We start from the raw sequence: 56,307 nt of genomic DNA on the forward strand, positions 1-56,307 counted from the left end.
TTCCTCGAGGCCGAAGCGGCCCCCGGTGTGCTCGCCGGTCAGCTTGAAGAGGTGCAGCACTCCGGCCGCTGGTATCGGCTCGCCTTCCGCGGCCCGTACCACCACGGCAGGCACCGAGGGTTGATCCGTCATCCGGCGAGTCTGCCAAACACCCGCGCCGACCCCGGGGCAGGGGCGTCGTGTTCCTGATATTTTCGGGCGCGCATCTTGCGCCATGCTGACCAGCAGATACAGGGAACTCGGGGCGATCGTGGTGGAATTCGGACTGGACACCTTCGGCGACGTCACCGTCGACGAGCACGGCAAGAAGCTCCCGTACGCCCAGGTGATCCGCAACGTCGTCGAGCAGGCCGTGCTGGCCGAGCGGGTGGGGGTCGACGGCTTCGGGCTCGGCGAGCACCACCGCGACGACTTCGCGGTCTCCGCTCCCGAGATCGTGCTCGCGGCCATCGCCGCCCGCACCGAGCGCATCAGGCTGGGCACGGCGGTCACCGTGCTGAGCTCCGACGATCCCGTGCGCGTCTTCGAGCGGTTCGCGACGCTGGACGCCGTCTCGCACGGCCGCGCCGAGATCATCCTGGGGCGCGGGTCGTTCACCGAGTCGTTCCCGCTGTTCGGCTTCGACCTGAGCGACTACGAGCGGCTGTTCGAGGAGAAGGCCGACCTGATGGTCGAGCTGCTCGGCGAGGGCCCGGTGACGTGGGAGGGCACGGTCCGCCCGCCGCTGAAGGACCAGCACGTCTATCCCAAGACCGAGTCCGGGCGCATCCGCACGTGGATCGGCGTCGGCGGCAGCCCCGAGTCGGTCGTGCGCGCGGCCCGGCACGGCCTGCCGCTGGTGCTGGCGATCATCGGCGGGGAGCCGGTGCGCTTCGCGCCGTACGTGGAGCTCTACCACCGCGCGCTCGAGCAGTTCGGCAAGCCGGAGCAGCCGGTCGCCGTGCACTGCCCCGGTTTCGTCGCCGAGACCGACGAGGAGGCCGTCGAGACGCTCTGGCCGCACGCGCGCGCCATGCTCAACCGGATCGGCCGCGAGCGGGGCTGGCCGCCGCTGAGCCGCGACCGCTTCGAGCAGGACGTCCGCGACGGCGCCTGGCACGCCGGCTCACCCGAGACCGTCGCCCGCAAGGTGGCGCACACCATCCGCCACCTCGGCATCCAGCGGTTCGACCTGAAGTACTCGGCCGGCACGCTCCCCCACGACAAGATGATGACCGCGATCGAGCTCTACGGCTCGCAGGTCATCCCCCGGGTGCGGGAGCTGCTGGACTCCTGATAGCTACTGGTTGTCGCTGAGGCCGTCGACACCCTCGGCCTCCTTGGCGAACGTGCCGACGCCGTGCTGCTTGCACAGGGCGAGGTACTTGCCCTTGCACAGGTCTGCCTGGGCGATGAACTTGTCGACGGTCACCACGTCGTTGATGTTGTCCAGCGTGATCGGCTGGGGCGGCAGACCGGTGAACGGGATGTACGCGCCGGACTCCGGGTCCTTCAGCGTGCCGGAGACGGCAGGCTTCTGGTTCTTGAACAGCTGGGTGGCGATCCGGGCGGCGTTGACCGCCTCGTCCTTGGTGTCCTTGTAGACCGTCATGCACTGCTCGCCGGTCAGGATGTTCTGCAGCCCCTCGACGGTGGCGTCCTGGCCGGTGACCGGCACCTTGCCGCTGAGGCCCCGCTTGCGGAGCACTTCGATGATCGCGCCGGCCATGCCGTCGTTGGCCGCGAGCACGCCGCGGATCTTGGGCGCCTGGTCGAGCATCTGCTCGAAGATCTTGCCGGCCTCGTCGTTGTCCCAGTCCGGCACCCACTGGTCCGGGCCCTTGGTGTACCGCGCGGCGTCGTACTGCGGGTCGAGGATGCTGTCGTAGCCCTCCTTGAACAGGTGGGCGTTGTTGTCCGACGGCGAGCCGTTCACCTCGGCGACGATCGGGTTGACCGCGCCCTTCCTGCTGAGGCACTTCTGCAGGCCGTACGCCTGGAGCTTGCCCACCTGCACGTTGTCGAAGCTGACGTAGTAGTTCGCGCCGCCGTTGAGGGTGAGCCGGTCGTAGTCGATGACCGGGATCTTCTTGTCCTTGGCCTTGTCGATGACCGCCTTGCCGCTGGCCGCGTCGAGGTTCGCGATGATCAGCACCTTGACGCCGCTGTTGAGCATCGAGTCGCCGATCTGCTGGAACCGCGCGCGGTCGCCCTCCGCGTTCTGGATCTCGACCGGCACGTTCGCCTCAGCGAACGCCGCCTTGAGGTACTTCGGGTCGTCGTTGCCCCAGCGGGCGGAGCTCTCGGTGTCGGGCAGGATCACACCGACGCGCGCCTTGCCGCCGCCGCCACCGCCGCCGCTGTTGCCGGAACCGCCGCCACTGCTTGCGTCACTGGAATCACCGGAGTCGTCACACGCAGTCATGGTTGCCGTCGCCATCAGGCCGACGGCGGCGAGAGCCAGGAGCTTCTTGCGCATCTGGTGAGTCGTCCTCTCCGGTGGAACGCGACCTGTACGGGGCCGGTGCGCGGACGGACCAAGTATGCGGTGGTCCGCGGCGCACCTGACAGGGGGTACGGCACCGGGGAGAAAAATAGTTCATTTATCGTCCGTGAGCACGTTCGAGTCACGGACTGTATCGGTAATTGTGATCTTTCTCAGCCCTCGGGACGTCAGCCCTTGTCGGCGCCCGCGGTGAGGCCCTCGGTCAGCAGCCGCTCGGCGGCGAAGAAGATGATCACAATGGGGACGGTCAGCACCACGGAACCGGCCATCAGGACGGTCTTGCTGACCTCGATGCCGCCCGAGAGCTGCGCCAGACCGAGCGAGACGGTCCAGTCGGCCCTGTCCTCCACCAGGAACAACAGCGCGAACAGGAACTCGTTCCAGGCGATCATGAACACGTAGAGGGCATTCGCCATCACCGCCGGCGCGGCCAGCGGGAGCACCACCTTGCGCAGCGTCTGCAGCCGCGAGTAGCCGTCGACCGCCGCGGCCTCCTCGAGGCTCTCCGGGATCGTCGACAGATAGTTGCGCAGCATGTAGATCGAGACCGGAACGGTCTGCGCGACGTAGACGATCGTCAGCCCCACGAGGGACCCCCGCAGCCCCAAACGGGTGAAGAGCACGAACAGCGGGATCGCGAGCAGGATCGACGGGAACAGGTAGACCGCCAGGAACAGGAAGTGCACCTGGCGGCGCCCGGCGAACCGTAGCCGGCTCACCGCGTACGACCCCGGGATCGAGGCCAGCAACGTGACCACGGTGGCCGCCACCGACACCATCGCCGAGTTGGCGAGGAACCGCAGGAAGCCCTGCCCGCCGTCGCCGGTCGGCGACAGCACCTCGGAGTAGGTGCGCGCGGTCCACTCGGCCGGACCCACCCAGAGCCGTCCCGGGTTCTGCAGCACCTCCTCGATCGGCCGCACCGACAGCAGCACCATGTAATAGAAGGGGAACAGCGTCACCAGCACGAGCCCGGCGATCACCACCCAGCGCAGCACACGCAGCACCCGCGTCTCGACGGCCGCCCGGTCGGTCATCGGTCGTCCCCCTCCGGCTCGAAGCGCGGCGCCAGGAACTTGAGGTAGATCGTCAGGAGCACGACCAGACCGAGCGCCAGGATCAGCGCCTGCGCGGAGGCCGCGCCGATGTCGAAGCGGGCGGTCAGGAAGTTGTAGACCCGCACGCTGACCACCTCGGTGCCGGCGCCGCCGCCGGTCAGCAGGTAGACGTCGTCGAACTTGTTGAAGGTCATGATGAACCGCAGCACGGTGAGCAGCGCGATCACGGCGCCGAGCTGCGGCAGCAGGATGTGGCGGAAGATCTGGGTGGGGGCGGCGCCGTCGACGCGGGCGGCCTCCTCGAGCTCGGCGGGCACGGCCTGCAGCCGGGCCAGCAGGAACAGGAACGCGAACGGGAAGTACCGCCACGTCTCGAAGACGATCACGGTGAGCAGCGCGAGCGGGACGTCGAAGTGCCAGCCGAACAGCGACACCTCGTACTCGCGCTGGCTCAGAAACGCGATCGGCCGGTCCCAGCCCAGCAGCCGCTGGCCCCAGTTGTTGGCGAGGCCGAACTGCGGGCTCAGCAGGCTCTCCCACACGAAGGTCACGGCGACGACCGGGGCCACGTACGGCAGCAGCACCGAGGCGCGGACGAAGGTGCGCCCGCGGAACCGGCCGCGCAACGCCAGCGCCGCGACCAGCCCCACCGCGATCGAGCCCAACGTCGCGCCGATCGTGTAGACCAGCGTGGTGACCAGCGACGACCAGAAGCCCGGCGAGGTGAGCACGAGCTCGAGGTTCGCCAGCGTGTATTCGCCGAAGACGCCGGCCCGGCGCAGGTTGATCAGCCGGATGCGCTGGAAGGCGAGCATCACCGTCCAGAGCACCGGCAGCACCACCACGACGAGCACGACGATCAGCGTGGGCGACAGGTAGGCCAGGCCTGCCCGGTTCTCCCGCTGCCGGCGCGTGAGCACCCGGCCGCGGGAGACGGGCTCCGCGGGGGCCTCCCGCGGCTCGGTGGCGACCATCACTCGAGCGACTTCTGGATGGTGCGGACGTCCTCGGCCGCCTGTTTGGCCGCGGCGGCCGCGTCGCCGTCCCCGCCGGCCAGCGCGTTGATCGCCTTGGGCACGGGCAGCTCCCCCAGGGTGGCGCCGACCAGCGCGCCCTGCTTCTGCGGGAAGCCCCAGCGCTGGAACGAGTCGGGGCTGTTCTGCAGCGCCTCGATCACCTCGGGCGGGAAGACCTTGCCCAGCGGCTGCTTGGTGTCCACGCCGGCCGGCAGCTCGTTCCACGCCTTGGTGAACTTGTCGGGCGCCGACGCGTCGCCCTTGCGGACGGGGAACTTGCCCTCGGGCGCGATGCCCAGCCAGTCGGTGTAGCCCTCGTTCATCATGTACGTCACGAAGCGCTTGGCGGCGTCGGTGCGCTCGCCGCCGTTGGTGATCGCCCAGCTGGTGATCTCGCCGAACTGGGCGGGCTTGCCGCCGGGCCCGGAGATCGCGGTGACCACGCCGGTGTTCTTGGCCAGGAACGTCCTGTCCGACTTGCACTGCGGGCATGTGGGCAGGGCGTCGTTGCGCAGCCCGGCGAGCTCGTCGAGCAGGAACGACGACCAGACCACCATGGCGGCCTTGCCCGCGAAGTAGGTGGCGCGGGTGCTGTCCACGTCCTGCGCGCCGGGCACCGAGTACTTGGTCGCCAGGTCGCCGTACAGCTGGAAGCTCTGCACGCACTGGGGCGAGTCGAGCGTGATCGTCTTGTCCGCGGCGACCAGCTCGCAGCCGTTGCCGAGCGCGAAGTTCTCGAAGGACTGCGCGGTGAACGCGTCGTTGGGCACGGTCGCCAGCGTGACGCCGGCCGTGCCGCCGGTGTTGAGCTTCGCCGCGGCCGCGCGGATCTTGTCGTACGTGTCGGGGGCGGTCAGCCCGGCCTTCTCGAACAGGTCGGTGCGGTAGAACAGCAGCTGGGCCCAGCCGTCGGAGGGCACGGCGAGCTGCTTGCCGTCCTGGGCGGTGAGCTCGAGCGCGCGCGGGGAGAAGGTGCCCGCGCCGAGGCCGTCGACGACCTCCTTGGCGGCGCCGGTGTCGAGCAGGTCGTTGGTGGCCATCTGGGCGACCGCGGCCAGCGGCAGTGCGCCGACCACGTCGGGCAGCGTGCCGGCCGCGGCGGCACTGGTGATGAGGCTGGAGAACTGGTTCTCGTCGGTGGCGACGATCTTGACTTTGATGCCGCTGGCAGCGGTGAACCGGTCGGCCACGGCCTGCGTGGCCTGGACCCGGTCGGTCTGGTTCTCGAGGCTCCAGACGGTGATCGTGTCGCCGCTGCCGCCGCCACCCCCGTCGTCGTCGCCGCAGGCGGTGAGCGTGGCGGCGGCCAGTCCGGCCGCCGCCACGGCCGCGAGGCTTCGTGAGATCTTCATCGCGTCCTCCCCGTTACATATCGATGACGGAGAAGATCTCAACCTAAGCCACGCGGCGCCTGATCCACCAGAGGCAAAATGCGCACAGTAGTCCGCTGGTGACCACGAGCAAGCCCAGCTCACGCCACTGCAAGGCCCAGAACCGCTCGACCGGGACATAGTCGATGCGCGAGACGAGGCCCTGCTGGGCGAGCCAGGCGTTGCACTCGTCGGGACCGCCGGACCGGCCGCAGCGGGTGGCGTCGACCGGGCCGGTGTACTCCTTGCCGTCGGGTCCCACGGTCACGTTCGACAGCACCCACGAGCCGTGCGCGGGCGACTCCAGCTCGATGTGCACCCTGTTCTCGGGATTGATCCACAGTGAGGCGATGCGGTCGGCGTCGAAGCCGGAGCTGCTGGACACCGGCGTGACGAGGTGCTCGCGGAAGCCGTACGGGGCGGCGAGCTGGGTGAGCACGACGAAGACCAGCGTGGCGGCCATCGCCACCACCAGCCGCCGGGTCAGCATGCCGATCGTCACGCCGCCCACGAACGCCAGCAACGCGTACCCCATCGGGACGACGCCGCGTGCCGAGAACAGCAGCGGCGTGACGCGGCCGTAGTCGCCGGCCTTGTCGATGGGCCCCGCGAACCAGGTCACCGCCAGGCTCAGCACGCCCGACGCCAGGACCGCCACCGCGCCGATCCCGGCCAGCTTGACGGTCAGCCAGCGACCGCGCGACACGGTCTGGTTCCACACCAGCCGGTGCGTGCCCGACTCCAGTTCCCGGGTCACCAGCGGGGCGCCCCAGAAGACCCCGATCAGCGCCGGCAGCAGGAGCAGCACGGCCGAGCCCACCAGATAGACCGTGAAGTAGGCGCTGCTGCCCACCTGCTTGGCGAAGGCGTCGGCAGCCGACTGACAGGCCCCCGTGCAGGCGGCCAGGCCGGTGTCGCGGTAGATGCCGAACATGCCCGGCGCGGCGACGAGCAGGGCCGCCACGACGGCGGCGACGAGGGCGACGATCACCACGGCCTGGAGCCGGAACTGTCGCCAGGTCAACCAGATCATCGCTTCTCCAGCACGCGGTCGCGGCCGGCGGCGCCGGCCTCGGACATGTAGGCGAGGACGAGGTCCTCGAGGTCGAGCCCGTCGACCGACCAGGACGGGTCCTCGATCGGCGCGCTGCTGCGCACGACCAGGGTGGACTGCACGTCGGTGTGGCTGGCCGCGACCACGTGCCGGCCGTGGCCGAGCGTCGCCGGGTCGCGGCGCGCGCCGCTGAGCCGGTGGTGGGTGCCGAGCAGCTCCTCGACCTCCCCGGCGACCCGCACCCGCGAGCCGACCAGCACGATCAGGTAGTCGCAGACGCGCTCGAGGTCGGCGACCAGGTGCGAGGACATGATCACGCTGGTGCCGTGCTCGGCGGCGTACGCCATCAGCCCTTGCAGGAACTCGCGACGCGCCAGTGGGTCGAGCGCGGCCACCGGCTCGTCGAGAAGCAGCAGCTCGGGCCGCTTCGCGATGGCGATCGTCAGGGCGAGCTGGGCCCGCTGGCCGCCGGAGAGCTTGCCCGCCCGCTGCCGCGGGTCGAGCCCCAGGTCGGCGATGCGGCCCTCCGCAAGCGCACCGTCCCACCCCGGGTTCAGATGCGCGCCGAGGCGCAGGTGCTCGGCGACGGTCAGGTGGGCGTACACCGGGGTGTCCTGCGCGACGAAGCCGATCCGCGGCGACCCGCTGCGGGGCCGCTCGCCGAGCACCTCGATGCCGCCCGCGGTCGGCGTCAGCAGCCCGCAGGTGAGCTGCAGCAACGTGGACTTGCCCGCGCCGTTCGGCCCGACCAGCCCGACCACGTGGCCGGCCGGGACGTCCAGTGTGCAGTCGGTCAGCGCGGTGCGCCGCCCGTACCTCTTGGTGAGGCCCTCGGTGGTGACGACGTCAGTCATCGGTGTCGCCCCGCTCTCTCTCTTGTCGAAAAATCACGAAAGGTGCTGATCAGCAGCGCTTCGACGTCCTCGTCGTCCAGCCCCGCCTCGCGGGCGCGGCCGAGCCATTCGGTGAGCGCCCGGCGCAGCGGCTCGTGCGCGGCGCGGCTGTCGTCGTCGCCGCCCAGCGTGCGGGTCACGAACGTGCCGAGCCCCGGGCGGGGCTGCACGAGCCCCTCGTACTCCAGCTCGCGGTACGCCTTGAGCACCGTGTTCGGGTTGATCGCCACGCGGGCGACCACCTCCTTGACCGTGGGAAGCCGGTCGCCCTCCTTGAGCAGGCCGAGCCGCATGGCGTGCCGCACCTGCTGGATGAGCTGGAGGTAGGGCGACACCCCGGACCGCGCGTCCAGATGAAACTCGATCATGTATCCACCATTCAACTAGTTATCTAGCACAATAGCGGTGGACCACGGTGGACAGTCAACCCCCCGGCCGTACGCGGACCGGCGAACGGCGCTCAGCAGGGCGAGGCGGGCAGGTGGTCGCCGGCGACCCGGGTGCGTTCCTCCGGGGTGAGGTCACGCCCGGCGATCCGGCAGGCGTGGGCGATCCACGCCCGCGGCCGGGCGTCCCAGGTGTGCACGGCGCCGTCCGAGGACACGATCACCACGGTGTGGCCGTCGGGCAGGAAGGCCGGATGGGTCCGGACGCCGGGCCGGGCCGCGGCGATCCCGCCCAGCGGCTCGCCGGTGCGGCCGTCCCACACGGTCACCCGGCCGTCGGCGCCGCCCACGACGACGGTCCGGCCGTCGGCCGAGAACGCCACCGGGCCCGCCGGGCCGTCGTGGGCCGCGACCGGCGGGCGCACCGGCGCACCGCCGGCCTCGAGCAGCACCACCTCGCCGTTGCCGCCGGCGGCGGCGAACCGGCGGCCGTCCGGGGAGAAGGCGCCCGCGACGCCGCCCACCCCGACCGTCCAGGTGCGGGCCGTCGCGCCGGACAGGTCGGCGTACGTGACCGAGCGGGACGCGTCGGCCGGCGCCGCTTCGCCGGCCACGCCCTCGAAGGCCACCACCGCCCGGCCGTCCGGAGCGATCGCCGGCCGCCCGGCCGGCCCGCCGGGAAGCCGCAGCAGGTCGGCCACCGGCTGCAGGGAGGCCGCGTCGAGCTGCAGCACCCGGTCGTCGGTGACGATCAGCCGGCGGCCGTCGGGCGACCAGGCCACGCCGGGCACGGCGACGTGCGACACCTGCCGTCCCGCCACCCGCCGGCCCGTCCGCGGGTCCCAGACCTCGACGTGCCCCCGGTCGTCGGTGGTGGCCAGCCGGGCGCCGTCGGGCCGCCAGGCGACGCCCAGCACCCGGGCACCCCGGTGGAGGATCTCTGCGACGGTCCGGCCGTTGCGCAGGTCGACCACCCGCAGCGGCTCGCGCGCCGCCCGGGCGCGGAAGACGGCGGCGCCCACGCCGGGCGAGACCACGACGCCGCCGTCCGCGCGGCCCGGGTCGCGCTCCAGGGCCCGCCGCGCGAGCACCCGACGGTCCCCGCGCAGGTCCCAGACCAGCGTCGAGCCGTCCCCGTCGCTGGTGTAGAGCGTGCCGCCGTCCCGGCCGAACGCCAGGCCGGTCACGCCGGTGGCGTGCCCGTGCAGCACCTCGACGGGCTCGCCGGTCGCGGTCGCCCACACCGTCGTGGTGTTGTCGCCGGCGGCCCCGGCCAGCAGCCGGCCGTCCGGCGAGAACCGGAGCTGCCGGATCCGGCTGCCGCCGGAGAGCCGGGCCCGTTCGCGTCCCGACCCCGCGTCGACGAGCACCACGCCGCCGTCGCCCGGCGACGCCACGGCGAGCACCCGGCCGTCCGGGCTGAGCTCGAGCGGCGGCCCGGGCAGCGGTGACGACCGCAGGCGGCGGCCGGTGAGGGCGTCGAGCACCACCTGGCCGCCGGGCCCGGCGGTGTAGAGCACGCGGCCGTCCGGACTGAACCCGGCGACGTCGGTGAGCCACGGCACGGCCACGGCCGAAGGCGGCCAGTCGGGGTCGTCGAGGGTCCAGATCCGCACCTCGGCGGCCTCGTGCTGCTCCTGCTGATAGACGACGGCGAGCCGCCGGCCGTCGGGGCTGTACGCGGCGGCCGCGGCGATCGAGTCGAACGCCAGACGGCCGGGCCGCACGGACCGGGCGGACGGGCGCCGGGTGTCGACCAGGCGGACGGCAGGCGCGTCGAGCAGCCCGTACGGGAGGGCGACCTGCTCGCCGTCCGCCCGGATCGCCGCGGCGCCCGGCACCGCCCCGGCCAGCGGCACGTGCGGCTGCCACGACCCGGTGTGCGTGCCGGTGTCGAACACGCCGACGCGCGCGCCGTTGAGCACCACCAGCGACGAGCCGTCGGCGGTGACCCTCGGACGGGTCGCCGCGCGTTCCGGCCCGTGCAGCACGCCGATGAGCTGCGGGTTGCGGGCCAGCGCGGCGAGCAGGCCGGCCCGGGTCACGGCCGTGTCGTCCATGCGCACCGCGCCGGCGGCGAGCAGCAGCGACTGGTCGGCGTTCGCGGTGGTTCCCGCGAGCGCGCTGATCCGGCGGGCCTCGGCGCTCAGCGCGGCGGCGCCCGCCCGGTCGGCCTGCCGCCCGGCGTAGACCCCGGCGCCGCCGGCCACGACCAGCAGCGCGACGGCGACGGCGAGCAGAGCCCGCAACCGGCGGTTGGCCCGCGCCTGCTCACGGGCCCGCCGCGCGGCCGCCGCCTGCTCGGCGTCCGCCAGCTCGCGGGAGGCCGTCAGGAAGGCCTCCTCCGTGGCGCTCAGGCTCGGGCGGCTGCGGTCGCGCCACTCCGCCGCACGGGCGAGCCGGGCGCCCCGGTACACCTCGCTGTCCGGCCGTCCCATGCCCGCCCAGGCCTCGGCGGCGAAGCTCAGGTGCCGGCGCAGGCGCTGGCCCTCGGCGTCCTCGTCCAGCCAGGACAGCATCCGCGGCCACACCCGGGTGAGCGCCTCGTGGGCCAGCGCCACCGTGTGCTCGTCGGCGGTGACCAGGCGGGCCGCGACCAGGTCCTCCATGATCCGGTCCTGTGCGGGACCGGCCGCGACGAGCCGGCGGGGCACGCGGCGCCGGTTGGGCTCGCCGTCCGGCGTGACCGCGACCAGCCGCAGCAGCAGGTCGCGCAGCACCGGCCGGGACGGCACGGGCGTGCGGTCGTACAGCTCCTCGGCGGTGTTGGCGACCGCCCCGCGGATGCCGCCGGTGGCCCGGTAGCCGGCCACCGTCAGCGTGCGGCCCGCCCGCCGCCGCCAGGTCTGGCGCAGCGCGTGCGACAGCAACGGCAGGGCGCCCGGCTCGCCCTCCACGTCGCGGACGAGCAGGTCCACCAGGCCGGGCTCGAGCAGCAGCCCCGACCGGCGCGCCGGGGCCTCGACGGCGGTCCGCAGCTGCGGCTCGCGCATCGCGCCGAGGACGTACAGCCCCCGCTCCACCAGGCGCGCGAACCCGGGATGCTCGCAGACCTCGCCCAGCCGGTCGGCTCGCAGCGCGACGACCAGCGGGGCCCGCACGGCGTGGCCGGCCAGCCCGGTCAGGAACGCGGCCCGCGCGCCCGGGTCGCGGCAGAGCGTCACCACCTCCTCGCACTGGTCGACCACCAGCACGTCCGTCCCGGCGCCGGGCAGGTCGGCCGGCGCCGCCGGACGGTGCCCGGGATGCAGCACGGTCACCGCGTGGCCCTGCCGCCGCAGCGCCGCGGCCACCCCGGCGCGCACCAGCGACGACTTGCCGCTGCCCGAGGCGCCGACCACGACCAGCACCCCGGCGTCGGCCAGCCGGCGCAGGCACGCGGCGGTGTCGTCCTCGCGGCCGAAGAACGCCTCCGCGTCGCCGACGTCGTACGCGACCAGACCCAGGTAGGGGCACGCCGCCGACTCCACCGGCGGCCGCGGGGCCGGGCCCAGGGCCGGGTCCTGCCGCAGGATCGCGCGTTCGACGCCGGCGAGCTCCGGTCCCGGATCGACGCCCAGCTCGGCGCCGAGCACCTGCCGGGCGCGGCGCAGGCTGGCCAGCGCCTCGCCCTGCCGCCCCGACCGGTACTGCGCCCGGGCCAGCAGCGCCCACCGCCGCTCGCGCAGCGGCGCCGCCGCCACCTGCGCACGGGCGTCGGCCAGCACCTCGCCCTGGCGGTCGGCGGCCAGCGCCGCCTCGACCCGCACCTCCTCGGCGTCCAGCCGCAGCTCCGCGAGCCGGCCCGCCTCGGTGCGGCCGGGCTGCCAGGCCTCCAGCTCCGGCAGGGCCGGCCCGCGCCACAGCGCCAGCGCCTCACCGGCCACGAACAGCGCATGGTCGGCCGCGCCCAGGGCCAGCAGCTCGCGGGCGCGCTCCAGCAGGTGCTCGAAGCAGCGGGCGTCGATCTCGTCGGGTACGAGCGCCACGCGGTACCCGTCCGGCACGGTCACGATGGCCGCCGCGCCGAGCACCCGGCGCAGCCGCGCGACACAGCCCTGCAGCACCTTGCGCCACGACGCCGGCGGCCGCTCGCCCCACACCGCCTCGGCGAGCCGCTCGAGCCGCACCGCATCGCCGCCGGCGGCCACGAGAGCCGCCAGCACGACCCGGTCGCGCGCCGCGATCCGGGTCGGCGGCCCGCCGCCGTCGATGGTCAGTGGGCCGAGCACGGCGATACCCACTCCCGGACTGTCCGCCCGGCTCGGCCCGGGTGTCAACGCCCGCGATACCCGTCCGATACCGCCGTGGAACCGCCCCGGTACCGCAGCGCCGGACAACCGGAGGGTCAGCAACGACAGATTCGCCAAGGAGCGTGATGACGATGCGCAGGTTCATGACAAGCGTGCTTCTCACCGGTGTGGTGGCGGGCGTGGCCACGGCGGCGCCCCGGCCCGCCGATCCCCTCGGCGCGGCCGGACCCGCGGCGGCGTGCACCCGGTTCGTGACACCGGGCACGGCCGCCGCCGGCGAGTGGCTCCCGGTGCTCGCCTATCGGCACCGCGACCGCAAGGGCCCCCTGGAGCTCCGGTTCGACGGGAAGCCGGTGCGCCACCGGCTGCTCAGGTACGCCGCGTCCACCGACCCGGGCGTGACCGAGCTGTTCCTGACCGTCGCCGTGCCGGGCACGGCCGCCCGCGGCCGCCACGAGATCCAGCTCTACGAGCCCGCCCGGGTGGCCGGCGCACCGCCGGAACGGCTCGCGGCGAGCACCGTCGTGCTCGGACCGTGAGCCGCTGCCGCGACCCCGGTGTCAACCCCGCCAGCGCAGGTCGGCGACCACGGCCCGATGGTCGGACGGGTGCACGCCGCCGACCGGCTCGCCGGCCAGCCGCACGCCCTCGACGAGCACGTGCTGGTCCTCGCGGCCGGGCCGGAAGAAGATGTGGTCGATCCGCTGGTCGATCATCTGCGGCCCGGCCTCCAGCGGCGCCGAGGGGTGGGTGGAGGGCAGGGTCACCGCGTCGGCCGCTCCCCCGCCGGCGCTCCAGGCGTCGGTCAGGACGTCGCCCGCCCGGCGCAGGACCGGCGAGCCGGCCGCCGCGTTGAGGTCGCCCATGAGGAGCACCGGGCAGGGCCCGTCGAAGCGCGGGTCGGTGGCGAGGCCGGCCACGAAGTCGCCCTGCGCGATCCGGTCGTCGGTGTAGGGGACGCCGTAGTCCAGGCACGCCGCGACGATCGCCAGCGGACCGGCGGGGTGGCCGACCCGGACGCTCAGCGCCACCGGGTCCCAGTCGCGGTGCCGGGCCGGCATCACCGCCACCTCGTCGTCGAGGATCGGCCACCGGCTCAGCACCGCGATCCCGAGGTCGATCCCGGCCCAGTCGTCGCGGCCGGCCTCGGCCGGCGCGGGCGGGTAGGACGGCGAGGCGAACACCGCGTGCATCCCGAGGGCGTCCGCCAACTCGTGCGCCTGCGTGGTCCCGTCGCCGGCCCAGACCTCCTGCAGCGCGACGACGTCGGGCCGCAGCCGCTCGAGCGTCCCCCGGATGCCGGGCTGCCGGTCCTGCCAGCGCGGCCCGAACCGCCACCAGAGGTTCCAGGTCATCGCCCGAGCCGTGCTGTCGGTCATCAGCGGTCCCCCGTCGCGTCGCCGTCGCCGCGTGCCGTTCGCCGCGATCAACCTAGCGCGCAGCCGCTCCCCCGGGAACCGGGCGCCGCCGACGCCGGTGCGCCGTTAAGATCCGCAGCCGTGATCGATACGGCGCCGTCCCAGCCCCCCGCCCCTTCCCGGCGAACCTGGTGGACGGTGGGCACCGCCGGGACGGCGCTGGTCGTGCTCGCCGGCGTCGCCGTCGCGGTGTGGCCCTCGGGATCCCGGCAGTCCGTCGCGGCGGCAGCCTCGGCCGCACCGGTGGTGCCGCCGGCGCCGGCGGCGCTGCCGCGGCCGTCCGCGTCGGCGCCGAACTCGCAGTGGCAGGCGTGGGTGACGCAGGAGGCCACCGCGGCGCTGAAGCGGCAGACGGCCGCCCTGCTCGCGGGCGACCTGGCGGCGTACACGGCCGACGCCGTCCCGGGTGCGCGGGCCGAGCTGGGCCGGCGGTTCCGCACCCTGCGCTCGCTGCGGGTGACCCGGTTCGAGCAGCTGATCGAGGGCAACCCGTGGGCGCCGGCGAGCAGGAACGGCGACTGGCGCGTCGAGACCGTCGCCGACCACTGTTTCGTGGACACCGACTGCACCCCGGACGTGGCGGAGTTCGACACGCTGTGGCGGGTGACCGCGCGGGGGCTGCGGCTGACCGGCTTCCGCGTCCAGCCGCCCACGCAGGCCTGCTACCAGTGCGTGGACCACACCAGGACGCTGACCCGCCCCTGGCAGACGACCGAGCTGGTCGCCCGGGCCGGCCGCCGGACGCTGGTCGCGGTGCCGCTCGCCCAGCGCGGCCGGCTCACCGAGCTCAGCCGCCGGGCCGAGGCCGCCGCCGCGATCGCCGACCGCTACACCGTCGGCGCCGGCCGGGTGGACCGGTACCGCGTCTTCGTCGCCGACAAGGCGTCGTGGCGGCGCTGGTACTCGGGCTTTCCCGGCACCTGGGTGGCCGGGCAGGCCGTGGCCACCGGACGGGACCGGATCGAGACCGAGGTGCTGATCGGCGAGCTGACCGACGACTTCGCCGACGACCTGCTGCGCCACGAGCTGGCCCACGTTTCGACGCTGCGCAACAACACGTTCTACGGCCTCGAGGACGTCTGGTGGCTGGTCGAGGGCATGGCCGACCACGTGGAGCAGGCCGGCGACCCGGCCGGCGCCGCCGCGGAGCGCAGGAACCTGCGCCGGTTCCTGCGCTCGCACGAGCTGACCTCGGTCGCCGTGACCCCGCCCGGCTCCCGGGCGTCCGACGTGGACGCCGCGGGCCGGTACGCGGTGGGCTACTTCGCGCTGCGGCACCTGATCGGCAAGTACGGCCGCGGCAAGGCGCTGGCCTTCTTCCAGCAGGCGGTGCAGCAGGGCATCGGCCTGGAGACCGCCTCCCGGTCGGTGCTGGGCAAGCCGTGGGCGCGGGTCGACGCGGAGTGCCTGGCGGCGATCCGCCGGGTCTGACCCGCGCCGCGGCTCACCAGTTGACGGCGATGTACTTCGACTCGAGGTACTCCAGCAGGCCCTCGTGCCCGCCCTCGCGGCCGATGCCGCTCTGCTTCACGCCGCCGAACGGCGCGGCCGGGTCGCTGACCAGGCCGCGGTTGAGCCCGACCATGCCGGCCTCGATCGCCTCGCTGACCCGCAGGCCGCGGGCCAGGTCGCCGGTGTAGACGTACGCCACCAGGCCGTACTCGGTGTCGTTGGCCAGCCGCACGGCCTCGTCCTCACCGGTGAACGTGACGATCGGCGCCACCGGGCCGAAGATCTCCTCGCGCAGGATCGCGGCGTCGGGCGCCACGCCGGTCAGCACGGTCGGCGGGTAGTAGAAGCCGGCGCCCGAGGGGCGGCTGCCGCCGGTCTCGGCCTTCGCGCCCGCCTCCACAGCGTCGCGGACCAGCGAGTCGACCTTCGCCACGGTGTCCTCGTTGACCAGCGGGCCGACCTGCGTCGACTCGTCGGTGCCGGGGCCCACCCGCATCGCGGACATGCGCGCGGCCAGCCGCCGCGAGAACTCGTCCGCGATCGACGCCTCGACGTAGAAGCGGTTCGCGGCCGTGCACGCCTCGCCGCCGTTGCGCATCTTGGCGATCATCGCGCCCTCGATCGCGGCGTCGAGGTCGGCGTCGGCGAAGACCAGGAACGGCGCGTTGCCGCCCAGCTCCATCGACGTGTTGACGACGTTCTCCGCGGCCTGGGCCAGCAGGATCCGGCCCACCTCGGTGGAGCCGGTGAAGGACAGCTTGCGGACCCGGGCGTCCTTGAGCATCCGCCCGACGACCTTGCCCGAGCTGCGCGACGGCAGCACGTTGACCACACCGAAGGGCACGCCCGCCTCGGCCAGGATCGCCGCCATCGCCAGCGCGGTGAGCGGGGTGTCGCTGGCCGGCTTGAGCACGACCGTGCAGCCCGCCGCGAGCGCCGGCCCGATCTTGCGGGTGGCCATCGCGGCCGGGAAGTTCCACGGCGTGACCAGCACGCACACGCCGACCGGCTGGCGCGTGACGAGGATGCGGTTCGCGCCGGAGGGAGCGGTCGCGAACTGCCCCTCACCCCGTACGGCCTCCTCGGCGAACCAGCGGAAGAACTCCGCCGCGTACGTCACCTCGCCCTTGGCGTCCACCAGGGCCTTGCCGTTCTCCAGGCTGATCAGCTTGGCGAGCTCGTCGGCCCGCTCGGTCATCAGCTCCCACGCCTTGCGCAGGGCCTCGCCGCGCACGCGGGGCGGGGTCGCCGCCCAGGCCGGGCCCGCCTCCGCCGCCGCGTCCACCGCGGCGATCGCGTCGCTCTCGCCCCCGTCCGCCACCGAGGCGATCACGTCGCCGGTCGCCGGGTCCAGCACATCGAAACGGTTCCCGGACGACGCCGGGACCCACTTGCCGCCGATGAAAAGTTCAGTTTCCACAGATGCAGCATGGTCCTCCCGGCCGCTCGCCGCCATGCTTGGCGGCGCGGCGGGTACGACCAAGGTCATGGCCCAGGGAACCATTTCGCGCGAACGAAGCTTTTTCGGGCAGCCGGCGCCGCTCGCGAACCTCTTCGGGGTGGAGCTGTGGGAACGCTTCTCGTTCTACGGCATGCAGGGCATCCTGCTGATCTACCTGTACTACGAGGCGGCCCGCGGCGGGCTCGGCATCGACGAGGGCACGGCGACGAGCATCGTCGGGGCGTACGGCGGCTCGGTGTATCTCGCCACGGTGATCGGCGCGTGGCTCGCCGACCGGATGTTCGGGCCGGAGCGGGTGCTGTTCGGCAGCGCGATCCTGGTGATGGCCGGGCACGTCGCCCTCGCGGTGATCCCGGGCGTCGCCGGGGTGGCCGCCGGGCTGGTCCTGGTCGCGCTGGGCAGCGGCGGCGTCAAGGCGACCGCGACCGCGATCGTCGGGCTGCTCTACGCCGAGGGCGACGACCGCCGCGACGCGGGCTTCTCGATCTTCTACCTGGGCATCAACCTCGGGGCGCTCGTCGGCCCGCTGCTCACCGGCCTGCTGCAGCAGGAGGCCGGCTTCCACTGGGGGTTCGCGGCGGCCGCGGTCGGCATGGCGATCGGCCTGACCCAGTACGCGTTCGGCCGGCGGCGGCTGCCCGCGTCGGCGCACGAGGTCGCCAACCCGCTGCCCGCCGGGCGCCGGCCGCTGGTGTTCGGCATCGCGGCGCTGGTCGTGGTGCTGGTCGCGGTGCTCGCCCTGACCGGCCTGATCCCCGCCGACCGGCTCTCGGCGATCGTGGTCGTGCTGTCGATCCTGGCCGCCGTCGCCTACTTCGCCGTGATCCTCACCAGCCACCGCATCGACGACGTGGAACGGCGGCGGGTGCTCGCCTTCATCCCGATGTTCGTCGCTAGCGCCGCCTTCTGGTCGCTCTACCAGCAGCAGTTCACCGTGGTCACGATCTACTCCGACAAGCGCCTCGACCGCGACCTGGGCGGCTGGGAGATGCCGGTCTCGTGGGTCCAGTCGATCAACCCGGTCTTCATCATCGTGCTGTCCGGCGTGTTCGCGGCCGTCTGGACCCGCCTCGGCGACCGCCAGCCGTCCACCCCGGTCAAGTTCGCCGCCGGCACGGCCATCATGGGCGTCGCGTTCCTGCTGTTCCTGCCGTTCGCCGGCGCCGCGAGCGTGCCGCTGCTCGGCCTGACCGGCATCCTGTTCGTCTTCACGATCGCCGAGCTGCTGCTGTCGCCCGTGGGCCTGTCGCTGACCACCAAGCTGGCCCCGCAGGCGTTCCGCACCCAGATGGTGGCGCTGTTCTTCCTGTCGGTCGCCCTGGGCACGGCCCTGTCCGGCACGCTCGCCGGCTACTACAGCGAGGACCGCGAGGTCGCGTACTTCGGCATCCTCGGCCTGATCGCGATCGTCCTGGGCGGCATCCTGCTCGCGCTGAGCCCGCTGCTGCGCCGCCTCATGGGCGGCGTCCGCTGAGCACGTCCTTGCGCATCCGCACGAGCGGCACGGGGACGCCGCCGCGGGCGTCGGCGAGCCGCTCGACCACCTCGAAGCCGTAGCTGCGGTAGAGCGGCTCGCCGGCCAGGGTGGCCATCAGCTCCAGCCGGGTGAACCCCTCGGCCGCGGCCGCCCGCTCGCACAGGTCGAGGACCATGCGCCCCACCCCGCGGCGGGCGAAACCGGGATGCGTGTACATGGCCCGCACCTTCGCCGGCTCGGTGGCCGGGTCGAGCAGTACGGCATCGCGCCCCGGGGAGTGGTCGCCGCCGTAGAGGGTGGCGCGCCGGCTCCAGCCGCCACAACCCGCGAGCGTCCCGTCCGACTCGACGACGAAGTACGTGCCGTCGTCGATCAGCTGCGTGTCGAGGCCCATGATGGCGGCACTGCTGCGGATCTGGTCGTCGGTGAGGAAGCCCTTGAGCAGCTCCGCGACGGACAGGTCGATCAGCGCCCGGAGCGCGTCGGCGTCGTCCGGGGTGGCCGGGCGGCTTGTCATCGGCATCCCGCCATTGTGAGGGTGGAACCCGCGCCCGTCTGCGGCCATAACAGGGATGTGAGCGACACGGCGGACATGACTCGGGCCGGCGACGGCGAGCTGTGGCGGCGGGCGCGCGAGGGCGAGCCCGAAGCCTTCGGCGTGCTCTTCGACCGGCACGGCGAGGCGGTACGGGCGTTCTGCGCGCGCCGGTCCGGCTCCCTCGACGCCGCGGACGACCTGGTGTCGATCGTGTTCCTGGAGGCGTGGCGGCGGCGCGGCGACGTCGAGCTGGTCGACGGCAACGCGCTGCCCTGGCTGTACGGAATCGCCCGCCGCACCGTGCAGCACCGATGGCGCACCGCGCTGCGGCACCGGCGGGCGCTGGACCGGCTCGGCGCCGCCCCGGCCGCCCCCGACCACGCCGACGAGGTGGCCGCGCGCCTCGACGACGAGCGCGAGCTCGCCCGGCTGCGGGAGGCCTTCGAACGGCTGCGCCCGCCCGACCGCGACGTGCTGGTGCTCTGCGTGTGGCAGGGACTGACGTACGCCGAGGCCGCGGTGGCGCTCGGTGTGCCGGTCGGCACGGTCCGATCGCGGCTGTCCCGGGCCCGCGCCCGGCTGGAGGCGACCGCGGAGGCGGCCCTGCCCGTACCCCGACAGGAGATGTCATGACTGAGCTGCAGAGCCGGCTGGACCCGCGGCGCCGGGCCGGCATCCGGCAGATGCTGGTGGCGCAGGCGGCACCCGCGCCCGCGCCCGCTCCGGCCCGCCGCCGGGTCGCCCTCGCCGGCGCGCTCGCCGCGGTGGTCGCGGGCACCGGCGCGACCGTGATCGCCGCGTGGCCCGACCCGGCGCCGCCCGACTACGGGACGTGGACCGCCGTCCCGCAGGCCGCTCCCCCGCTGAGCGCCCCGCACGGCGACATCGAACGCTGGGCGTCGAAGTGCACCGACCTGGGCGTCGGCGGCGTGGGCATCGAGGGCGTCCCCGCACGCCCGGAGGCGGCGGCGCGGCGCGACGTCCTGGTCGACCGGCGCGGCGGCTTCACGTACTGCGTGGACGTCTCGCTCGGCAGCGGCACGCCGCAGGACCCGCTCATCGCCCTCTCGGGTCTCCGAGCGGGCGGTCGCGACGGCCTGAGCAGCGCGGCCGCCACCGTCTTCGACAAGCCGTTCACCCGGCCCCGCGCCGATGCCGTGCTGGTGCTGGGCGGCAGCCTGACCGCTCCGCCCAAAGAGGAGGGCGTGGACGACATCGACGCCTTCCAGCTGTTCGGCCTCGGCGGCGCGGCCGTGACCGGCGTCGACGTCGTGCTCACCAACGGCCTGCGGGTGACCGCCTCGCTGCGCGGCGGCGTGTGGGGCGCGTGGTGGCCCGCCGAGCGCGGCGACCCGGCCGGCTGCCGCCTCGAGGTGCGCACCGCCGCCGGGACGACGACAGTCGACCCGGACGCCGTGGGCCTGCCGTTCCGCTGACCGTCAGGCGGCGAAGCGGCTCACCCGCTCGGGGTGCAGCACCAGGCGCACCATGCTGCCGGCGCGCCAATCGTGGAGCCGCAGGGCGGGCACAGGCGCCACGGGTCGCGGATTGGCCGCCGCCGCGGACGGCCGGCGACCCTACGGTGGGCGGCATGACTGTGGGTTTTCTGGGGCTGGGCGTCATGGGGATGCCGATGGCCACCAACCTGGCGCGGGCGGGCACCGACCTGGTGGTGTGGAGCCGCACGGACCGCGGCACGCCGCCGGGCGCGGCCCGGGCCGCCGATCCCGAGGCGGTGTTCCGCGCCGCCGACGTCGTGATCCTCATGCTCGCGGGCGAGGAGGCGACCGACGCGGTCCTCGGCGGCGTGTCCACCTTCGCCGGGCGGCTGGTCGTGGCGATGGGCACGACCAGCCCGGGCTACTCGGCCGGGCTCGGGCGGCGGGTGCGGGCGGCGGGCGGCAGCTATGTGGAGGCGCCGGTCTCCGGGTCGCGGGTGCCGGCCGAGGCGGGCAAGCTCGTCGCGATGGTGGCCGGCGACCCGGCCGACGTCGAGCGGCTGCGGCCGCTGCTCGCGCCGATGTGCGCCGAGGTGTTCGACTGCGGGGCCGTGCCCGGCGCGCTGCTGATGAAGCTGGCGGTCAACACCTTCCTGATCAGCCTGGTGACCGGGCTCGCCGAGTCGTTCCACTTCGCCGCGGCGCACGGGCTCGACCCGGAGCTGCTGCGGCGGGTCCTCGACGCGGGTCAGATGGCGAGCCCGATCTCGCGGGTCAAGACGGCCAAGCTGGCCGGTGGCGACTTCACGGTGCAGGCCTCGATCCGCGACGTGCTGATGAACAACCGGCTGATCGTCGAGGCGGCGCGCGCAGGCGGCCTGGCCTCGCCGCTGCTCGACGTCTGCGAGCAGCTGTACGCCGAGACCGCCGCGCTCGGGCACGGCGAGGCCGACATGGCGGCCGTCGTCCACGCGATCGGGCACCGGACGGCGGAGGGCGTTCACTAAGCTTCGGGGGTGGCGAAGTACTTCGACGTGCACCCGGACAACCCGCAGCCGCGGTCGATCCGGCAGGTGGCCGAGATCGTGCGGGACGACGGGCTGATCGTGTATCCGACCGACTCGCTGTTCGCGCTGGGCTGCCGGATGGGCAACAAGGACGGCCTCGAGCGCATCCGCGAGATCCGGCACCTGGGCGACCGGCACCACTTCACGCTGATGTGCCGCGACTTCGCCCAGCTGGGCCAGTTCGTGCAGATCAACAACGCGTCGTTCCGCACGGTCAAGTCGGCGACACCCGGCCCCTACACGTTCATCCTGCCCGCCACCAAGGAGGTGCCCCGCCGGCTGCTGCACCCGAAGAAGAAGACCGTGGGCGTCCGCATCCCCGAGCACGTCGTCGCGCAGGCGATCCTTGCCGAGCTGGGCGAGCCGCTGGTGTCGAGCACGCTGCTGCTGCCCGGCCAGGACGAGCCGCTGACGATGGGCTGGGAGATCAAGGAGACCCTCGACCACGTCGTCGACGCGGTCGTCGACTCGGGCGAGGGCGGCACGGAGCCCACCACGGTCGTCGACCTGTCCGAGGGCGAGCCCGAGGTCCTGCGCGCCGGCGCCGGCGACCCGTCCCGCTTCGCCCGGGACTAGCCGGACAGGGCGCCGTCCGCGCCCAGCGCGAGGATGACCAGTTCGCCGCGGTGGTCGGTGGCGGTGAGGCGGTGCTCGTCGAGGCGTTGCAGCGCGGCGATCCCGGCGCCGAAGTCACCGGCCGGGGTGGGGCCGATCGGCGGCCCGGTCCAGTCGATGGTCCACGACCACAGGCGGAAGTCGTACGACGCGGCGACCACCACGGTCGTCTCCGGGGTGCCGAGCAGCGCCACCGTGCGCACCGGCTCCGGCGCGCGCAGCGTGATGCCGCGCTCCACCTCGTACGCCACCGGGTCGATCCGGGCCACCCGGACGGCCTGGTGGGCGGCGGAGACGACGACCCGGTCGGCCAGCGCGTCGATCGCGCCGACGCGCAGGTCGTGCTCGACGACGACGGTGCGGTCGCCGGGCGGGCCGGCGGTGACGACGCGGCCCTGCGCGGACAGCAGCCCGCCGCGGAACGGCCGGTCGGGCGCGGGCAGCGCGGGCAGCGACAGGCCGGGCGTGAGCAGCGTGCCGGAGGTGGCGTCGAGCAGGTACGGCCGGGCGGCGAACGTGGCGGTGGCCAGCACCGGGCCGCCGACCGCGAGCGAGCAGGTGCGGATCGTCGGGTCGGTGAGCCGCCACACCGGGCGGCTCGACGGGTCGATCGCGAACACCGTGCCGTCGTACGCCCCGGCGAGCACATGCCGGCCGTCGGCCGACCAGGTGATCGAGCGCAGCGGCGCGTCACCCGCGCGCAGCGTGCGGATCGGGTCGAGGTGGGCGTTGCGCAGCTCGATGGTGCCGTCGCGGCGGGCCAGGGCCAGCGTCGTGGCGTCCGGCGACCAGGCACAGGCCTCGACCGCGGGCGCCGCGCGGCCGGCCAGCGGCACCCGGGCCTGCGCAAGATCACGAACGGCCACGAAGCCGGTGGCGCCGACCGTGGCGACCAGGCCGGTGGGGCTCACGTCGAGGCGTACGCAGTCGTCGAGCTCGCCCAGGTAGGTCTCGGAGAAGGCCTGCCACACGGCGGCGCGGCCGTCGGCCAGCTGGCAGAGCAGGTGCTGGCCGTCGGGCATCCAGGACACGCCGGTGACGGGCGCGGGGTGGCCGCCGAGCACCTTCATCAGGTGCGGCGGCCGGTCGTCGACGACCCGCCACACCGCGGCGGCGCCGTCCGCCGAGCCGGTGGCGAGCAGGTCGGAGGCGCCGGGGTTCCAGGACGCGGCCAGCACCGCCGATCGATGGGCGAATTCGGTCAACGTCACCGGGCGCGCGGGGTCGCTGATCTCCAGGACGGTCACGCTGCCGGCCTGCGTGCCACCGGCCAGCCGACGGCCGTCAGCGCGGAAGGCAACGCAGCTGACCGGCGCGGCAGGCGCCGCGGCGCTCCCGGGTGTCACGCGACATATGCTGGACACCGGAGCGCGGCGAGTCAATAGCGTGATCGGTGAGAAACGGTCTGTCAGGAGACGGGCCGCAGCGCGCCGAAGTCCACCCGGCGGTACGGGCGGGGCCCCGCCGCGGGCAGCGGGCCGACCGCCTGTTCGATCGCGTGCCGCAGCCGGGCCTCCTCCGCGGCCCGGTCGCGGTGCCACGCGACGCCCCAGATCCGGTGCAGCCGCCACCCGAGCCCGGTGAGCACCTCGGCGCTGAGCCGGTCCCGGTCGCGCGCCGCGGCGATCGAGCCGTACAGCGGCCCGTCGCACTCGATGCCGAGCACGTAGCCGCCGCCGGGCGTGCCGCCGCGCACGCCGACGTCGATCCGATAGCCGTCCAGGCCGATCCCGGCGTGGGCGTCGTAGCCCCAGTCGCGCACCGTCTCCAGCACCGACCGGGCGAACGGGTCGGCCGTGCCGGACGCCTGGCCGGGCAGCGACGCGGCGCCGCGCTCGGCGTAGTCCAGGTAGGCGGCCAGGTGGCGTACGCCCCGGTTGGCCGAGTCCGGGATGTCGCGGGCCCGCACCGACGAGACGATCTCGACGCGGCGCCGCGCCCGGGTGATCGCGACGTTGAGCCGGCGCCAGCCGTCGGGCTGGTTGAGCGCCCCGAAGTTCGCGCTCACGCGGCCGTGCTCGTCGGGGCCGTAGCCGATCGAGAAGATCATCACGTCGCGCTCGTCGCCCTGCACCGACTCGAGGCTCTTGACGAAGAAGCCGCTGAGCCGGTCGCCCCCGAGCAGCCGGTCGAGGCCGGGATGCCGGCTCGCCGCGTGGTCCAGCGCGGCCTCGATCGCCTCGGCCTGCGCCACCGAGAAGGTGACCACGCCCAGCGACAGCTCCGGCCGGGTGGTCAGGCAGGCGACGATGCGCTGGGCGGCCACCTCGGCCTCGACCGGGTTGTCGCGCGTGGTGCCGCGCCGGTAGACGCCGCGGGCCGGGACCAGCTCGACGCCGGTCTCGGGGTCGGCGTTCGCGCCCGGGAACGTGGTCAGCCGGCCGGAGTAGAAGCGGTGGTTGGAGAATGCGATCAGCGCCTCGTGCCGGCTGCGGTAGTGCCAGCCGAGGCCGAGCACCGGGAAGGCCCCGCAGCCCTTGGCCAGCTCCAGCACCGACTGGAAGTCGTTGACGTCGCTGCCCTCCTCCGGCCGGTGCGCCGCGAAGAACGCCGTCGGCGGCAGCTGCCGCTCGTCGCCCGCCACGATCAGCGCGTCCGCCCGGTAGACGCAGTTGACCGCGTCGGCCGGCGCCAGCTGGGACGCCTCGTCGAAGATCACCACGTCGAACGTGAGGTCGGACGGCAGGAACTGGCTCACCGCGAGCGGCGACATGAGGAAGCACGGCTTGCTCGCCTGCACCGTTCGCCGCGCCTGTCCGATCAGGTCCCGTACGGCCGGGTGGCGGGTCTCCTTCATCCCCTCGCGGCGCAGCATGGCGACCTCGTCGGGCACGCTGTCCGCGGCCCGGCGCTGCTCGACCGCCGCGGCGATGGCAGCCGGCGCCTGTCCGGCGCAGGCGGCGTCGAGGCGGCGGAACTCCTCGACGAGCCGGTCGCGTTCGGGGCCGCCGGCCGGGTGCAGCCGCTCGTCGTCGCGGATGACCGCGCCGGCCCACGCGGCCAGCAGCGCCCGCTCGAGCGCCGGGCCGGTGAGCTCGTGCTCGACGCAGAACTCGGTGACGGCCTCGCCGAGCACGCGCCGCGCCCGGTCGTAGCCGAGCCACTCGTCCTGCCCGTCCGCGTCGTCGAGCAGCGCCGCCGGCACCGCGCCCGCGTAGTCGTCGAGCGCCGCGGCCAGCTCGTCGCGCCGGGCAGGGGCGAACGCCGCGAGGACGCTGTCGCGGGCGTCCTCCCAGGCGCCGGCGCGTTCGAGCAGTTGGTGCGCATCCGCCGGGCGCAGCGCCGCGGCCTGTTCCCCGGTGAGCGGCCGGTCCACGCCGCCGACCAGCCGCCGCGCCGCCGTCGCCCAGGCGATCGCGTCGTCCAGGCCCTCCTCGGCCCCGCCCGCGCTCAGCGTCAGCGTCGTCTCGCGGTCGGCGGCCAGCGCCCGTTCCTCCTCGGCGGCCCGGCGGCGCAGCCGCGCCAGGCGCACCGCCTCGGCGAGGTCCACCTGGCGGCCGACGACCCGCTCGTACGCCCGCAGCGCCGCGGCGACCTCGGTCAGCTTGCCCGCCCGGGCGCGCCGCTCCGCAGCGGCGTCCAGCAGCGTCCCCTGACCGCTGGTGACGGTCCGGGCCACCGCGCCCACCCGGACCAGGTGCGGGTCGGGCACCGGGCGGCAGACCTGGTCGGCCACCACCGGCAACTGGTCCGGCGGGCAGAGCCGGACGAGGTCCCCGGCCAGGCGCAGCGCCTCGTGCACGCCGGCCTCGTTGCGGCGGTAGCGGCCCAGCAGCGGCGCGTACCGTCGCTCGGCCGCGGCCCGTACGCGCAGGGCCCGCTGCCAGGCCACCGCCGCGCCCAGGTTCGCCACGGCCTCGGCGGGCGCGACGGCCGGCCGCGCGAACGCAGCGACGGTGTTCCAGTCCCGGCGGTACGCGGAGAGCAGTTTGCGCAGCCCCCGGTGCTCGTGGGCGAGCCGCTCGGCGAGCTCCTCGACGGGCTGGTCGACGATCGCCTCGACGAACCAGCGGCGGCACTCGGCCCCCGTGGCCGCCACCGCGTCGGCGCAGCCGCGCAGCACGGACGCCGCCGCCGACACCTCCGCCAGCACCCCCGGCCCGAACCAGAACGGCTCCGGCCGGTTGTCCCGCCCCGCGATGTCGGCGAGCGCCGCCAGCCGGGACAGCTCCGCGAACGTGCCCGCCTCGCGCCGCAGCCCGTCGAGGGTGTCCGCCTCCGCCGCGCAGCGACGCGCCTCCTGCTCCGCGCCCTCGGCGGTCAGCGTGCGCGGCTCCACCGGCGGCGGCTCCTCCTCGGGCAGCTCGTGCCAGTCGACGCCCGCCGCCTCCCGCACCGCCGCCGCGGCCTGACGCGCGGCCGTGAGCCGGCGGGCGCGGCGCTCGGCGGCCCGCCCCACCGGCTCGAGGCTGGGTCCGGTCAGCCACCCGTCCGCGACCGCCTCGGGCCGCCGGCTCGCGTGCATCACCAGCGCGGCCAGCCGGCCCGCGTCGCCCGGCCGGGTCAGCCCGAACGCCTCGGCGACCTCGCGGTGCGGCTCCGTCTCCGCGGCCAGCGCCTGCAGGGCCGCCCGCGCCCGCCGCAGCGTCTCCGTCAGCGGGGCCTGCTCGATCACCCCCCGCCACGCGAAGTCCGGCTCGGTCGCCGCCCGCCGGCACCGGCTCAGGTCGTCCGCCGCGTCCACCATGGCGCGCAGCGTCTCCGGGGTGAGTTCGACGACCGGCGCGTGCGGCTCGGCGCCCGCGCACTCGCCCAGCACCTCGTGCAGCGTGCGGCCCAGCGGTTCGCGCCGCTCGTTCATCGCGGCGGCGTAGGCGTCCAGCCGCTCGCGCAGCTCGCCCAGCCTCTCGTGGCCCCCACCCGGCTCCGGCGCCGGCGGCCGCGGCTCCACCGCGGCGGCCAGCTCCCGCGCGACCTCCTTGCGCGTGGTCTTGTGGCTGTGCAGTTCCAGCAGGTACGGCTCCAGGCCCACCGCCGTCAGCCGGTTGCGCACCACCTCGAGCGCCGCCGCCTTCTCCGACACGAACAGCACTCGCCTGCCCGCGTGCAGCAGGCAGCCGATCATGTTCGCGATCGTCTGCGACTTGCCCGTGCCCGGCGGCCCGTCCAGCACGAAGCTGCTGCCCGCGACCGCCGCCTCCACACACGCCGTCTGCGTCGCGTCCGCGTCCAGCACGAGCGGCAGTTCGATCTTGCCTTTTTGCGGTGTGGCCATCCCTACCCCCCACCCACCCGGGGAGCGGTCCGACCGTACGCCCGCGGCAACCCCCTCGGGGAGTTGTCCACAGGGCAGGGACGTGCCAACATCTCCGGCCAGCGCCGCCACCAGCGGATGCGCCACGATCCGCCGCTCGTTGTCGAGCAGGTCCCGGTACATGGCCTCCTTGTGGAAGCTCAGCCGCGACAGCAGCACGCTCTCGTCGGCCTCCCACCCCCGGTTGCTGACCGTCGCCAGCAGCCGCGCCAGGTAGCCGCGCACGTCCAGCTCGGCGAGCGCCTCCACCGGCGGCATCGTGATGCCCATCCGGCGCAGCCGCAGGACCAGCGCGGGGTTGACCACCGGGTCGTCGTCGGGCACCCGCAGCCGCGGCACGTCGCCCGGGCCGGCCGCGGTCAGCTCGGCGGGCAGCAGCAGCACCGGGCTGGCGAAGGCCGCGTCCTCCTCGTCGCGCCAGCGCAGCATGCCGACGGTCAGGTGCAGGGTGGCCACGCCGCGGTCGAGGTAGTCCTGCCGGGACTTGCGCAGCAGCCGCCGCAGCTGGGCGCCGAGGGTGGCGGCGGGCAGCTCGGTGCGGAACAGCGCCCCGGGGACGGGCGGCGACTGCGCGGGCAGGAAGCCGTACTCGGCCCCGCCGCGCAGGGCGGCGACGATGTCCGGGGCGGCCGGGCCGGCGATGGCCAGCGTCCCGGGCTCGGACGGGCGGAAGTTGAGCAGCCGGTTGCCGGCGTCCAGGTCGACCAGCCTGTCCCGCCAGGCGCGGACGGCTGCTCTCGGTGTTTCGGCCCCCATGGTGACGATTCCACCAAGTCGGGCCTGTTCCGTTGGCGGAAAGCCGGAAAATCAGGAGAACCGCTGCTCGTCCGATTTGTGATAGTCGCGGATCTCGTCGAGGCGCCCGGCGGCGACCAGCCGCACCCAGGCCGGGTTGCCCAGCAGCACCCGGCCGAGCGCGATCAGGTCGTACTCGCCGCGCTGCCGGCGCTCGAGCAGCTCACGCATCCGGCCGGAGCTCACGAAGTCGCGGGTCAGGCCGACCGAGCCGACGGTGATCGACGGCAGGCCGGTGAGGCGCCGCGCCCAGCCGGCCAGGTTGAGGTCGCTGCCGGCGAACGTGGGCTCCCAGAAGCGGCGCTGCGAGGCGTGCAGCACGTCGGCGCCCGCCTCCCGGAACGCCTCGAGGATCATGCCGAGCTCGCCGGGCGTCTCGGCGATCCGCGCGTCGTGGTCGCGCTCCTTGAACTGGGAGAACCGGACGATCAGCGGCATGCAGGAGGGGATCTCGGCGCGGATCGCCCGGATCACCTCGGCGGGGAACAGCCGCCGGGCGCGCGTGGGGTTCGAGACGTGCCACAGGAACTCGTCGAGCAGGTAGCCGTGCGCGGCGTGCACCTCGACGGCGTCGAAGCCGGCCCGGACGGCGACGCGGGCGGATTCGGCGTACGCCCGCAGGACGGCGTCGAAGTCGCCGCCGGACATCGTCCGCGGGGTCCAGGCCGGATAGCCGTCGATCGGCTCCCGCCGGCTGCCGAGGTGCCAGAGCTGCGCGGCGATGCGCCCGCCCGCGTCGTGGACCTCGCCGGTGACCCGGCGCCACCCGGCCTCGGCGGCGCCCGGGGTCAGCCGGGGCACGGCGCTCTGGTGACCGGCGCTGCGATGGCCGATCAGCACGCCCTCGGTGATGACCAGGCCGACGCCGTTCTCGGCGCGGCGGCGGTAGTAGGCGGCGACCTCGGGCGTCGGCACGCCGTGCGGCGACCGCTCGCGGGTCATCGGGGCCATGACGAACGGGGAGCTCAGCGGGAGGCCGGCGACCGTGACCGGCTCGACGAGCGTGGTGGCGGCAGGCATACGATCACGTTAGAACCTGACATCCGTGTCAGGGTCAAGGCTGTCCGGGAGGTTTTCCGATGCGCATCGGCGACCTGTCCGCGGCGACCGGGGCGAGCCCGCGGTCGCTGCGCTACTACGAGGAGCAGGGCCTGCTCACGAGCACCCGCAGCGGCGGCGGCCAGCGGCACTACCCGCCGACCGCGGTGGAGCGGGTGACGCTGATCCAGTCGCTGCTGGCGGCGGGCCTGAACAGCGCGACCATCCAGGACGTCCTGCCCTGCATCAGCAACGAGGCGATCCGGACGCCGTGGCTCGCCGAGCGGCTGCGGTCCGAGTTGGACCGGGTCACCAGGCAGATCGACGACCTGCACCGCACGCGCGAGATCCTGGCCGGTCTCGTCAACCAGTACCGGGTCGATTGACGAGCCGCCCGGCCGGGCATGATGGGCACGTGCCCGAGGCGTTGGAAGCCGTACGCAGGCTGCTCGATCTGCGGCATCGGGGGCGGGCCGAGGACCTGCCCGCCCTGCTGCAGGACGCGGCCCCGCTGCTGGGCGCCAAGTCCGCCCGTGTGCTGCTGATCGACTACGGCCAGCTCGAGCTGTGGCCCCTGCGCGGCCGCGGCGCCGACAGCGGCGAGCGCGTGCCCGTCGAGGGGACGCCCGCGGGCGAGGCCTTCGAGCACGCCCGGCTCATCACCTCGCCGGAGTACGTGTGGCTGCCGCTGATGCACGGCGCCGAGCGGCTCGGGGTGCTGGAGCTGCACACGAGCGGCGCGCCCGATCCCGAGCTCGAGGTGATCGCGGCCCTGGTGGCCGAGCTGATCGCGAGCCGGCGCGGCTACGGCGACGCGGTCGAGCACACCCGGCGCCGCGAACCCATGCAGCTCGCGGCCGAGATCATCTGGAACCAGCTGCCGCCGCTCACGTTCGCGGTGGACGGCACGGTGGTCAGCGCCGTCCTCGAGCCCTGCTACGACGTGGGCGGCGACGCCTTCGACTACGCGGCCAACGGCGACATCCTGCACGTCGGGCTGTTCGACACGGTCGGGCACGGCATCGGGGCGAGCGCGCTGACCACGCTGACGCTCAACACGTACCGCAACGCCCGCCGCTCCGGGCTGAGCCTCGCCGACACCTACCGCTCGATCGACAAGTGGATCCGGGCGCAGTACCCGGGCAGCTTCGTCACCGCGATCCTGGCCGAGCTGAACACGGTGACCGGCCGCTACGACCGGATCAGCGCCGGGCACCCGGCCGAGCTGGTGCTGCGCGACGGCCGCTGCCTGCCCGCGCTGCCCACGCCCAACGCGCTGCCGCTGGGCCTGGGCAGCATGCTGCGGCGGCCGCCGACGATCATCAGCGAGCAGCTCACGCCCGGGGACACGCTCGTGTTCTACACCGACGGCATCACCGAGGCGCGGGACCGCTCCGGCGCCCTGTTCGGCCTCGACCGGCTGACCGGCTTCGTGCTCGACGAGCTGGGCAGCGGGGTGACCCCGCCCGAGGTGATGCGCCGGCTGATCCACACGATAGTGAGCTACGAGCAGGGCGAGCTGCGCGACGACGCGACCGCCGCGATGATCCGCTGGCAGTGAGACTCAGGGAACCGCCAGGCTGGTCACAGGGTGTGCTCGACAAGCCCACGTACCGTTGGAGGACCACTTCTTCCAGGAGGCTCGAGTGAGCGGTTCCGTCAAGAGGTTCCTGCTGTCGATGCTGGCGTCGAAGCTGCAACGGCGGGCGCATCACGGCGGGCACAATCCCGTGGCCGACGGCTTGTTGCGCGAGGTGAACCACCGCATCGCCCGTTCGCAGGGCTACGGTCACCACCCGGGGGCGTACGGTCCTCCCGGCGCCTACGGTCACCCCGGCGCCTACGGCCACGGCGCCTACGGTCCGGCGTACGGGCATCACGGCCACTACCGGCACCACGGCCACTACCGGCACCACGGGCATTACCGCCACCACGGCCACTACCGCCGTCGCGGCTGGTGACACCCCCGGCCGGCCGCGCCCTTACTTGAGGGCGCGGCCACCGGGTCCAGCCCCTTCCGGGCGCGGCCTGCCGCCGCCACAATGAGCGCCATGAAGATCACCCCGCTGGCCGACCCCGAGCGGCGGGAACGGCTCGCGTGGCTGGCCGCCGCCTCCGACGGCCGCCCGCTGGGCACCGCGTTCCTGTGGCTGCCGGTCGCCGGCGGCACCGCGGACGTCCAGATGCACGTGCACCCCGCCGAGCGGCGGGCCGGTGTCGGCAGCGCGCTGCTGGGCTCGCTCGTCGAGGCGGCCACCGCCCGCGGGCTGAGCGCGCTGCTCACCGAGCCCGTGCGGCCGGGCTCCGAGGGCGAGCGCTTCTGCGTCGGGCACGGCCTGCGGCAGGTTCTCGCCCTCACGTACACCCGGCTGCCGCTGGCCGGCGCCGCGCACCCGCCGGCCGTCCCGGTGCCCGGGTATCGCCTGGCGCACTGGGAGGGAACGGTCCCCGCCGAGCTCGCCGCGACGTTCGTCCGGGCCCGCCCGGCCCTGGACGACATGCCGATGGGCGATGCGGCCCACGAGCCGCAGCCGTGGGACGTCGCCCGGCTGCACGCGATCGCCGACGCCGTCGCCCGCCGCGGCGAGACCCTCACCACCACCGCCGCGCTGACCTCCGGCGGCGAGATCGCCGGCTTCACCGAGCTGGTCGTCCCGGCCGGCGGCACGGGCGACGCGCAGCACTACGGCACCGGCGTCCTGCCCACGCACCGGGGCCGGGGCCTGGCCCGCTGGATGAAGGCCGCCCAGATCGCCCGGGTCGGCTCGCTGTTCCCCCGCCTGTCCGGGCTGCTCGCCGACACCGCCGACAGCAACGTCGCGATGCGCCGCACGAACGAGGCGCTCGGCTACCGCCCGACCCACCGGAGCGTGCTCTACCAACGCGACCTGGCCGGTCAGGACGGGTAGACGACGGCCATCCGGGTGATGACGCCGTCCCCGGCGATCCGCACGGTGACCCGGATGCCGCCGGCCCCGCCGGCCTTCACAAGCGGATGCTCCCCCGCGCGAACGGCCACGGCAAGGCCGACGCCGGCCACGCGGGGTGGGAACGGTCAGCCCTTGATGGCGCCCGCGGTCATGCCCGCGACGATGCGCTTGTTGAAGAACAGGAACATCAGCAGCGGCGGGATCGTGATCAGCAGGATGTCCATGAACAGCAGGTTGTACTGGGTGGAGTACGCGCTGGAGAAGTTGTAGAGGGTCAGCTGCACGGTGGCGTTCTGGTCGCCGGGCAGGAAGTACAGCGGGTTCACGAAGTCGTTGAAGATGGTCACCGACTGCACGACCACGACCGTGATGATGACCGAGCGCAGCAGCGGCAGCACCACGCGGAAGAACAGCCGCACCGGGCCGGCCCCGTCGATGATCGCGGCCTCGTCGAGCTCGCGCGGGATCGTGGCGATGAACGCGCGGAACAGCAGCACGCAGAACGACAGGCCGAACGCGACCTCGACCAGGATCAGCCCCGGCATCGTGCGGAACAGGCCCAGCTTCTGCAGCACCCAGATCGTCGGCACGACCGCGGGCGGGATGATCAGCCCGGACAGCACCAGGAAGTTGATCAGGCCGGTCCACCGGGTGCGGCGCCGCTGCAGCACGAAGGCGACCATCGCGGCGAGCACGACCAGGATCGTCACCGACGCCACCGTGAGGATCGTGCTGTTGATGAAGGCGATGATCAGCATGTAGTCGCGGGCCTGCACCACGTCCACGAAGTTCTGCACGAGGTGCCACTGCGTGGGCCACGAGAAGCTCAGCCGCGACGCCTCCTGCCGGTTCTTCACCGCGGTGAGCAGGATGAACACGAACGGGATCACGAAGACCACGGTGGACAGCACGATCGCCACCGCGCTGAGCAGATAGTTCTTGCGCGGCTTGCGCGAGACGACCTCAGTGGTCACAGATCCACCTCCTTCGAGTTGAGGTACCGCGACAGCGGGAAGATGATCGCCGTCACCAGCAGGAACAGCACGACGTTGCCGGCGGTCGACAGGCCGTAGAAGCCGGCCTGGTACTGCTTGTAGATCACCGAGGCGATCACGTCGGAGGTGAAGCCGGGACCGCCGCGGGTCATCGCCCAGATCAGGTCGAACGAGCGCAGGCCGCCGATCAGCGACAGCAGGATCACGGTGAACGTCGCCGGGCGGGCCAGCGGCAGCACGATCCGCACGAAGTTCTGCCAGGCGGTGGCGCCGTCGACGCGGGCCGCCTCGAAGTACTCCTGCGGGATCGACACGATGCCCGCGATGTAGATGAGCGTGGCCAGCCCGACGCCCTTCCACACGTCGACCAGCGCGACCGAGAACAGCGCGTAGCTGGGGTCGGTCAGCCAGCCCGGCCCCTGGATGCCGAGCAGGGCCAGCGACTCGTTGACCAGCCCCTCCTCGGGGTCGAGCAGGATCGTGAACGTCAGCCCGACGCCGATGGTGCTGACCAGCACGGGGAAGAACACGACCGAGCGCAGGTAGCCGCGGGCCACGATCTGCGAGGTGAGCAGCACCGCCAGGCCGAGGCCGAGCACGACCTTGAGACCCGAGGTGATCACCGCGTAGACCACGGTGTGCCACAGGCCGGAGACCAGCGCCGGCTCCCGGAAGAACGTGACGTAGTTGTCGAACCCGATGAACTGCGAGTCGAAGATGCTCCAGCGGGTCAGGCTGAAGTAGAACGACGTCACCGTGGGCACCAGGAACAGCACGGCGTAGACGATCGCCGCGGGCAGATAGAACCAGTGCGGGTACGGGCTGCGTCTGCGGCCGGCCGGGGCCGGCCCGGCCGCGCCGGAGCGCGACCGGGCCGCCCGGACCGAGGTGTCGGTGGCCACGCCGTCTACCAGCCCTCGAGCCCGAGCTGCTGGGCCTGCTTCTTGACGTCCTCGTCGTAGAGCTTGGCGGCCGCGTCGGACTTGCGGATGCCCGAGCCGACCTCGACGCAGATCTGCTCGAGCGCCGGGCCCTTCACCGGGGAGAGGAACTCCAGCGCCAGGCTGGAGGCGCCCTGCTTGTCGATGTAGGTCTGCATGTCCTTGACCGCCTGCGGCACCGAGTCGGGCAGCTTGCAGCCGGTGACCGCGTACGGGCCGCTGGGCTGCGACGCCTTGCCCATCGAGGCGCAGCCGTCGGGGCTGGCGACGAAGCCGAGGAACTTCTTGGCCGCGTCGAGCTTGGCGCCGGTCGTGCTGGTGGGGATGTAGAGGCCGTTGGGCGCCCACACGGTCAGGCCGTTCTTGGCGGCGTCGGTGCCGGGGATGGCGAACAGCCCGATCTTGTTCTCGGTGCCGGGGTTGTCGGCGACGAGCTGGCTGAGCATCGCGGACAGGATCGGGTACTGCGCGCCCTGCCCCTTGGCGAGCTTGGTGAGCCCGTCGGTGAGCTTGGCGGAGGCGAAGTCCTTGTTGACGTACCCGGCGTCGTGCACCTGCTGGAGGTGGTCGAAGCCCGCCTTGGCCGCGGGCGTCGTCGCGTACTTGGCCTGGTTCTTGGTGTACTGGTCGGCCCAGCCCGGGTTCGTGGCCTCGACGTTGTGGTAGTCGCCGAGAATGAACAGCTGCGAGGTCCACGTCTCGCCGTACGTCTGGATCACCGGGTCGACGCCGGCGGACTTGAGCTTGGCGTTGTTCGCCATGAACTCGTCCCAGGTGGTGGGGACCTTCAGCCCGTTCTTGTCGTACACGTCCTTGTTGTACAGGATCGCGCCGGCCATGTAGTTGCCGAACGGCACACCGTAGATCTTGCCGTCCGAGCCGACCGCCTTCTTGAAGTTGTCGTCGAGCTGCCCGGCGAAGTCGTCGACCGGGGTGAGGTTCTTCTGCGGCGCGAGCGCCTGCATCAGCGAGCCCGAGTTGTACATGAACATGTCGGTCATGTCGCCGGTGGAGAGCCGGGTCTTGACGATGTTGTCGCCCTCGGTGCCCTGCGGCCGGGTCTCCACGTTGATCGTGATGTCGGGGTTCTTCGCCGTGAAGTCCTTGGCCAGCCCCTCCGCCATCTTCACGGTCTCGGGCTGGTTGTCGGTCAGGAACGACAGCGTCACCTTGCCGCCGCCGCCGCCGCTGCCTTCGTCCTCGCTGCTGCCGAGGCTGCCGGCGCTGCACGCGCCGAGGGCCAGGGTGGCGGCGGAGAAAACGGCGAGCGCTATCGGACGTCGTCTCATGGATGGCTCCCTTATTTGTCGGAGGAGGGGGAGAGGAGGGCGGTCAGGCGGGCGGCGAGCTGGTCGCCGCCGGGGATGAAGCCGTGCGCGGTGGCGGCGTCGGCGAAGTCCGCCGCGGGCGCGCCGAGGTGGCGCTCGAGCCGCTCGGCCAGGTCGGCCTCGCCGTCCGCGACGCCGGCCTCGCGGGCCGCGGCGACGAGCTTGTCCCAGCTGGGCTCGTGGTCCATGAGCTGCCGGATGGTGGGCTCGGCCGGCAGCGAGGCCGCGGAGGCGTACGGGTCCTCCACCGTCCACGCGTGGCGGCCGTGGCCCACGTCGACCGGCTCGGCGGCTCCCGGCAGGTGCACCGCGGCGCTCGTCCCGACCGGCACCACCACCTCGAGCCGCAGCTCACCGCCGTCGCGCTTCCAGGACACCGAGGCTTCCCCGTACGGGGTGAGGTGCCGCGCGGAGGCGTGGGTGAGCCGCCGGTCGGGCAGCGGCCGCACCTCGAGGCGCCGGTAGCCGGGCTCGCCGGGCGCCAGGCCGGCCACCCGCCGGTGCAACCAGTCGGCGACCGCGCCCAGCGCGTAGTGGTTGAACGAGGTCATCTGGCCGGGGTTGATGCTGCCGTCCGGGAGCATGCTGTCCCAGCGCTCCCACACCGTGGTGGCGCCCATCGTCACCGGGTAGAGCCAGCTCGGCACCCCGGTCTGCAGCAGCAGGCGGTAGGCCAGGTCCGGCTCCCCCGCGTCGGCGAGCGCGTCGGTCATCAGCGGCGTGCCGACGAACCCGGTGCTGATCCGGAACCCGGACGTACGGACCAGGTCGGCCAGCCGCTGCCCCGCGTGCCGCCGCTGCTCCTCACCGGGCAGCAGCGCCCATTGCAGGGCCAGCGCGTACGCCGTGGGAGCGTCGCTGAGCACCCGGCCGGCCCCGGTCACGTACTCGCGGGCGAACGCGGCCCGGACCCGGCCGGCCAGCTCTCCGTACTCGCGGGCCACCTCGCCGTCGCCGACCGCCAGCGCCGCCTGGGCCACGATCTCGGCGGAGCGGGCCAGGTGCGCGGTGGCGATCACGTCCGGGTCGGCCTTGGCGCGGAACGGGTCCTCGGGCGGCGCCGCCGGGTCGAGCCAGTCGCCGAACTGGAAGCCGCCCGCCCAGAGCAGGCCGGGACCGGCGAGCCCGGCGATCCGGTCGACCCAGGCGCGCATGCTGGGCAGCTGCCGTTCGAGCAGGCCGGCGTCGCCGAAGCGCTGGTAGATCACCCACGGCACCACCGCGGCGGCGTCGCCCCAGGCCGCGGCGGCCGGGCCGGCCTGGCGGATCACGTCGGGCACCACGTGCGGCACCGAGCCGTCCTTCTGCTGCTCGGCGGCCAGGTCGGCGAGCCAGTTGCTCAGGAAGCCCGCGGTGTCGAACAGGAACGAGGCGGTGGGCGAGAAGACCTGGATGTCGCCGGTCCAGCCGAGCCGCTCGTCGCGCTGCGGGCAGTCGGTGGGCACGTCGACGAAGTTGCCGCGCATGCCCCACACCACGTTCTCGTGGAAGCGGTTGAGCAGCTCGTGCGACGAGGTGAACCAGCCCGTGCGCCGCAGATCCGAGCCGACGACGACCGCCTCGACCTGCTCGGGCCGCACCTCTGACATTCCCGATATTTCAGCATAGCGGAACCCGTGGAACGTCAGGCTGGGCTCGAGCACGACCTCGTCCGGGCCGGCGAGGATCCACGCGTCGGTGGCCTTGGCCGTCCGCAGCGGGCGGACGCCGAGCTCGCCGTCCTCGAGCACCTCGGCGTGGCGGACCGTGATGGTGTCGCCCGCGGCGCCGCCGCTGGTGCGCAGGCGGACCCACCCGACGAGGTTCTGCCCGAAGTCGACGAGCGTCCTGCCCGACGGCGACGTGGTGACGGCGACCGCGGGCACGACCTCGGTGATCCGCACGGGTGGGCCGTCGGGCGCGACCAGCAGGCCCAGGTCGGCGTCGAGCACGTCGACCGCGCTCTGCGGGCCGGGCTCGCGGCGCAGGTCGGTGAGCTGGCCGTTGTAGAGGTCGTCGTCCACGACCGTGCCCTCGCGGGCGGTCCACGAGCCGTCGGTGGCCAGCGTGTGCACCCGGCCGTCGGCGGTCTCGACCTCGAGCTGGGCCAGCAGCGCGAGCCGGTCGCCGTAGAGGCTGTGCTGGTTGCGGAAGCCGAGGTAGCCGCGGAACCAGCCGTTGCCCAGCTGCACCTCGAGGCGGTTGACGCCCTCGGTGATCAGGTCCGTGACGTCGTGGGTGCGGTAGCGCAGCCGGTGCTGGTAGGCGGTCCAGCCGGGGGCGAGCTGCTCGTCGCCGACCCGCTCGCCGTTGAGCCGGGCCACGTAGAGCCCGTGCGCGGTGGCGTACAGCCGGGCCTTGACGACGCCGGCGGGCACCTCGACCGTGCCGGTGAGGATCGGCGACGGGCGGCCGAAGGCGCCGAGCTCGCGCGGGCTGACGAACCGGGCGGTCCAGTCGGACGCCTCGAGCAGGCCGGTCTCGACGGTGGCGGGCTCGCTCCAGTCGCCGAGGCCCGCGGCGTCGCCGGCCCTGACCCGTACGCTCGCCGACTCCCGCGACCCCAGCGGCGCGCCCGGCCAGGGCACGAGCACCTGCTCGCCCGACGCGACCTCGAAGACCTCGGGCTCGCCGCCTCGGGTGATCTCGATCTGGTAGCGGGTCTGGGCGTAGCCCTCGGGCGCCGAGGGAACCTGCCAGGACAGGCGCGGAGTGCCCGTGCCCAGGCCGAGCGCGGGGGCGAGATGGTGTTCGAAGCGGAGGGCGGCGGGGGCGGCGATGTCCGGCATGTCACTCCTGAGCAGGGCCTTCCCGCCGTGAAACGATTCAAGAACCGATACGACGCGAGGGCGGACTTCGTGTTTCGTTGGCGTGGCGAGAACGTTTCGCCGTGCACCGATCCTCTGTTTCGGTGTGGCCTGCGACATAGCCCGCAATGAACCGGAGGTAGCACGAAATTCACCTGGGGCCTACGGTGGGGCATGGCCGAAGACCCGCCGGTCGAGAACACCCGGACCCTGCTGCACTTCATCGACGGCTCGGTGGCGTACGCGGGGCACTACCTGCACGAAGGCGTGCACCCGGTGCACACGCACAGCTTCGTGGAGATCGCCGTGGTCGTCTCGGGCTCGGGCGTGCACCACAGCCTCGCGGGCCGGCGGCGGCTGCGGGTCGGCGACGCGGTGCTGCTGCGGCCCGGCGTGTGGCACGGCTACGAGGACTGCGAACGGCTCGACCTCTACAACTGCTGCTTCTCCACCGAGCTCATGCAGCGCGAGCTGGCCTGGACCCGGCAGGACCCGCAGCTCGGCCACCTGCTGTGGACCGGCCCGTACTCCGGGCAGCGGCGCGGCATCCTCTCCACCCACCTGCACGACGACGCGCTGACCGGCTGCCTGGAGCACCTCGACGCCCTGCAGAAGCTGCGCGCGCTGCCGGCGCCCGAGTACCGCGGGGACCTGGTCGGCCGGCTCACGCTGTTCCTGAGCGCGCTGGGCCGCGTGGTCGCCGGCACCGACGCGATCTCCGGCGACGCCGCCGGCACCCACCCCGCCGTGCTGGACGCCATGCGGATGATGGAGGACCGGCCCGCGTACCAGTGGACCCTGACCGAGCTCGCCGCCGACCTGCACCTGGCGCCGGGCTACCTGGTGCGGCTGTTCAAGGCCGCGACCGGGCTGCCGCCGATGGCCTATCTGTCGCGCCATCGCGTCGAGCTCGCGGCGGCCCGGCTGCTGCACACCGACCAGCCCATCAACCGCATCGGCGAGTCGGTGGGCTGGCCCGACCAGAACTACTTCGCGCGCCGCTTCAAGAGCCATTACGGCCTCAGCGCGTCGGACTACCGCAACCGCTTCACCCGCGCCGACAAGAACTGACTAGTCGCGGCAGGGCTCGGGCTGGGGCTCGTCGGGGGCGGGCACCCCGGCCTGGCCCAGCGTGCGGTCGAAGGCCTCGCGCCACCGCCCGTCCCGCTCGGCCTCGACGATCACGGCTGTGAGGAACTCGCAGAACGCGCGGTCGCCCTTGTGATACCCGATCCCGTACGCGTCGGCGGAGAACACCGGCCCCACCACGGCCAGCTTGGTCGGCAGCTGGGCGACGTAGCCGAGCAGCACCGCCCGGTCCGTGGTGACGCCGTCGACCGAGCGGGTCAGCAGCCGCTGCACGCACCGGGTGTAGGTCTGCTCCGCCTCCGGCACGGTGTGGTAGAGCTTCTGCCACGTGACGATCGAGGTCGAGCCCGACACCGAGCAGACCCGGCCCGGGCGGATCTGCTCCGGCCCGGTGATCACGTCGCGGTCGGCGCGCCGCACCAGCAGCTGCTGACCGGTGCGGAAGTACGGCCCGGCCTGCCCGACGTCGGCGCGCCGCCCGTCGTTCATCGAGTACGAGGCGACGACGATGTCCACCCGGTCCTGGACCAGGTAGTCCTCGCGCACCGCCGAGGTGGTGGTCACGAACGTGATCTGCTTGCGGCTCAGCCCCAGCTCCTCGGCCACGATGGTGGCGATCTCGACGTCGAAGCCCTCGTGGCGGTTGGTCGCCGGGTTGAGGAAGCCCAGGCTCGGCTGGTCGGACTTCACCCCGATGCGGATGTGCCCGCTCTGCTGCAGCCGGTGCATGGTGGTGCCGGCGGCGAACGCGACGGGCTCCGGACCGCCGCAGCCGCCCAGGCCCAGCACCAGCGCCGCGGCGGTGGCCGCGAGCAGCAGCCGTCTCACCGCGAGCCGCCCAGGCCCGCGTCGCGCGCCTTGGCCACCGCGGCGGCCCGGTTGCCGACCTGCAGCTTGAACAGGATCGCCGAGACGTGGTTGCGGACGGTCTTCTCCGACAGAGCCAGCCGCCGGGCGATGTCGTGGTTGCCGCAGCCGGCCGCGACCAGCTTGAGCACCTGCCGCTCCCGGTCGGTCAGCTCGGGGAACACCGTGGTCGCCCGGTCGGCGTCCGCGCCGATGAAGAAGTCGCTGATGCGCCGGGCGATGCCGGTGCCGTACACCGACTCCCCCGCCGCCACCGCGAGGACCGCACGGATGATCTCCGTACGGTCGGCGCCCTTGAGCAGGTAGCCCCGCGCGCCCGCCCGCAGCGCTTCGATCAGCGTCTTGTTCTCGTCGTGCATGGTCAGGACCAGGACGCTGACCTCCGGGTGCCGGGCCAGGATCGCGCGCGTGGCCGTGGCCCCGTCCATGCCGGGCATGGTGAGGTCGGTGATCACGACGTCGGGGCCGGCGCCGTCGACCAGCGCCAGCAGCTCGCGGCCGTCGGCCGCCTCGCCGACGATCTCGATCTCCGGGCTGGCGGCGATCGCCGCGGCGAGGCCGTAGCGGAACATCGGGTGGTCGTCGGCGAGGACGACCCGCACGGGACTGGTCATGGCTGCTCCAGCGGCAGGACGGCGGTGATGGTGGTGCCGGTGTCTCCCGAGCGCAGGTCGAGGCGCCCGCCCAGGTTCTCGGCGCGCCGGCGCATCGAGGTGAGCCCGATGCCCGCGACGGCCGACCGGGTGCCGTGCCCGTCGTCGGCGACCACGATGCGCAGCGCGCCGTCGGGCGCGGCGACGCTGACCCGCACGTGCCGGGCCTCGGCGTGCCGGGCGACGTTGGTCAGCGCCTCGGTGGTGATCCGGTACGCGGCGTTCTCCACGTCGGCGGGCAGGCTGGGCAGCGCGGACGCGGAGAGCGACACCGGCACCTTCGCCGACACGGTAGCGGCGTGCCGGCGCAGGGCCTCGGGCAGCGTCATGGTGTCCAGCGCCGCCGGGCGCAGGTCGTCCACGATCCGGCGGACCTCGGCGAGCGCGACGGCCACCTCGTCCTGGATGCGGCGCAGCAACGGGCTCTGGTCGGTGTCGGCCAGCGCCTCCAGCCCCAGGCCGATGCCGGACAGCGACGGGCCGAGACCGTCGTGCATGTCCGCGCGCAGCCGGTCCCGCTCCGCCTCGGCCGCCGTGACCACCCGGTCGCGTTCCGCCTCGAGCTGCTCGGCGAGCTGGTCGGCGCGCACCACGACCGCCACCTGCAGGGCCAGCACGGCCAGCAGCCGCAGGTCGGCGGCGGTGTAGGCCTCGCCGGGCCGCCGCGGCAGCACCCGCACCTCGCCGAGTGCCGCGCCGCCGAAGTGCAGCGGCAGGTTCGTGGTGCACTCGGCGTCGTCGGCGCCGACCCGGGCCAGCAGGCGGCCGTCGACGCCCACCAGGCTCACGCCGGGCGCGCGCACCGCGGCCGCGACGCTGGTGAGGGTCGCGGTCAGCAGGTCGCCGTCGCCGGTGCCGGCGACCCGCTCGCCCAGCGAGGTGATCGCCTGGATCGGGTCGCGGCGCTGGCCGTACAGCAGCCGGTCGGCGGCCCGCTGGAGCCGGTCCCGGGCCGGGGCGAGCGCGACCGCCACGGCCGCCGCGGCGATCACGCCGTACAGCGGGCGGCTGTCCAGCGCCGCGCCGACGACCGCGCCGGCCGCGGCCGTGACGCCGAGGTAGGCGGCCACCACCGCGGAGGTGTACATGCCGTAGACGAGCCCGCGCCGCAGCACCGTCTGGATGCCGAACAGCCGGTAGCGCAGCACGCCGACCGCGACGGCGATCGGCACGAGCAGCAGCGGCAGCAGCATCAGCACGTTGGCGAAGGTGGCCGTCACGAAGAACGACGCCGCCAGGAACGGCATCACGACACAGATCAGCAGGGCCAGCTGCTGGCGGCGCGGGGAGCGGGCGCGGTAGAGCCGTAGGACCGTCCCCACCCAGATGGTGATCATCGAGATGCCCAGCAGCGGCGTGAACGTCCAGGAGCTGAAACTGCTCCACTGTGCCCACGCCGGCGGCAGCGCGGGGATCGTCGCCTGCACGTCGGTGGAGAGGAAGACCCCGGGGTCGTAGACGCGCGGACCCGGCACCAGCACGTCGGCCAGCCGCTCGGGGAAGCGCGGCACCATGCCCCAGCCCGACGAGTGGATCGGGTCGACCACCGGGAACGGGATGCAGAGCATGAGCATGACGATCGACAGCGTGGCCACGCCGACCGGCCACCGCCACCACCTGCCGGGCAGCCGGCCGTCGGGATAGAGGGCCAGCAGAAGGGTCGGCGGGATGAGCCACCCGGGCAGGTAGAGCGCCGGGCCGAAGTACGCGCCCCACGACGGCGAGCTGCCCAGCAGCCCGTAGCCGCTGTAGGCGGTGATGCACACCGCGGCCGCCTGCGACACGCCGATGCCCAGCACCAGCCAGCCGACCGCGTTGCGCGGCCGGGCCGCGGCGAGGATCCCGCCCGTGACCGCCCAGACCATGCCGAGCACCCCGCACGCCACGACGAACGCCGGCCCGGTGAACGGCACCGGCGCGAAGAACCACGTCTCCTCGCTCGGCCGGGCGATCCGGTACCAGGCCACGGCGACCACGACGACCGAAGCCGTCGCTGCCGTGACCGCACCGGCCCGTGCCCACCTCACCTCGACAGTCTGTGCCACCGGCGGGCCACCCCTCCAGTGCCAATGTCCCGCCCGCCCGGGCGATCGTCCCGGCCTCCCCGGGACGGCCCGGGTGAGGCCGGAGGCTGGCGCGGCTCGCCGGGAGCGGGGAGGCTGGAGCAGGCCCGTCCGCCACACCCGAGGGGAACGCCATGACCGCGACGGACAAGCTCGACGCGCCCGCCCGGCACCTGTTGCGGGGGCTGGGCGGCACGCCACGGGAGTCGGCGCCCGAGGTTGCCGTGCTGGTGCGCGGCCGCGGGGCGTTCAGCGAGGACCAGCTCCGGGAGCTGCGGTCGAGCGGCGTGGGGGTGCGGACGGTGGCCGAGGACGTGCTGTCGGCGGACCTGCCCGCGACCGCCCTGCTCGACCTGGCGGGGCACGACTTCGTGGTCGCCGTGCAGCTCGCCACCTCGCTGGCGCCCGAGGGCGCCCGGCCGGGCGACGAGCCGCCGGTGTCCTACTACGACGTCGAGTAGCCCGGGGAGTCGAACCAGAAGGCGGTGCCGGTCGACTCCGCGCCACTCGGCACGGCGACACCCTCGAAGGCCGCGTGGACGTCGAGCTTGCCGCTGCCCCAGGCGTGGTTGGGCGTGTTGTCGGTGAACTTGTCGGAGCGCGCGCTGCTCTGCAGGCAGTGGCGGATGTCCGCCTGGGTGAGCAGCGGGTTCTTCTGCAGCATCAGCGCGATCGCGCCGGTGACCACCGGAGCGGCCATCGAGGTGCCCTGCATGGGGCCGTAGAGGTCGCCCGTCGAGGCGGGCTGCGGGGCGATGACCGCCTGCCCCGGCGCGGCCAGGGTCGGCGCCTGCCGCCCGTCGCGGGTCGGGCCGAGGCTCGAGAACGACGAGATCGACCCGACGCCGGCGCCCCGGACCACGTACGAGCCGACGGTGATCATCTGGCGGCCCGTGCCGGGCACCGAGATCGTCCGCGCCGGGTTGACGAACGGGGGCAGGAACACGGCGCTGGCGTTGCGCTGGATCCACGCGTCCCACGTGCCCGGGCCGGTGGTCGTCCGGCGGATCTCGATGGTCCAGGCGGACGGTCGCACCGTGTCGGCCGTGCCGCGGGAGACCACGAGGAAGACGCGGTTGTGGCCGTTGCCGGGGTCGTCCAGGTCGGAGTCGACGAACACCTCGTTGCCGCTGGCCAGCGTCATCGGCACCGGGTCGGCGCCCGGCGACACGACGGGCGTGGACTCGCCGAGCGGATCGGTGACCACGACGTCGAAGCTGTCGCCGTCGGCGTACCAGAGGTCGATCGTCACGGGCGTGAACTGGTTGGGCGGCACCTTGAACTGCAGCATCGAGGCGGTCCCGCCGACGGTGCCGCTGGCGTGCCGGCCGCGGGCGCCCTCGTTGCCGGCGGACTTGACCATCGCTCGGCCCTGGCCGCCCAGCAGGTTGTCGATGCCGACCTCGAGCAGGCTGGTGCCGTCGTGCGGGCCGATGTTGTCGCCCTGGCTCTGGTTGATCACCACGGGCCGGCCCAGCGACGCGGCCACGTCGAAGATGTAGCGGACGGCGTCGAGGGTGTCGGCCGAGTCGCCCAGCCCCAGCTCCCCCGCGCGCCCGCGGGTGTTGGCCACCACGATCAGCGAGGCCTCGGGCGCCACGCCGATGAAGTGGAACGCCGGATGCCCCTGACCGGGCGCGGACCCGTCCCCGGCCGCGATGCCCGCGACGTGCGTGCCGTGGAAGCCGTCGAGCGGAATCTGCGCATCGCGGTGACGGACGAAGGAGAACGGATCGGCCTCGGCCAGCGCGGCGTTGATCGCATTGGTCTGGTATTCCACGCCGAAGGTGAATCCGGCCGGCGGGGATTCGTTTCCCTGCGGGTCCAGACCCTGGTCCCAGATCGCGATGATCCGCGAGGTGCCGTCGCTGCGGCGGAATGCCTCGTGGGTGTAGTCGATGCCCGAGTCGATGATGCCGACGATGACCCCGGCCCCGCGGTGGCCCGGCGGTCCGGTGTGGACCGGACCGGCCTTGACCTCGGGCAGCGTGAGGTCGAGCTCGGAGCCCAGCACCCGCGACGCCTCCATCCGGCGGATCGCGGGATGACCGGCCAGTTCCTCGAGCAGGTGCAGCGGAACCTCCCCGGTCGCGACATCGCCGGCGACCGACCGGGGGGCGAACCCGGCGCTCTCGATCTCGGCGACGTCGCCGTCGAACTGCAGCAGCACGGTGGCGCGCGGCTCGACGGCCGCCTCGACGTTGAAGGCGACCTCGCTGGAAAGGGAGGACAGGGCGGCGGAATCCTGACGGAGAAGGAATTTGAGACCCGGATCGATTTTTGCCATCGTTCTTTCCCTACACTCGGCGCACGGGATTGAACGTCATGTTTCGCTTTCGCGAGCGCGCGGGCATCCGTAGATCGGGCAGTCGGCTTGTAGGGAATCCGACGCGGGCCCACTCAATCGAAAAGCAGGTCCAGGTGGGCGTCGAGCGCCTGCAGCGCCTGTTCGTCGGTGTACTGCCCGCCGAGCAGATAGACGCCGAGGCCCTCCATCAGCGCCAGCAGCGCGGCCGCCGAGCCGGTCGTGCCGTCCGGCAGCCGGCTCGCGATGAAGTCGACCATGCGGGCCGTGCCCGGCCGCAGCTCCGCGCGCGCCTGCGGCCGTACGGCGGTGTAGGCCAGGAAGGCCAGCGCCACCCGGCCGTCCTCGCGGGAGGCCTCGTCGAGCGGCAGCAGCGCCGCGATCATGGTGCGGAGCAGCAGCCGGGGCGGCGGGTCGTCGCCCAGCGCGGCGAGGGCGGCGCGCACCCGGGCCTCGCTGCGCTCGCGCACGGCGGCGAGCGCGAACGCCATCATCTCGTCCTTGGTGCGGAAGTAGTGCTGCACCATGCCCGCCGAGACGTCGGCGGCCGCGGCCACGTGGCGCAGGCTGACCGCCTCGAGGCCCTGCTCGGCGGCCACGCGCATCAACGCGTCCGCGATCAGGCGGCGGCGCTCGTCGTGGTCGACCTTCTTGGGCATGGCGTCACGTAGCGTACGCGGCGCGGCCCGACGACCCGCTCATCGGTCCTCCTCGACGGTGACCGTGCCGGCCGCGCCGTCGACGGTGACGGACTGGCCGGTGCGCAGGCGACGGGTGGCGCCGGGCACGCAGATGACGGCGGGGATGCCGTACTCCCGGGCGACGGTCGGACCGTGGGCCATGACCGCGCCGGTCTCGGTGACGAGCGCGGCGGCGGTCAGGAACAGCGGCGTCCAGCCCGGGTCGGTGGTCGCGGTGACCAGCACTTCCCCGGGCTCCAGCCGGGCCGTGGCGGGATCGAGCACCACCCGTACGCGGCCGGTCGCCCGTCCCGCGGAGGCGCCGACGCCCATGAGCGCGTCGTCGTCCGCGGCCGGCAGCAGGGTCTCGACGTCGGTGCCGTCGGAGAGCAGACCCACCGGTACGGACCGGCGACGCGACTCGCGGTCGTGCCGGGCCCGGCGCGCGACGATCGACACGGGCAGGACCCCGTCCCGTACGGCGGCCGCGGCCTCGTCGAGCGTCAGGAACATGATGTCGCCGGGCTGCTCGAGGACGCCCGCCGCCACCAGGTCCGCGCCGGCGGCCAGCAGGTGGCGGCGCATCTCGGCGAGGCGGTAGAGGCCCGCGAACTTCCCCGCCTCGCGCAGCCCGGCCAGCCGGCGCGCCCTTCGCAGCAGAAAGACCGCGAGCCGGCCGCGTACGGGCCGGCGCCGCCGCGCCCGGACCGCCAGCTCACGCAGGGTGGCCTCGGCCTGCTCGGCCGCGCGCGCGAACCGGCGGTCCGGCGCCTGCTCGGGGTCGGTGACGCGGATCAGCGTCGCGAGCGCGGCCCGGACCGGTGCGGGGTCCTCCGACCAGCGCGGGACACCGAGGTCGACCTCGGCCGCCGCGCGGTGCCCGTACGCGTCCAGGAACTCCCCGAGATCCACGTCGTCGGGGTCCTTGGCGGTGCGCGCGAGGTCCCACAGGGCGAGGTCCATCTCGATGGTCACGTTGTGCGGCATGCCGGCCAGCACGGTGTTGATCTCGCCGGGGTGCGCGACGCCGCCGAGCAGGCGCGGCGGGAGCGCGGCGGCGAGCATGCCCGCGACGATCGGCCAGATGATCGCGTCGGGGCCGTCGGTCTGGTCGTGCTCCCGTACGAGCCGGAGGCGCTCGGCCGCGGTCAGGCCGTCGCGGCTTCGGAGCGAGTCGCGGCGGATCCGCTCGACCTCCCGATGCAGCCCGGCACGGGCCCGGTCGGGGCGGGCCAGCGCGCCGAGGACGCCGCGGACGGCACGGCCGATCGGGGGCCTGGCGGAGCGCGGCCGCTCGACCCGGCGCTGCGGGGCGAAGCGCGGGTCGTCGAGAACGTGCCGCACGACGGCCTGGGCGCGCGGTCCGAAGTCGACGGCCAGCAGCGGGACCAGGCGGCGGCGGGCGACCGGGTCCCGGACGAGGCCGGTCAGGTCGCCGTAGAGCCGGCCGCCGATGTCGGTGATGTCCACGTGCAGGCCCAGCGGCGCCAGCATCGCCTTGACCAGGTCCTTGAGGGTGTCCATGCCCATCGGGGTGGCCGGTTGCAGCATCCCCTGCACGTGGCCGAACTCGAGGTAGACGCGCAGGTCGTCGCTCGGCGGGGGCGCCGGGAACAGCGTGGTGATCGGCCGCGCCTGCAGGACCCACAGGACGCCGTGCCCGTCGGCCGCCCACTCGACGTCCTGCGGCTCGCCGAGCAGGGCCTGCAGCCGCTCCCCCAGCTCGCCCAGCGGGTCGCCCGGGCCGACGACGTGGCGGTCCACGGCGGTCCGGCCCTCCACCACCGAGGCGGCGCCGGACGCCGACTCGACGAGCATCTCGGTGCGGCAGCCGGTGACCGGGTTCGCCGTGAACAGCACGCCCGCCCGCTCGACGGCGACCATCCGCTGGACGACGACCGCCATGCGGACCGCTTTCTGCTCGCCGGGCGTGCGGGCGGCTTGGTAGGCCGTCGCGCGGGCGTTGCCGGTGGAGGCGCGGCACGTCTCGATCGCGGCGAGCAGGGCCTCGGGACCCTGGACGTCGAGCACGGTGTCGAACAGACCGGCGTAGCTCGCATCCGGTGCGTCCTCGACCGTCGCACTGGAGCGCACCGCCACCGGTCCCCCGCCGAGCCGCTCGTACGCCTCGAGAATCTCCGCGCGGGGCAGCTCGTCCACCTCGGTCGTGACGCAGAAGCCGGGTGGCACCCGCTCGCCGGCGCGCAGCAACCGGCCGAGGGTGGCCGCCTTGCCTCCGACCGCCTCGACCATGCCGGCATCCCTCAGATCGACGATCGTCATCGGGCCTCCCCTTTTCAATACGACTGCATTGCCAACCGTAGCGGCTTCGCAATACGACTGCAACGGAAAAGCGCCCGAGATCTTTCCGGGCCATTTGATGACAGAGCCGGAACCGGCGGCGCGGGCCGATCGTCTGAACGGTCATGAACCGTCTCCGCGGCACCCTGATGGCCGCCGCCGTTCCCCTGTTCCTGCTCGCAGCTTGCGCGCAGCCCGGCGCCACCGGCGCGGGCAGCGCGACGGGCTCCGGCTCGCCGGAGAGCGCCCCCGCTTCCCCCCGCAGCGGTGACGACCTCGTGGCGCGCGTGGAGTCGTACGGCGGCTTCGTGCCGCCGGACCGGACAGTCGGCTCGCTGCCGGCGGTCAGCGTCTACGCCGACGGACGCGTGATCACCCAGGGGCCCGTGCCCGCGATCTATCCCGGGCCGGCGCTGCCCAACCTGCAGGTCGTCACGCTCAGCCCCGACCAGATCCAGCAGCTCACGCAGGAGGCCACCGCCTCCGGCGTCCGCCCCGGCACCGACTTCGGCCGGCCCAACGTGGCCGACGCGCCGACCACCCGGGTGACCGTCCGCACCGATCAGGGCGTGCAGTCGGTGTCGGTCGAGGCGCTCAACGAGGCCCAGGCCAAGGACCCGATGCTCACCGCCGCCCAGCAGGCCGCGCGCGCCCGGCTGGCCGGCTTCGTCAAGAAGCTCACCGACCTCTCCGCCGGCGACGCGACGACCGCCTCGGTGGCGTACGAGCCGACGTCGCTCGCCGTGCTGGCCCGCCCCTACACCGAGCCGGCCGGCGACGAGCCCGCGCAGACCCCGATCGCGTGGACCGGCCCGGCGCTGCCCGGCGACTACCTCAACCCGGCGCTCAAGATCGGCTGCGTGGTCGTGACCGGGGCCGACGTCGCCACGGTGATGACCACGGCCAGGATGGCGAACCAGCTGACCCCGTGGACCGCGGGCAGCGGGAAATACTTGATCACCTTCCGGCCGCTGCTGCCCGACGAGAAGGGCTGCCCGCAGTTCAAGGGGAACCGATGACTCCTCTGGGAGAGCCGTTCGATGCCGGCCGCGACGAGCTCGCGGGGGACGACGGCATCGATCGCGGGCCGGGGCGGACCGAGTCCGTTCCGGCCCGCCAGGGCTGCCGCCCGGCGCAGACCGCGCCCCGTGACAACCGCCGGCCGTGACGCCGGCGGAACTGTCGTACCCCGGGCCTACCGTGGGGCCATGGACATGAAGATTGAGCTCATCCCCGTCCCGGTGACCGACGTCGACCGCGCCAAGGCGTTCTACGAGCAGGTGGGGTTCCACGCCGATCACGACCATCGCGTGCGCGAGGGGCTGAGATTCGTGCAGCTCACACCGCCGGGCTCGGCCTGCTCCATAGTGATCGGTGACGGCATCACCGAGAAGGCGCCCGGCACGCAGGAGATCCAGTGCGTGATCGCCGACGCCGACGCCGCCCGGGCTCAGCTGGTCCGGGCCGGCGTCGACGCCAGCGAGGTCGACAAGCAGCCGTGGGGCAATTTCGTGTACTTCCGCGATCCCGACGGCAACAGCTGGGCGCTGCAGGCCATCGAGTCGCGGCCCAACGGCTGAGCGTCCTAGCGCACCGGTGAGGGCCGGCGCGACCACGTCCGCAGGGCCGCCTCGACGGCCCCGCGGGTGGCGCGCGCGTCGAGGCAGCGGGCGGCCACCTCGTCGAACACGGCGCGATACCGGGCGACCTCCTGCGGCCGCCGCAGGAAGTGGCTGGTGCGGCCGAACCCTTCGACGAAGACGACGTCGAGCTCGGCCGCCTGGTCGAACGCGAGCAGCGCCGCCGACATGCCGAGCAGTGGGTGCTCGCCCACGCCGCACGGCAGCACCCGCACCGACACGTTGGGCAGCTCCGAGAGGGTGAGCAGGTGGCGCAGCTGCCCGGCCATCGCGCGCCGGCCGCCGATCGGGCGGTACAGCACGGACTCGTCGAGCAGCGCGCCCAGCTCGATCGGGTGCTTGCCGGTGAGGCGGCGCTGGCGGGCCAGCCGGAGCGACACCGCGCGGTCCACCCGGTCGGGCCGGCTGGTCAGCGAGGTGCGGAACAGCGCCCGCATGTACGCCTCGGTCTGCAGCAGCCCCGGCAGCACGACCGGCTCCCAGTTGCGGATCGCGGACGCCTCGGCCTCGAAGCTGACGTACGAGTCCGGCTGGACGATGTCGCGGTAATCCGCCCACCAGGCGCGCTCACGCGAGGCGCGGGCCAGCTCGGTGAGCGCCTCGCGGTGCTCCGGGTCGCGCACGCCGTACAGCGTCAGCATGTCGGTGACGTCGCGCGGCGTCACCGACACGCGCGCCGTCTCGATGCGGGTCACCTTGGCGGCATGCCACTCGAGCTGCCGCGTCACCTGCCCCTGCGTGAGGCCGGCCGCTTCCCGGTACCGTTTCAGCGCAGCACCGAGCCGCCGGCGTCGCAGCGTGGGTCCTTCCGTTCCGGGCACAGCGCCGACCCTATGGCCCCGTAGTGCCACGCAACTGCGAACAATTTCCGCGCCGCCCCGCCGCTGTCTCTATCGGGTCCCGTGCCGGCCGTATCGCGCAACCATGGTGCGGACGGCGTCGTCCACCACCGCGCCCGCGCGGTCCGGCGGCACCGTCCATCCCGGGACCACCAGCCTCGGCCAGAACAGGTAGTTGGAGATCATCCCGAGGAACTGCGTGGCGGCCATCCGCGGATCCGCGACGTCCGCCGTCCCCGCGTCCTGCTCGGCGACCAGGTAGGTGCGGACCGTCTCGAAGTAAGGGAGCTTGCCCTCGGCGAAGTGCGCCCTGGCCAGGTCCGGAAAGCGGGGCAGCTCGGCGATGACGATGCGGAACAGATCCACCATCCCCGGCCGGCTCAGCAGCGCCGCATAGTGCCGCCCCAGCGCGGTCAGGCCGGCTTCCAGATCACCCACGGACGGCACCTCGGCCTCGTCCCCGCCGGCCCAGGAGTCGATGACGATGGCGTCGAACAGGGCCGCCTTGGTCGGGAACTGCTTGAACAACGTCGCCTTCGACACCCCGGCCTCCTCGGCGATGCGCGCCAGCGACGCCCGGTCGTAGCCCAGCTCGAGGAACAGCCGGGTGGCGGCCTGCACGATCAGCGCGCGCTTCTGCTGAGCCACCCGCTGGTGATAGGTCGTCATGCGGCGATCATAGCGAGGTGAGTGGGTTGACTCACCACTCGCGGGCGACGTACCGTCGTCACGGTGAGTCGCTCGACTCACCATCTGTTCCGCGGCCGGAGGACCCCATGTCCCGCTTCACCGCTCAAACCGTTCTCGTCACCGGCGGCACCGGCGGCCAGGGCGCCAGTCACGTACGCGCCTTCCACGCCGAGGGCGCCAACGTCGTCATCGGCGACATCGACGCCGAGCGCGGCGCCGCCCTCGCCGCCGACCTGGGTGACAGAGCCCTTTTCGTACGCCTCGACGTCTCCGACGAGAAATCGTGGGCCGCCGCCGTCGCGGCTACCGAACGGGCCTTCGGCGGGCTCACCATCCTCGTCAACAACGCCGGAGTGCAGAACCCGCCGGCCCTGATCGAGGCCACCGACCGGGCCACGTGGACCCGCATCCTCGACATCAACCTCACCGGCACGTTCCTCGGCATCAGGGCCGCCGCACCGGCGCTGCGACGAGCCGGCGGCGGAGCGATCATCAACATCGGCTCCACCATGGGCACCGGCGGCACCGCCTTCTACGCGCCCTACGTCGCCGGCAAGTGGGCCGTCCGCGGGCTCACCCGGACCGCCGCCCTCGAACTGGGTCGCGACAACATCCGGGTCAACACCATCCACCCCGGCGTCGTGGCCACCGCGTTCATCACCGAACCGGCGGCCGGCGCCGACGCCCCGATCGCCGACTTCTACTCCCCCGAGCCGTTCGCCGTCCCCCGGCTCGGACAACCCGCCGACATCACGGCGACGTTGCTGTTCCTCGCCTCGCCCCAGGCCGCCTTCATCACCGGCGCCGAGCACATCGTCGACGGCGGCCTGCTGCTCGGACCCGCACTCAAGAACGAAGCCGCATGATGTCGCTCGCGCACCTGCCGCCGGAGATCAGGCGAGCCATCGAGATCACGCCCGCGGCCGGCACCCGCGAACGGACCGTGGACATCACTACCCTCGGGCGGCGCACCGGACGACCCCGCCGCATCGAGATCTTCTTCTACCGCGCCCACGGCGCCACCTACCTCTGCAGCGGCGCGGGCGGAGGGCCCACCGGCTGGTACGCGAACCTGCGCGCCCACCCCGCCTTCACCTTCCACCTGAAGAACGGCGTCAAGGCCGACCTCCCGGCCCACGCCACCACCGTCACCGACCCGGCCGAACGAGCGGCGGTCCTGGCCGCCATCGTCGACGACCTCAACCAGCCCCACGACCCCGGCACGATCCGTCCGACGAGGTTGGCGGACTGGGCCGACAGCAGACTGATGCGCATCCACTTCGACTGAGGTAGCAGGTCGCGGGATCTCACCTGCGGGTCTCCGCTCGCTCGGCACACCCGGATGGCGCGGGCGATTCCAGCAAGGGCGTCGGCGTACGCGCGGCCGCGTGCGTCGGCGAGGACATCGGCCAACGCACCGCCGCCCGCGACGGCGAGGGCATCGACGAACGCACGGCCGCCCGCAACGGCGAGGACATCGGCCAACCCACGACCGCTCGCAACGGCGTGCCGTGCCGCAGACCGGTCGGTGACGGCCGCACGACGAACCAAGCAATGACAGGCCCGTGCCGCAGACCGGCCGGCGACGGTCCATACGAGGAACCAGTAGGGGCGGGCACCGCACGGCACATCGACCGGCGGCGGGCCCGCGCGGCAAATTGGCCGGTGACAGGCACAGCGCTGGCAACGGTCCAGCGATGAGCTCCGCGGCGAATCGCCCCGACGACGGGGGCTGCGCGGGCGAATGGGCCAGCGGCGCCGAGGTGATACCGGGGCAATGTGGAGCGGGCCAGCGCAAGGCGAGGCGGCCCAGAGTGAGGCGTCCCCGGCGGAGCGAGGCGGCCCAGAGTGAGGCGGTCCGGGGCGAGGCAAGGCTGGCCAAGGCAAGCGAGGCAGGTCGGGCAAGCGAGGCGGCACGGAGCGAGGTGAGGCGGGGCAAGGCGGGCCGGAGGAAGGCGGGCCAAGGCAAGGCGAGGCGAGGCTGGCCAAGGCGAGCGAGGCAGGTGAGAGCGAGCGAGGCAGGTCAGGGCGAGCGAGGCGGCGGGAGCGAGGCGAGGCGGGGCGAGGCGGCCCAGAGAGAGGCGGCCCGGGGAAGGCGAGACGATGCAAGGCGAGCCCGGGCGCGGCGAGCCGGGGCGAGGCGGGGCGAGGAGGTGGTCAGCGGTGGAGGCGGTAGGTGCGCGGGGAGGAGCCGGTCACCCGTTTGAAAGCGCTGCTCAAGGCGCTCTCCGAGCTGTAGCCGACGGTGCGGGCGATGTGGGCCAGAGTGTGGTCGCCGCGGCGGAGGTGGGCGGCGGCCAGCTCGATGCGCCAGCCGGTCAAGTAGTCGAGCGGGGCCTGGCCGACGACCCGCTTGAAGCGGGCGGCCAGGGAGGAGCGGGAGACGGAGGCTACGGCGGCCAGGTCGGCCACGGTCCAGGCGCGCGCGGGGTTGCCGTGCATCGCGCGCAGGGCGGGGCCGACCACGGGGTCGGTCAGGCCGGCGGGCCAACCGGAGGTGGGCGCGCCGGAGGCCAGGTGCAGCCGCAGCAGGTGGATCAGCATGACCAGCGCCAGGTGCTCGGTCACCAGGGTCGATGCGGGTGGGTGGTCGCGCAGCTCGGCGTCGATCTGGTCGAGGGCCCAGCGGACGGTGGCGGCCGCAGGGGTGGCGCCGGGGACGTGCACGACCGGGGGCAGCGCGTCGAGCAGCAGGTTCTGGGCGCGCTCGCCGAAAGCGAAGCGGCCCCCCAGCAGGAACACGTCGTCGCCGGTGCCGGTGCGGGCGACGCCGTCCTTGGCGGCGGCGAAGATCGGATGGGCGGGCACGGGTGGCACGTCGAGCGAGCCGGCGAGCGTGAACGGGATGGGCCGCGGCAGCAGGAAGCAGTCGCCGGGGTGCAGCTCGACGACCGCGCCGGCGGCGAGCAGCAGGCAGCCGCCCCGGCGTACGGCGTTGAACTTGACCGCCGGCGGGGGTTCGAACGCCACCGCCCAGTCGCCGCCGGCCGCCAGCGCCACGGAGAAGCTGCCGGTGACGCCGACGAGGGCGAGCACGTCTTCGAGCGGATCGGCTTGGACGCTCACGCAACAATCATGGATGCTCAGCCATTCAGCGTCCAGCTCGTCCGGCGCACCATGGTGGCATGACATTGATCCACACTCCGTTCGGGCCGCGGACCACGGCGGCCGAGGTGCTCGCCGGCGTCGATCTCACCGGGCGGCGCATGCTGATCACCGGTGGCGGCTCGGGGCTGGGCCGCGCCGCCGCGGACGCGCTGCGCGACGCGGGCGCCGAGGTCCTCGCCCCGACGCGCCTCGAGCTCGACCTCGCCGACCTCGACGCGGTCCGGTCGTACGTCGAAGGACTCGACACGACCGTCGACGCCGTCATCGCCAACGCGGGCGTCATGGCCGTGCCCGAGCGCCGCACGACCGCGGCCGGGTGGGAGGTCCAGCTCGCGACGAACTTCCTCGGGCACTTCGCGTTGATCACCGGCCTGCGGCTGAGCGACGACGCCCGGATCGTGCTGGTGAGCTCCGGCGCCCAGCTGCGCGGCGGCGTCGACTTCGACGACCCGCACTTCGAGCGGCGCCCGTACGACCCGTGGGTTGCCTACAGCCAGAGCAAGGCGGCCGAGGTGCTGCTCGCCGTCGCGCTGAGCCGCCGCGACCCCGGCCGTACGGCGAACGCCGTCAACCCCGGCCGCATCCACACCAACCTGCAGCGCCACCTGCCCCCGGCCACGATGCGGGCGATGGGCGCGATGGACGACGACGGCAACCTGCTGCACGCCGACGGCTTCAAGACGCCCGAGCAGGGCGCCGCCGGGGAGGTCATGCTGGCCGCGTCGCCGCTGCTGCGCGGGGTGACCGGCCGCTACTTCGACGAGGACAACCAGGAGGCCGCGGTCGTCGCCGGCGGCCCGGAGCCGGCCCTGGGCGTGGCCCGGTGGTCGGTCGACCCGGACGCCGCCGACCGGCTGTGGGAGCTCGCGGAGGCCGCGGTCAGGAAGCAGTCAGCGGCGCGCTGACCGGACCCTCGTTGCCGGACCGGTCGAGGCCGCTGAGGCAGTACGTCACCGGGCCCGCGGGCGCGGCGGGATCGACGACCTCGACGCCGGCCCGGCCGGTGGCGACGAGCGACGCGGAGGCGCCGGCCACCCGGTAGAGGGCCCAGCTCGTGGCGCCCTCGGCCGACGCCTGCAGGCGTACGCCCTTGTCGGAGCGGGCCGCCGAGAGCAGACGCGGCGCGGACGGGCGGGCGACCGGCAGCCGTGCCATCCGCGGCACCAGCGCGGGCGCGGCGTAGTGCTGGTCGCGGTAGCGGGTCACGGCGCCGAGCCGGTCGGCGCGGATCTGCTTCGCGCTGAAGTGCACCTGGCCCTGTACGCCGTACCGGTCGTTGAGCGCCAGCTGCCGGTCGAGCTGGGCAGGGTCGCTCCACGCGCCCGGCTCGCCGACGCGGTAGTCGGCCATGCCGATGTAGAGCTGCACGTTCGTGCCCTTGGTCAGCGCCGTCCACCAGGGCAGCAGCTTTGCGTAGTCGGCCTTGGCGAAGCCGATCGTCCAGTAGAGCTGCGGCACGATGTAGTCGAGCCACCCCTGCTGCACCCACTTGCGGGTGTCGGCGTAGATCGCGTCGTAGGCCTCGAGCCCGCTGCTGTCGGAGCCGTCGGGGTCGTTGGTCCGGTTGCGCCAGATGCCGAACGGGCTGATGCCGAACTTCACCCACGGCTTGAGCTGCTGGAGGCGCTCGTGCATCTCGCGGACCAGCGTGTCGACGTTGTCGCGCCGCCACTGGGCGCGCGGCTTGCCGGCGCCGTAGCGGGCGTACGAGGCGTCGTCCGGGAAGTCCTGACCGGCTTCGGGGTACGGGTAGAAGAAGTCGTCGAAGTGCACGCCGTCCACGTCGTACGTGCGCACGGCCTCGAGCATCGCGTCCTCGACGAACTTGCGCGCCGCCGGGATGCCGGGGTCGAAGTAGAGCCGCGCCGTGCGGCCCTCGGGGTAGGCGATCGCCCAGTCGCGGTGCTTGAGCAGCGGATGGCTGGGCGCCAGCTTGGCGAAGTCGGCGCCCGGGCCGACCGGGCCGGGCTGGGTGCCGCGGTAGGGGTTGAACCACGCGTGGAACTCCAGGTTGCGGGCGTGGGCCTCACTCACCATGTACGC

The 56,307-nt window shown here is 73.6% G+C and carries 49 protein-coding genes (2 of these 49 only partly in view); 20 read left to right on the forward strand and 29 right to left on the reverse strand.

Features of this window, described 5'->3' with window-relative positions; genetic code table 11:
• Positions 1 to 132, reverse strand: partial view of a cupin domain-containing protein gene (locus ACSNN8_RS41000; RefSeq protein ID WP_436656433.1) — the start only. Its footprint begins 333 nt before the window's first position; only the first 132 of its 465 coding nucleotides appear in the window; it begins with the start codon at positions 130 to 132; its stop codon lies beyond the left edge, outside the window.
• A gap of 82 nt (positions 133 to 214) precedes the next feature.
• Between ACSNN8_RS41000 and ACSNN8_RS41005 the strand changes: the two genes are divergently transcribed.
• Complete coding sequence (locus ACSNN8_RS41005; protein WP_436656435.1) at positions 215 to 1,276, forward strand: LLM class flavin-dependent oxidoreductase; 1,062 nt, start codon at positions 215 to 217, stop codon at positions 1,274 to 1,276.
• 3 nt (positions 1,277 to 1,279) lie between these two features.
• Here ACSNN8_RS41005 and ACSNN8_RS41010 read toward each other — a convergent pair whose 3' ends face one another.
• The 8 genes from ACSNN8_RS41010 to ACSNN8_RS41045 all read right to left on the reverse strand — a co-directional run bounded on the left by ACSNN8_RS41010 (position 1,280) and on the right by ACSNN8_RS41045 (position 12,485).
• On the reverse strand, positions 1,280 to 2,458 hold the full coding sequence (locus tag ACSNN8_RS41010; RefSeq protein WP_436656437.1) for a sugar ABC transporter substrate-binding protein: 1,179 nt from the start codon (positions 2,456 to 2,458) through the stop codon (positions 1,280 to 1,282).
• Positions 2,459 to 2,652: 194 nt separating this feature from the next.
• Positions 2,653 to 3,522, reverse strand: a complete 870-nt coding sequence (locus ACSNN8_RS41015; RefSeq protein ID WP_436656439.1) for a carbohydrate ABC transporter permease — start codon at positions 3,520 to 3,522, stop codon at positions 2,653 to 2,655.
• On the reverse strand, positions 3,519 to 4,517 hold the full coding sequence (locus tag ACSNN8_RS41020) for a carbohydrate ABC transporter permease (protein WP_436656441.1): 999 nt from the start codon (positions 4,515 to 4,517) through the stop codon (positions 3,519 to 3,521). The genes ACSNN8_RS41015 and ACSNN8_RS41020 overlap by 4 nt, the downstream gene beginning before the upstream one ends.
• Positions 4,517 to 5,911 carry an extracellular solute-binding protein gene (locus tag ACSNN8_RS41025; protein ID WP_436656443.1) on the reverse strand — a complete coding sequence of 465 codons (1,395 nt, stop codon included), beginning with the start codon at positions 5,909 to 5,911 and terminating at the stop codon, positions 4,517 to 4,519. The genes ACSNN8_RS41020 and ACSNN8_RS41025 overlap by 1 nt, the downstream gene beginning before the upstream one ends.
• A gap of 43 nt (positions 5,912 to 5,954) precedes the next feature.
• Complete coding sequence (locus ACSNN8_RS41030) at positions 5,955 to 6,962, reverse strand: ABC transporter permease subunit (protein ID WP_436656445.1); 1,008 nt, start codon at positions 6,960 to 6,962, stop codon at positions 5,955 to 5,957.
• Positions 6,959 to 7,837: an ABC transporter ATP-binding protein gene (locus ACSNN8_RS41035; protein ID WP_436656447.1), complete on the reverse strand. Its 879-nt coding sequence runs from the start codon at positions 7,835 to 7,837 to the stop codon at positions 6,959 to 6,961. The genes ACSNN8_RS41030 and ACSNN8_RS41035 overlap by 4 nt, the downstream gene beginning before the upstream one ends.
• Entirely contained in the window at positions 7,834 to 8,244 is a 411-nt protein-coding gene (locus ACSNN8_RS41040; protein WP_436656449.1) for a GntR family transcriptional regulator, read from the reverse strand. Before ACSNN8_RS41040 ends, ACSNN8_RS41035 begins: the two co-directional genes overlap by 4 nt.
• 92 nt (positions 8,245 to 8,336) lie before the next feature.
• A complete protein-coding gene (locus tag ACSNN8_RS41045; RefSeq protein ID WP_436656451.1) occupies positions 8,337 to 12,485 on the reverse strand; it encodes an nSTAND1 domain-containing NTPase in 4,149 nt (1,382 codons plus the stop codon).
• Between the two features lie 152 nt (positions 12,486 to 12,637).
• Here ACSNN8_RS41045 and ACSNN8_RS41050 point away from each other — a divergent pair, with 152 nt between their 5' ends.
• The gene (locus ACSNN8_RS41050; RefSeq protein WP_436656453.1) at positions 12,638 to 13,033 is read left to right on the forward strand and encodes a hypothetical protein; all 396 of its coding nucleotides are present in this window, start codon (positions 12,638 to 12,640) and stop codon (positions 13,031 to 13,033) included.
• Between the two features lie 21 nt (positions 13,034 to 13,054).
• Here ACSNN8_RS41050 and ACSNN8_RS41055 read toward each other — a convergent pair whose 3' ends face one another.
• Positions 13,055 to 13,873, reverse strand: a complete 819-nt coding sequence (locus tag ACSNN8_RS41055) for an endonuclease/exonuclease/phosphatase family protein (RefSeq protein ID WP_436656455.1) — start codon at positions 13,871 to 13,873, stop codon at positions 13,055 to 13,057.
• Between the two features lie 120 nt (positions 13,874 to 13,993).
• Here ACSNN8_RS41055 and ACSNN8_RS41060 point away from each other — a divergent pair, with 120 nt between their 5' ends.
• Positions 13,994 to 15,343, forward strand: coding sequence for a hypothetical protein (locus ACSNN8_RS41060; protein WP_436656457.1), 1,350 nt, complete (start codon positions 13,994 to 13,996; stop codon positions 15,341 to 15,343).
• A 13-nt stretch (positions 15,344 to 15,356) separates the two neighbouring features.
• On the opposite strand, the gene ACSNN8_RS41065 is transcribed toward ACSNN8_RS41060, so the two are convergent.
• Entirely contained in the window at positions 15,357 to 16,784 is a 1,428-nt protein-coding gene (locus ACSNN8_RS41065) for an NAD-dependent succinate-semialdehyde dehydrogenase (protein WP_436656459.1), read from the reverse strand.
• A 67-nt stretch (positions 16,785 to 16,851) separates the two neighbouring features.
• On the opposite strand from ACSNN8_RS41065, the gene ACSNN8_RS41070 reads away from it, so the two are divergent.
• A complete protein-coding gene (locus tag ACSNN8_RS41070; RefSeq protein WP_436656461.1) occupies positions 16,852 to 18,300 on the forward strand; it encodes a peptide MFS transporter in 1,449 nt (482 codons plus the stop codon).
• Here ACSNN8_RS41070 and ACSNN8_RS41075 read toward each other — a convergent pair.
• Positions 18,281 to 18,826: a GNAT family N-acetyltransferase gene (locus ACSNN8_RS41075; RefSeq protein WP_436656463.1), complete on the reverse strand. Its 546-nt coding sequence runs from the start codon at positions 18,824 to 18,826 to the stop codon at positions 18,281 to 18,283. The genes ACSNN8_RS41070 and ACSNN8_RS41075 overlap by 20 nt on opposite strands.
• 51 nt (positions 18,827 to 18,877) lie before the next feature.
• Between ACSNN8_RS41075 and ACSNN8_RS41080 the strand changes: the two genes are divergently transcribed.
• The 4 genes from ACSNN8_RS41080 (at position 18,878) to ACSNN8_RS41095 (ending at position 21,923) form a co-directional block, all read left to right on the forward strand.
• Positions 18,878 to 19,474: an RNA polymerase sigma factor gene (locus tag ACSNN8_RS41080; protein ID WP_436656465.1), complete on the forward strand. Its 597-nt coding sequence runs from the start codon at positions 18,878 to 18,880 to the stop codon at positions 19,472 to 19,474.
• On the forward strand, positions 19,471 to 20,277 hold the full coding sequence (locus ACSNN8_RS41085; RefSeq protein ID WP_436656467.1) for a hypothetical protein: 807 nt from the start codon (positions 19,471 to 19,473) through the stop codon (positions 20,275 to 20,277). The genes ACSNN8_RS41080 and ACSNN8_RS41085 overlap by 4 nt, the downstream gene beginning before the upstream one ends.
• A 155-nt stretch (positions 20,278 to 20,432) precedes the next feature.
• A complete protein-coding gene (locus ACSNN8_RS41090; protein ID WP_436656469.1) occupies positions 20,433 to 21,287 on the forward strand; it encodes an NAD(P)-dependent oxidoreductase in 855 nt (284 codons plus the stop codon).
• 9 nt (positions 21,288 to 21,296) lie between these two features.
• Entirely contained in the window at positions 21,297 to 21,923 is a 627-nt protein-coding gene (locus ACSNN8_RS41095) for an L-threonylcarbamoyladenylate synthase (protein ID WP_436656471.1), read from the forward strand.
• On the opposite strand, the gene ACSNN8_RS41100 is transcribed toward ACSNN8_RS41095, so the two are convergent.
• From ACSNN8_RS41100 to ACSNN8_RS41110, 3 genes are all read right to left on the reverse strand, one after another.
• A complete protein-coding gene (locus tag ACSNN8_RS41100) occupies positions 21,920 to 23,308 on the reverse strand; it encodes a WD40 repeat domain-containing protein (protein WP_436656473.1) in 1,389 nt (462 codons plus the stop codon). The genes ACSNN8_RS41095 and ACSNN8_RS41100 overlap by 4 nt on opposite strands.
• A gap of 62 nt (positions 23,309 to 23,370) precedes the next feature.
• Positions 23,371 to 27,972 (reverse strand): DUF4011 domain-containing protein, encoded by a 4,602-nt coding sequence (locus ACSNN8_RS41105; protein ID WP_436656475.1) that lies wholly within the window; start codon positions 27,970 to 27,972, stop codon positions 23,371 to 23,373.
• A 51-nt stretch (positions 27,973 to 28,023) separates the two neighbouring features.
• Complete coding sequence (locus tag ACSNN8_RS41110) at positions 28,024 to 29,031, reverse strand: 12-oxophytodienoate reductase (protein WP_436656477.1); 1,008 nt, start codon at positions 29,029 to 29,031, stop codon at positions 28,024 to 28,026.
• 59 nt (positions 29,032 to 29,090) lie between these two features.
• On the opposite strand from ACSNN8_RS41110, the gene ACSNN8_RS41115 reads away from it, so the two are divergent.
• From ACSNN8_RS41115 to ACSNN8_RS41130, 4 genes are all read left to right on the forward strand, one after another.
• On the forward strand, positions 29,091 to 29,435 hold the full coding sequence (locus ACSNN8_RS41115; RefSeq protein WP_436656479.1) for a MerR family transcriptional regulator: 345 nt from the start codon (positions 29,091 to 29,093) through the stop codon (positions 29,433 to 29,435).
• A gap of 29 nt (positions 29,436 to 29,464) precedes the next feature.
• The gene (locus ACSNN8_RS41120; protein ID WP_436656481.1) at positions 29,465 to 30,610 is read left to right on the forward strand and encodes a PP2C family protein-serine/threonine phosphatase; all 1,146 of its coding nucleotides are present in this window, start codon (positions 29,465 to 29,467) and stop codon (positions 30,608 to 30,610) included.
• Between the two features lie 85 nt (positions 30,611 to 30,695).
• Positions 30,696 to 31,010, forward strand: coding sequence for a hypothetical protein (locus tag ACSNN8_RS41125; protein WP_436656483.1), 315 nt, complete (start codon positions 30,696 to 30,698; stop codon positions 31,008 to 31,010).
• A 90-nt stretch (positions 31,011 to 31,100) separates the two neighbouring features.
• The gene (locus ACSNN8_RS41130) at positions 31,101 to 31,958 is read left to right on the forward strand and encodes a GNAT family N-acetyltransferase (RefSeq protein ID WP_436656485.1); all 858 of its coding nucleotides are present in this window, start codon (positions 31,101 to 31,103) and stop codon (positions 31,956 to 31,958) included.
• Positions 31,959 to 32,104: 146 nt separating this feature from the next.
• Here ACSNN8_RS41130 and ACSNN8_RS41135 read toward each other — a convergent pair whose 3' ends face one another.
• From ACSNN8_RS41135 to ACSNN8_RS41150, 4 genes are read right to left on the reverse strand one after another with little or no spacing between them, the layout of a single operon-like run.
• Positions 32,105 to 32,953 (reverse strand): carbohydrate ABC transporter permease, encoded by an 849-nt coding sequence (locus ACSNN8_RS41135; protein WP_436656487.1) that lies wholly within the window; start codon positions 32,951 to 32,953, stop codon positions 32,105 to 32,107.
• On the reverse strand, positions 32,950 to 33,876 hold the full coding sequence (locus ACSNN8_RS41140; RefSeq protein WP_436656489.1) for a carbohydrate ABC transporter permease: 927 nt from the start codon (positions 33,874 to 33,876) through the stop codon (positions 32,950 to 32,952). The genes ACSNN8_RS41135 and ACSNN8_RS41140 overlap by 4 nt, the downstream gene beginning before the upstream one ends.
• A gap of 5 nt (positions 33,877 to 33,881) precedes the next feature.
• Complete coding sequence (locus ACSNN8_RS41145; RefSeq protein WP_436656491.1) at positions 33,882 to 35,204, reverse strand: ABC transporter substrate-binding protein; 1,323 nt, start codon at positions 35,202 to 35,204, stop codon at positions 33,882 to 33,884.
• 11 nt (positions 35,205 to 35,215) lie between these two features.
• Entirely contained in the window at positions 35,216 to 38,011 is a 2,796-nt protein-coding gene (locus tag ACSNN8_RS41150) for a family 78 glycoside hydrolase catalytic domain (RefSeq protein ID WP_436656493.1), read from the reverse strand.
• A 192-nt stretch (positions 38,012 to 38,203) separates the two neighbouring features.
• On the opposite strand from ACSNN8_RS41150, the gene ACSNN8_RS41155 reads away from it, so the two are divergent.
• The gene (locus tag ACSNN8_RS41155) at positions 38,204 to 39,100 is read left to right on the forward strand and encodes an AraC family transcriptional regulator (RefSeq protein WP_436656495.1); all 897 of its coding nucleotides are present in this window, start codon (positions 38,204 to 38,206) and stop codon (positions 39,098 to 39,100) included.
• Here ACSNN8_RS41155 and ACSNN8_RS41160 read toward each other — a convergent pair whose 3' ends face one another.
• Genes ACSNN8_RS41160 through ACSNN8_RS41170 form a run of 3 tightly spaced genes read right to left on the reverse strand, consistent with a single transcriptional unit; the run spans position 39,101 to position 42,665 of the window.
• On the reverse strand, positions 39,101 to 39,946 hold the full coding sequence (locus ACSNN8_RS41160; protein ID WP_436656497.1) for a glutamate ABC transporter substrate-binding protein: 846 nt from the start codon (positions 39,944 to 39,946) through the stop codon (positions 39,101 to 39,103). It abuts the gene before it with no gap.
• On the reverse strand, positions 39,943 to 40,599 hold the full coding sequence (locus tag ACSNN8_RS41165; protein WP_436656499.1) for a response regulator: 657 nt from the start codon (positions 40,597 to 40,599) through the stop codon (positions 39,943 to 39,945). Before ACSNN8_RS41165 ends, ACSNN8_RS41160 begins: the two co-directional genes overlap by 4 nt.
• Complete coding sequence (locus ACSNN8_RS41170; protein WP_436656501.1) at positions 40,596 to 42,665, reverse strand: sensor histidine kinase; 2,070 nt, start codon at positions 42,663 to 42,665, stop codon at positions 40,596 to 40,598. The genes ACSNN8_RS41165 and ACSNN8_RS41170 overlap by 4 nt, the downstream gene beginning before the upstream one ends.
• Before the next feature lie 170 nt (positions 42,666 to 42,835).
• Here ACSNN8_RS41170 and ACSNN8_RS41175 point away from each other — a divergent pair, with 170 nt between their 5' ends.
• Complete coding sequence (locus tag ACSNN8_RS41175) at positions 42,836 to 43,162, forward strand: hypothetical protein (protein ID WP_436656503.1); 327 nt, start codon at positions 42,836 to 42,838, stop codon at positions 43,160 to 43,162.
• Here the strand turns inward: ACSNN8_RS41175 and ACSNN8_RS41180 are convergent.
• The 3 genes from ACSNN8_RS41180 to ACSNN8_RS41190 form a co-directional block, all read right to left on the reverse strand.
• Positions 43,147 to 44,988, reverse strand: a complete 1,842-nt coding sequence (locus tag ACSNN8_RS41180) for a S8 family peptidase (protein WP_436656505.1) — start codon at positions 44,986 to 44,988, stop codon at positions 43,147 to 43,149. The genes ACSNN8_RS41175 and ACSNN8_RS41180 overlap by 16 nt on opposite strands.
• A gap of 113 nt (positions 44,989 to 45,101) precedes the next feature.
• A complete protein-coding gene (locus ACSNN8_RS41185) occupies positions 45,102 to 45,665 on the reverse strand; it encodes a TetR/AcrR family transcriptional regulator (protein ID WP_436656507.1) in 564 nt (187 codons plus the stop codon).
• Between the two features lie 39 nt (positions 45,666 to 45,704).
• The gene (locus ACSNN8_RS41190) at positions 45,705 to 47,969 is read right to left on the reverse strand and encodes a PEP/pyruvate-binding domain-containing protein (RefSeq protein WP_436656509.1); all 2,265 of its coding nucleotides are present in this window, start codon (positions 47,967 to 47,969) and stop codon (positions 45,705 to 45,707) included.
• 143 nt (positions 47,970 to 48,112) lie between these two features.
• Between ACSNN8_RS41190 and ACSNN8_RS41195 the strand changes: the two genes are divergently transcribed.
• The 3 genes from ACSNN8_RS41195 to ACSNN8_RS41205 are packed head-to-tail and all read left to right on the forward strand — an operon-like array spanning position 48,113 to position 49,567.
• Positions 48,113 to 49,006, forward strand: coding sequence for a hypothetical protein (locus tag ACSNN8_RS41195; protein WP_436656511.1), 894 nt, complete (start codon positions 48,113 to 48,115; stop codon positions 49,004 to 49,006).
• Positions 49,003 to 49,155 (forward strand): hypothetical protein, encoded by a 153-nt coding sequence (locus ACSNN8_RS41200; RefSeq protein WP_436656513.1) that lies wholly within the window; start codon positions 49,003 to 49,005, stop codon positions 49,153 to 49,155. The genes ACSNN8_RS41195 and ACSNN8_RS41200 overlap by 4 nt, the downstream gene beginning before the upstream one ends.
• 40 nt (positions 49,156 to 49,195) lie before the next feature.
• Positions 49,196 to 49,567 (forward strand): VOC family protein, encoded by a 372-nt coding sequence (locus ACSNN8_RS41205; RefSeq protein ID WP_436656515.1) that lies wholly within the window; start codon positions 49,196 to 49,198, stop codon positions 49,565 to 49,567.
• 5 nt (positions 49,568 to 49,572) lie between these two features.
• On the opposite strand, the gene ACSNN8_RS41210 is transcribed toward ACSNN8_RS41205, so the two are convergent.
• Both ACSNN8_RS41210 and ACSNN8_RS41215 read right to left on the reverse strand, forming a co-directional pair.
• On the reverse strand, positions 49,573 to 50,478 hold the full coding sequence (locus ACSNN8_RS41210) for a helix-turn-helix domain-containing protein (RefSeq protein WP_436656517.1): 906 nt from the start codon (positions 50,476 to 50,478) through the stop codon (positions 49,573 to 49,575).
• Between the two features lie 39 nt (positions 50,479 to 50,517).
• Positions 50,518 to 51,135, reverse strand: coding sequence for a TetR/AcrR family transcriptional regulator (locus ACSNN8_RS41215; RefSeq protein ID WP_436656519.1), 618 nt, complete (start codon positions 51,133 to 51,135; stop codon positions 50,518 to 50,520).
• Between the two features lie 107 nt (positions 51,136 to 51,242).
• Here ACSNN8_RS41215 and ACSNN8_RS41220 point away from each other — a divergent pair, with 107 nt between their 5' ends.
• A complete protein-coding gene (locus ACSNN8_RS41220) occupies positions 51,243 to 52,022 on the forward strand; it encodes an SDR family NAD(P)-dependent oxidoreductase (RefSeq protein WP_436656521.1) in 780 nt (259 codons plus the stop codon).
• Positions 52,019 to 52,444, forward strand: a complete 426-nt coding sequence (locus tag ACSNN8_RS41225) for a nitroreductase/quinone reductase family protein (RefSeq protein ID WP_436656523.1) — start codon at positions 52,019 to 52,021, stop codon at positions 52,442 to 52,444. Before ACSNN8_RS41220 ends, ACSNN8_RS41225 begins: the two co-directional genes overlap by 4 nt.
• 869 nt (positions 52,445 to 53,313) lie before the next feature.
• Here the strand turns inward: ACSNN8_RS41225 and ACSNN8_RS41230 are convergent.
• Positions 53,314 to 54,222, reverse strand: coding sequence for an AraC family transcriptional regulator (locus ACSNN8_RS41230; protein ID WP_436656525.1), 909 nt, complete (start codon positions 54,220 to 54,222; stop codon positions 53,314 to 53,316).
• A 59-nt stretch (positions 54,223 to 54,281) separates the two neighbouring features.
• Between ACSNN8_RS41230 and ACSNN8_RS41235 the strand changes: the two genes are divergently transcribed.
• Positions 54,282 to 55,169, forward strand: a complete 888-nt coding sequence (locus ACSNN8_RS41235; RefSeq protein WP_436656527.1) for an SDR family NAD(P)-dependent oxidoreductase — start codon at positions 54,282 to 54,284, stop codon at positions 55,167 to 55,169.
• On the opposite strand, the gene ACSNN8_RS41240 is transcribed toward ACSNN8_RS41235, so the two are convergent.
• Positions 55,144 to 56,307, reverse strand: partial view of a glycoside hydrolase family 10 protein gene (locus ACSNN8_RS41240; RefSeq protein ID WP_436656529.1) — the 3' portion only. It continues 453 nt past the right edge of the window; the window shows 1,164 of its 1,617 coding nt (coding positions 454-1,617); the start codon falls outside the window, past its right edge; its stop codon occupies positions 55,144 to 55,146. The genes ACSNN8_RS41235 and ACSNN8_RS41240 overlap by 26 nt on opposite strands.

It is taken from the genome of Actinoplanes sp. URMC 104 (assembly GCF_051386375.1).
GTDB lineage: Bacteria > Actinomycetota > Actinomycetes > Mycobacteriales > Micromonosporaceae > Actinoplanes.

Bases quoted from the DNA above. Each gene is read 5' to 3' on its own strand.
- ACSNN8_RS41005 (WP_436656435.1), top strand. From the start codon at position 215: ATGCTGACCAGCAGATACAGGGAACTCGGGGCGATCGTGGTGGAATTC.
- ACSNN8_RS41010 (WP_436656437.1), bottom strand. From the start codon at position 2,458: ATGCGCAAGAAGCTCCTGGCTCTCGCCGCCGTCGGCCTGATGGCGACG.
- ACSNN8_RS41015 (WP_436656439.1), bottom strand. From the start codon at position 3,522: ATGACCGACCGGGCGGCCGTCGAGACGCGGGTGCTGCGTGTGCTGCGC.
- ACSNN8_RS41020 (WP_436656441.1), bottom strand. From the start codon at position 4,517: ATGGTCGCCACCGAGCCGCGGGAGGCCCCCGCGGAGCCCGTCTCCCGC.
- ACSNN8_RS41025 (WP_436656443.1), bottom strand. From the start codon at position 5,911: ATGAAGATCTCACGAAGCCTCGCGGCCGTGGCGGCGGCCGGACTGGCC.
- ACSNN8_RS41030 (WP_436656445.1), bottom strand. From the start codon at position 6,962: ATGATCTGGTTGACCTGGCGACAGTTCCGGCTCCAGGCCGTGGTGATC.
- ACSNN8_RS41035 (WP_436656447.1), bottom strand. From the start codon at position 7,837: ATGACTGACGTCGTCACCACCGAGGGCCTCACCAAGAGGTACGGGCGG.
- ACSNN8_RS41040 (WP_436656449.1), bottom strand. From the start codon at position 8,244: ATGATCGAGTTTCATCTGGACGCGCGGTCCGGGGTGTCGCCCTACCTC.
- ACSNN8_RS41050 (WP_436656453.1), top strand. From the start codon at position 12,638: ATGACAAGCGTGCTTCTCACCGGTGTGGTGGCGGGCGTGGCCACGGCG.
- ACSNN8_RS41055 (WP_436656455.1), bottom strand. From the start codon at position 13,873: ATGACCGACAGCACGGCTCGGGCGATGACCTGGAACCTCTGGTGGCGG.
- ACSNN8_RS41070 (WP_436656461.1), top strand. From the start codon at position 16,852: ATGGCCCAGGGAACCATTTCGCGCGAACGAAGCTTTTTCGGGCAGCCG.
- ACSNN8_RS41075 (WP_436656463.1), bottom strand. From the start codon at position 18,826: ATGCCGATGACAAGCCGCCCGGCCACCCCGGACGACGCCGACGCGCTC.
- ACSNN8_RS41085 (WP_436656467.1), top strand. From the start codon at position 19,471: ATGACTGAGCTGCAGAGCCGGCTGGACCCGCGGCGCCGGGCCGGCATC.
- ACSNN8_RS41090 (WP_436656469.1), top strand. From the start codon at position 20,433: ATGACTGTGGGTTTTCTGGGGCTGGGCGTCATGGGGATGCCGATGGCC.
- ACSNN8_RS41105 (WP_436656475.1), bottom strand. From the start codon at position 27,972: ATGGGGGCCGAAACACCGAGAGCAGCCGTCCGCGCCTGGCGGGACAGG.
- ACSNN8_RS41110 (WP_436656477.1), bottom strand. From the start codon at position 29,031: ATGCCTGCCGCCACCACGCTCGTCGAGCCGGTCACGGTCGCCGGCCTC.
- ACSNN8_RS41115 (WP_436656479.1), top strand. From the start codon at position 29,091: ATGCGCATCGGCGACCTGTCCGCGGCGACCGGGGCGAGCCCGCGGTCG.
- ACSNN8_RS41130 (WP_436656485.1), top strand. From the start codon at position 31,101: ATGAAGATCACCCCGCTGGCCGACCCCGAGCGGCGGGAACGGCTCGCG.
- ACSNN8_RS41145 (WP_436656491.1), bottom strand. From the start codon at position 35,204: ATGAGACGACGTCCGATAGCGCTCGCCGTTTTCTCCGCCGCCACCCTG.
- ACSNN8_RS41150 (WP_436656493.1), bottom strand. From the start codon at position 38,011: ATGCCGGACATCGCCGCCCCCGCCGCCCTCCGCTTCGAACACCATCTC.
- ACSNN8_RS41155 (WP_436656495.1), top strand. From the start codon at position 38,204: ATGGCCGAAGACCCGCCGGTCGAGAACACCCGGACCCTGCTGCACTTC.
- ACSNN8_RS41165 (WP_436656499.1), bottom strand. From the start codon at position 40,599: ATGACCAGTCCCGTGCGGGTCGTCCTCGCCGACGACCACCCGATGTTC.
- ACSNN8_RS41175 (WP_436656503.1), top strand. From the start codon at position 42,836: ATGACCGCGACGGACAAGCTCGACGCGCCCGCCCGGCACCTGTTGCGG.
- ACSNN8_RS41180 (WP_436656505.1), bottom strand. From the start codon at position 44,988: ATGGCAAAAATCGATCCGGGTCTCAAATTCCTTCTCCGTCAGGATTCC.
- ACSNN8_RS41185 (WP_436656507.1), bottom strand. From the start codon at position 45,665: ATGCCCAAGAAGGTCGACCACGACGAGCGCCGCCGCCTGATCGCGGAC.
- ACSNN8_RS41190 (WP_436656509.1), bottom strand. From the start codon at position 47,969: ATGACGATCGTCGATCTGAGGGATGCCGGCATGGTCGAGGCGGTCGGA.
- ACSNN8_RS41195 (WP_436656511.1), top strand. From the start codon at position 48,113: ATGAACCGTCTCCGCGGCACCCTGATGGCCGCCGCCGTTCCCCTGTTC.
- ACSNN8_RS41200 (WP_436656513.1), top strand. From the start codon at position 49,003: ATGACTCCTCTGGGAGAGCCGTTCGATGCCGGCCGCGACGAGCTCGCG.
- ACSNN8_RS41205 (WP_436656515.1), top strand. From the start codon at position 49,196: ATGGACATGAAGATTGAGCTCATCCCCGTCCCGGTGACCGACGTCGAC.
- ACSNN8_RS41215 (WP_436656519.1), bottom strand. From the start codon at position 51,135: ATGACGACCTATCACCAGCGGGTGGCTCAGCAGAAGCGCGCGCTGATC.
- ACSNN8_RS41220 (WP_436656521.1), top strand. From the start codon at position 51,243: ATGTCCCGCTTCACCGCTCAAACCGTTCTCGTCACCGGCGGCACCGGC.
- ACSNN8_RS41225 (WP_436656523.1), top strand. From the start codon at position 52,019: ATGATGTCGCTCGCGCACCTGCCGCCGGAGATCAGGCGAGCCATCGAG.
- ACSNN8_RS41235 (WP_436656527.1), top strand. From the start codon at position 54,282: ATGACATTGATCCACACTCCGTTCGGGCCGCGGACCACGGCGGCCGAG.